The following is a 56,363-nucleotide window of genomic DNA, read 5'->3' as shown; positions in this document are numbered from 1 at the left end:
CTATAGAACAACTCGCGCACGTTCTCCGTGGGACCAGATCGCTCACTACAGGGAATTCATGTACCGATCGCGTACTTCCCCGCTACCTGTCAGGAAAGTCGTGCGAGATACAGAGGGTACACTCACCAAGATCTTGGCCACCACACCCATATATGCTACAAAGAGTGGTGCTTTCACTGGAGATGGTACACAATTCCAACATGCTTACACGTGTGCTGGACTCATCATAATCGATGGATGACGATGCGACCCACCGAGAAAATAATAAACGCAAGTCTGACTGGTATCGGACGCTCGTTGAGGAGGTAAATGATCTCGCGACAGTCGTCGATACCGACGGAACGATAACCTACGTCAGTCCGGCCATCACACGGATTCTCGGCTACGACCCCGGCGAATTGGTTGGCCACGAGGGATTCGAGTTCGTCCATCCCGAGGACCGGGAGCGAAACGCCGACGCGCTGGAGGCTGTTCTCTCGAATCCTTCCGAATCCGAGACTGTCGAAGTCCGATTCCGCCACGCCGACGGCTCGTGGCGCTGGATTGAGGCCACAATGCGGAATCGAGTTGACGACGACATCATCGATGGGGTTCTGCTTAGCAGTCGAGACATCACTGAGCGAAAAGAGTACGAACGCGAAGCGCGAGAGCTTGCCGAAGAGTATGAGGCCCTTTTGAACAGCGTGGAGGACGCCATCTTTCTGATGAATGTTGAGGAAGATGGAAATAGTGTCCGATTCGAGTTTGAGCGCCTCAGTCCCTCCTACGAGCGCCAGACTGGGATTACTACCGAGGAAGTACAGGGCCAGACACCACAAGCCGTGTTCGGTGAAGAACAGGGCTCTGAGTTAGCGGTGAACTATCACCGCTGTGTCAAGACCGGCGAACCGATCTCGTATCAGGAGGAACTCCGGGTCAGCGAAGTAGCACGCTTCTGGCAGACGAAACTTGCGCCGGTAGTCTCCGATGGTGAGATAACTCGTCTCGTTGGGGTCACTCGGAACGTGACTGAGCGTGTCGAACGTGAGCGACAACTGCGTCAGCAGAACGAGCGGCTCGGAGAGTTTGCGAGTGTTATCTCCCACGATTTGCGCAGTCCGCTCAACGTCGCACAGGGTCGCGCCGCACTCCTTGCTGAGCAGGGAGAAAGCGAGCATCTTGATCCACTACTACAAGCGCTTGACCGGATGGAGGCGATCGTCGAGGATACGTTGACGCTTGCTCGCCAAGGCGATACGATAAGCGAAACGGAGTCGGTCAGTTTGACTAACCTCGTCGGGAAATGCTGGGCGACAGTAGACACGGATGACGCAACTATCGAGATCGTCGATGAGATGACCTTTCAAGCTGACCCTGGCCGGTTACGCCACGTGTTCGAGAACCTGTTCCGAAACGCTGTTGAACACGGTGGATCCGACGTGATCGTTCGTGTCGGCTGTCACAACGAACTTGGGATCTACGTCGAAGACAATGGACCAGGAATTCCAGTCGAAAAGCGTGACGAGGTATTCGAACCGGGACATTCGTCGGCACAGGGTGGCACTGGTTTCGGGTTGACTATCGTAAAACGAATCGTGGAAGCCCACGGCTGGGAGCTGTCTGTAGCCGATGGAACCGATGGTGGAGCACGGTTTGAGTTCGAGATGTCTGAACAGGGAGAGTTCGTGTGAGTGTTTAGACAATGCTCAACCCATGACTGGGAAGTGCGACCTCACCTACTGAGCGCAGGGTGTACGAGATAAGCGCCCTGTATCTCGCACAGGTAGCTGAACCTCTCTTTGAGCTGGCAGAATTTTCGGCAGTCAATACGCACTCGAGGTATACCGGCCGTTTCAGTTCGTGTTACATCCGAAGGATAGGATTTCAACAAAGCCATTACTGCTACGATCGAAACCGCCGGCTATGCGCCGTCGCGCATTCCTCGCGTCCGCCCTGACCGCCGCCTCCACCACCGCTGCGGGGTGTAGTGCCGTCGAACCCCGGATCGAACACGCGGATCCGACGGTACAGACCGACGACGATCCCCGGGATGACGGGAAGTATCTCGAGTTTCGCGGAGACGGCGACGATCTCGCCACGGTGGGCGTTGACCCGAGGTTCACCCCACTGCCGAAACACTTCCACACGTCGATCTCGCATCCTGAAGGGACCGAACTCCAGTCGCTCACACAGCGGTTCGTGGCACTCGGCGGCGACGGCACCCCGCCACGGGTCTCGCTTCAAGGCCCGTTCATGGGTGATCACGAACCACATCCGTCCGTGTCGCTGTTCCGAGAGGGGACGGCCGCGGTCGTCGAAGTCCACCGGTTCGGCGAGATCGCCGACGAGACCGTATTCATCGATCTTCCGGTCACCCGATGGCCGGAGTCAGCCCATCGCTGTGTCGTCGAAAACACCGTCGAACTCGTCGAACCGGGACTAACCGACCGAACACACGTCCTCGACGGCCGACTCGAATTCGAGATCCCTACCGACGCCGAAACCGGCGGTTGACGTCCTCCCCGCCCTGAAGAGGGTTAAGCCTTGGAACGCCGACTCTCGACGTCCTAGTCGTGTGGATGGAACCGGTTCATCGCCCGCTTGACGCCGTCGGCGTTGCCGATGAACGTGACGCGGTCGCCGTACTCGAGCACGCTGTCCGCCGACGGCACGTGGTTCTCGCCGTCCCGGCTGACGACGGCGACGAACACCCCGTCGGGGATGTCCGAGTTGAGGTCCCGAATGCTCTTGCCGGCGAACGCCTCTGAGGTCACCTCGACCTCCTGGACGTCGTGGCTGTCGCCGAGTTCGTTCATCCAGTGGGTGAGCGCCGGGCGCTCGATCTCGTCGTCGATGGCCACTGCCGTCGCCGTCGAGGCGTCGATGGCCTCGACGCCGATGCTCTCGAACGCGCCGACGTTGTCGGGGTCGTTCACTCGCGAGTACACCGACTCGACGTCGAACTTGGTGATCGCGAGCTGACACGCGAGGAGGTTGATGTCGTCGTCGCCGGTCGTCGTGATCACCCGCTTGGCGTCCTCGATCCCGGCTTTGCGCAACGTCTCCGTCTCGTTTCCGTCACCCTCGTGGACCGTGTACCCCTCCGCGCGCGCCTGCTCGACCACGTCCTCGTCGGACTCGACGATGACGACGAACTCGCCCCTGTTCTCCAGTCGTGTGGCGAGCGCTCGGCCGATCCGACCCCCGCCGATGATTATCGTTCGCATTGGTGACACTCCGAGGTACTCGCCGATCTGCCGCGCCAGCCCCGCCTCGACCGCGACCGTCGCGAAGATGACGGCGAACACCGTCCCGACGAGCAGCTGCCCGGCCGCGATGTTCCCCGCCAGCTCCAGCTCGATGGCGAAGAGCGTCGCCACGCTCGCCGGGATGATCCCGCGCGGGCCGACGGCCGCGACGAACAGCCGCTCCGCCCGCGTGAACCGCTCGACGCCGAAGGTGGCGATGAACGCCCCCAGCGGACGCAACACGAGCATGATCACGAGGACTAGCCCGATCGCGCCGACGCCGAGCCCGAGTATCGCCTCCACGTCGATCAGGGCGGCAAGCGAGATGAACACGAACGAGAGCACGATGAGCGTCGTGTTCTGTGCGAACCGCTCGATCTCCTCCCTGTTGTCGATGTCGGCGTTCCCGAGCAGCATCCCGCTCGTCGCCGCCGCGGCGATCCCCGCCTCGGCCGCGACGGCCTCGGCGGCCGCGAACGACCCGACCGCCGCGGCCAACACGAGGAACTGCGACGCCTGAACGTCGCGTTCGGGAACCAACTCGCTGTCCAGGAGGAGGTAGATGACGACCGTCGCGAGGACCCCCGCGGCGACGCCGGTGCCGAACCGCTGGACGAACGACACGAGCGTCGCGGGCACGCCGAGGTCGTCGAGCAGCAGCGTCTCGAAGACGACCACCGCGACGATCGCCGCAGTCACGTCGTTGACGATCCCCTCGGTCTCCAAGGCGGTCGCGACGTGGTCTCTAACCCGGACGACCTCGAGTATCGGCGTGATCACCGTCGGGCCGGTCGCGACGAGCAGCGCCCCGATGAGCAGCGCGATCTCCCAAGTGGCCCCCTCGAGGGTGCGGACCGCGACCGCGGTTCCGAGGAACATCACGGCCGCGCTGACCGTGACCAGCCGGAGCGACACCGTCGAGGCACGTCGGATCCGGTCGATCCGCAGCGCGAACGCCCCCTCGAAGACGATGATCGCGACGCTGAGGCCGACGATGATCTCGAGGCCGTCCCCGAACGTGTCCAGCGTCACGAGTCCGAGCACTTCCGGACCCAGAACGACACCGATCAGGAGATAGAACACCACGCTCGGGACCTTCAGCCGGTGTGCGAGCAGCTGTACGCCGAGCCCCGAAACGAGGATGATCGCGACGATCGGCAGGAGGCTACTTGACACGTCTATCCGATTATTGTACCCACCGCACATTACCGTGTTGGTTCGGCGGCGGCCGAACTCGGGATTTATTCGTCTCCCGGCCCGAGAGACGGGCGTGACGCGCGACGACCGTGGCGACCGTGGCAACCGTGGCGACCGTGGCGATGACGTCCGCGACGATCACGAGGCCAGTGACGACGACCGTGAGGGGCCGGTCGTCGCCGCGATCGAGGCGGGAGCCGCCCTGTACAACGCCGGGCACGTCCTCGCGGCCCGCGGTCTGTGGGAGTCGACGCGGGGCGCGCTCACCGATCGGGACGGGCCGGGTCTCGACCGGCGCGAACCCAACACCGACGCCGACGGTGACGACACCAAGCACGGGGACGACCGGCTCCTTCGGGGGCTGGCCGTGGTCGCGACCGCGACCGATCACGCGCGAGACGGGGACCGATCCGAGGCCGCGGACCACGGCGGCCGCGCCGTGAGCCTCCTCGAGGGGATCGATGAGGGGTATCGCGGCATCGCGGTCGAGCCGATGCGAGAGCGATGTCGCCGGCTCGTCGCCGATCCCGGGGCGGCCGATATAACGTCCGAGACGGCCGCCACCGAGCCGCCGCCGATCCGGGTCCACGGCGTCGCGGTCGGGTTCGAGGACCTCGATCTGGCGGCGACGCTCTCCGCCGCACCCGCGCTGGCGACCGCGGTCGACGCCGGGGACGAGGGGACGCTGTCGGCGGCGGCGAGGCTCGCGCGCGAGGAACGCGGGACGGGCCGGACGCAGGTCACGGAGCTCGTGTTCGCGTTCCTCCGACGACCTGAAGCGCGCCCGCAGATCGCGGCGCGGATCGCCGACCACGTCGACCTCGACCGCCGCGAGCAACGGGACGTGTCGGGACTCTTCGAGTGAACGGGAGGGAGGAATTCGTCGAGCGAGCGGCCGCATCGGGAGCGATCGAACGGGCAGAGCAGTCGAACGGGCAGAGCGATCGAACGGACGGGACGTCAGGGCTCGTCGGTCGGCGGGTCCTCGGCGATCGGTTCGCCCTCGAAGGTGTAGTTCGCGGAGTTGTCCTGCGGGTCGTATCCGAGGACCTCGCGGGCGCGGTCGATCGAGTAGTACTTCCGGTCGTTATCGGAGATGCCGTAGACGATCTCGAAGCCGTAGTCGGCCCGGAGACAGCGGTCGAAGAGGTGCGCGCAGTCGCCGTGTGAGAGCCACATCGCCTGTCCGCGCTCGTACTCGCGCGGCGGGTGGTCCTTGGTGAGGTTGCCGATGCGGACGCAGACGACGGACATCCCGGTCTCGTCGTGGTAGTACCGGCCCAGGAACTCGCCGGTCGCCTTGGAGACGCCGTAGAGGTTGCCCGGCCGGGGGAGTTCCTCGCCGTCGAGCCGGTAGTCGTCGTCCGGGCGGTAGAGGTCGGGGGTCCGGTCGTCGGTCTCGTAGCCGCCGACGGCGTGGTTCGAGGAGGCGAACGCGAAGCGGTCGACGCCGGCCCGGGCGGCGGCGCGCATCACCACCTGCGTCCCGTCGATGTTGTTCCGGAGGACGGACTCCCACGGCGCGGTCTTCCGCGGGTCGCCCGCGAGGTGGACGACCGCGTTCACGCCGGTCATGGCCTCGCGGACGGCGCGCTCGTCGGTGATGTCCGCGACGTACTGGTCGGCGTCGGTCACCCGGTCGGGAACCTTCGCGGCCGGGATCGGCTCGCGGTCGAGGAGCCGCCAGTCGTACTCCTCGCCGATGCCATCGAGGATGGCCTGGCCGACCCGCCCGCCCGCGCCTGTGAGTAGGACCGGATCGTCCATTCAGCCTACTATGGACGCGAGGACGGCATATATGACACGGTTCGGCCGCCGAGACGTCGACGACCGGCTCGCGCCCCTACGAGAGCTTCTGGCGCGAGACGGTCACGCCGGTCGGCGCCACCACGAGCTGGTCATCGCCCTTCTGGACGATGTCGCCGTCGACCTCATCGGCCACCTGACGGAGCTCGTCGATGATGTGTTCGACGGTCCGGTCCGACGTGGAGTGCCGGGTGATGTCGGCGATGACGAAGTCGCCGTCGTAGACCGCGTCCTTGATCGGGATGACGTCGCTCTGGTCGCCGATCTCGGCGATGTGTACCTTCATTCCCGTCTCCGCGCTCGCCTCGGCGAAGTCGTCTATGTCGAGTTCGACGTAGTCGTCGACGGAGCGCTGACCGCCCCCGCCGAGGATCTTGCTCATAATACCCATACCGCAGTTACGACGAGGTCGGACATTAGTTCTTACGTCAGACGCGGTCGCCGAGGACCTCGCCGGGCGGGACGGTCGGAAAGGCCGTCAGTCGCCCCCGTCGAGTCGCTCCTGCCACTCCTGGACCCGCGACAGCAACTCCACCGGCGCGGTCGCCGCGACGTCGACGTCGGCCAGTTCCTCGATCACCGCGCGGGTCTCCGTGTCGAGTTCCGACCGACCTTCCCTCGACCGGTCCTCCTTCGACCGATCCTCCTCGACAGCGGCGGTTCCGCCGGCGGATCGGTCGACGCGATCGCTCCCGGTTTCCGCACGGTCGCTTCCAGTCTCGGCGTCCGCGCCGTTCGAGGCGGGTCCGCCCCCCGCGAACGACCCGGTCGAGAGGTCGAAGACGGCCTGTTTCGTCGCCGATCCGCCGTCTCCTCCATTCGAGCCGCCCTTCGCCTCGATCGCCTTCTCCTCGCGCAGCCGGTCGAGCACCCGGTCCGCGCGGTCGACCACCGGCTCGGGGACGCCCGCGAGGTCGGCGACGTGGACGCCGTACGACCGGTTCGTCGGTCCGTCCCGCACCGTCCGAAGGAACGTCACGTCGCCGTCGCGCTCGTCGACCGCGACGTGGACGTTCGCGACGCGGGGGAGGTGGTCCGCGAGCGTCGTCAGCTCGTGGTAGTGGGTCGCAAAGAGGGTGCGGGCGCGCACCTCGTTGTGGAGGTACTCGGTCGCCGCCCACGCGATGGAGATCCCGTCGTAGGTCGCGGTGCCGCGGCCGACCTCGTCTAAGATCACGAGCGAGTCCTCGGTCGCCGAGTGGAGGATGTTCGACAGCTCCTGCATCTCCACCATGAACGTCGACCGGCCCTGTGCCAGCTCGTCGAGCGCGCCCACCCGGGTGTAGATCCCGTCGACGACGCCGACCTCGGCCGAGCGCGCCGGGACGAACGATCCCGCCTGCGCGAGCAGCTGGATCAGCGCCGCCTGCCGCATGTACGTCGACTTCCCGCTCATGTTCGGGCCCGTGACGATCAGGAAGCCGCGCTCGTCGTCGAGTTCGAGGTCGTTCGGCACGAAGTCGGTCGTCCGCTCGACCACCGGGTGGCGGCCCGCCTCGATCGAGAGCGTTCGCGACTCGGTCAGCGTCGGCCGGGTCCAATCGTTCCCGGCCGCGTGCGTCGCGAGCGACGCGAGCGCGTCCAGTTCCGCGAACGCCCGGCCGACGTCCTGGAGCAGCGTCGCCGCCTCCGCGACCCGCTCGCGCAACTCCTCGAACAGCTCGTACTCCAGGTCGCCGCGCGCCTCCTCCAGACGGAGCACCTCGCGTTCCCGTTCCTCCAGCTCCTCCGTGACGAACCGCTTCGAGTTCTTCAGCGTCTTGATCTCCCGGTAGCCCTCGGGCACCTCGTCCGCCACCGACTTGCCCACCTGGATGTAGTAGCCGTCCGTCTTGTTTCGGTCGACCGTGACGTGGGTGAGCCCGTGTCGCCGCTTCTCCCGCTCGGCGAGCGTGTCGAGCCACTCGGCCGCCTCCTCGTGGCGCTCGATGAGCTCGTCGAGCTCCGCGTCGTACCCCTTCCGGAACAGCCCGCCCTCCGTCTTGGTCTTCGGCGGGTCCTCGGCTATCGCCTCGGCGAGCTCCCCGTGGAGGTCGCGGGCGCGGTCGCGGTCCGGCCGGCGGATGACCTCGGCGACGGGCGAGTCCGCGAGCGGCGTTCCCTCGACCGCCTCCGCGAGCGCGGGCAGCAGCGCGAGGGTGTCCCGGACCGACGAGAGCTCCCGCGCGCCCGCGCTCCCGCTCGTCGTCCGGGCGGCCAGCCGCTCGAGGTCGTAGGCGTCGTCGAGCGTCTCGCGGAGCCGGTCGCGCGCGAGCGCCGCGGCCGCGAGCGACTCCACCGCGTCGAGCCGGCGGTCGAGCTCCTCGCGGTCGCGCTTCGGGCGCGTGAGCCACTCGCGGAGCAGCCGCCCGCCCGCGGCGGTGACCGTGTGGTCGACCGCGTCGAACAGCGTCCCGTCGGCGTCGCCGCGCATCGTCTCGGTCAACTCGAGGTTGCGCTGGGTGGTCGCGTCGAGCTCGACGTGGTCCGCCGCGCCGTACGTCGTCAGCCGGGTCATCGACGCGAGCACGCCCGCGCCCGTCTCCGAGACGTACGCCAGCGCCGCGCCGGCCGCCCGCGTCGCGGGCGTGGAGTCGAGCCCGACGCTGTCCGCGGTCTCCGCGCCGAACTGCTCGCGGACCGCGTGGGCCGCCCGTCCCGGCGCGAACGCCTCGGCGTCGAAGACGGAGACGGAGCCGGTGAGGTCCTCGCGGACCGACCCGAGGAAGGCGTCGTCGTTCCGGAGGTCGGGCCCGGGCAGCACCTCCGCGGGATCGAACCGGTACAGCTCCGCGCGGAGGTCGCTCCGGTCGTCGACGACGGTGGCGAGGAACCGGCCGGTGGTGACGTCCGCGAACGCGACGCCGTAGGGTCCGTCGTCGCCGCTCCCGCCCCGGCGGCTGCCGTCGCTTCCGCCGTCGCCGGACACCACGGTCGCGAGGTATCGCGCGTCGTCGTCGCTCGCCTCGAGGAGGGTGCCGGGCGTGACCACCCGCGTGACCTCCCTCGCGTGGCCGCCGTCGTCGGTCTCGTACTGGTCCGCGACCGCGACCCGGTAGCCGCGCTCGACGAGCGCCTTCAGGTACGGCGTCAGCTCCGAGAGCGGGACGCCCGCCATCGGGTACGACGACCCGTGTGAGGACTTCTGGGAGACCTGTAAGTCGAGCTCGTCGGCGACCAGCTCGGCGTCGTCGGCGAAGAACTCGTAGAAGTCGCCGCACTGCATCGCGAGGACGTCCGCGTCCGTCCCCTCCTTGAGTTCGAGGAACTCCCCGACGATCCCCGTTGGCATACCCGTACTCCCGCCGTCGGCGGCTAAAACCCTACGGGTCCATCGCGGTCGGGTTCACCGCCCCCGGCCCCTCGCCCACGTCGTAGCCGCGCCGGATCGCCTCGCCCATCCCGTCGACGGCGTCGGCGACGGCCGCCTCGAGCGGCTCGCCGCGGGCCAGCCGCGCGGCGATCGCGCTCGACAGGGTACAGCCGGAGCCGTGGGTCGCGTCCGTGTCGATCCGGGGGTTCTCGATCCGGCGTACGCGCGGGTCCTCGTCGTCGCTCCCGTCCGCGATCACGAGCGTGTCGACGACGTCGCGGTCGGCGTCACCGTCGGCGTCGTCACCGTCGGCGCGGTCGGGGTCGCCCTCGACCGCGAGGTGTCCGCCCTTCACGAGCGCCGCGTCGGCACCGCGGTCGACGAGTTCGCGACCCGCACGCTCGGCGTCGGTCGGCGTCTCGACCGCGCCGTCGACGAGGATCGCCGCCTCGTCGGCGTTCGGCGTGACGAGCGTCGCCGACGCGATCAGGTCGTCGTAGGCGGCCTCGGCCCCGGCCGACAGCAGTCGGTCGCCGGTCGCGGCCACCATCACGGGGTCGACGACGACGGGGCCGTCGAACGTCTCGAGGGCCCGCGTGGTCGCCTCGACGACCTCGCGCGTCGCCAACATCCCGGTCTTGACCGCGGCGGGCGCGAAGTCCTCGACGACCGCGTCGTACTGGGCGGTCACGTGCTCGGCCGACAGCGGGACCACGTCGTGGACCCCGCGGGTGTTCTGGGCGGTCGTCGCCGTCACGACCGACGTGCCGAAGACGTCGTGGGCCGTCATCGCCTTCAAGTCGGCCTGTATCCCCGCCCCGCCGCCGCTGTCGCTGCCGGCGATCGTCAGGGCGACGGGAGGTGAGACGGGATCGAAGGGAGGCGTCATGCTCCGGTGGTATTCATTAGTTGTACTAGTGGCTGGCGATCGTCGCCGTCGAACGGGCTTTCCGCCTCGAGGCCGGAGAACGGGTATGACCGACACCGACCCCGTCACCGTCACGGTCTTCTCGGACTACGTCTGCCCGTTCTGTTATCTGGGCCGTCACTCGCTCGAGGGGTACCGGGAGACGCGCGACGAGGACGCGGGCGACCTCGAGATCGACTGGCACCCGTTCGACCTCCGGAGCGGGAAGCGGCGACCCGACGGGACCATCGACACCGACGTCGACGACGGCAAGGACGAGGACTACTACGCGCAGGCCAAGGAGAACGTCCGGCGGCTCCAGGAGGAGTACGACGTCGAGATGGACCTCGAGATCGCGACCGACGTGGACTCGCTCGACGCGCAGGTCGTCTCCTACTACGTGAAGGAGCACTACCCCTACGACGCGTGGCTGGAGTTCGACGAGTCCGTCTTCGCCGCGCTGTGGCAGGAGGGCGAGGACATCGGCGACCGCGACCTCCTCGTCTCGCTCGCCGACGACGCCGGCGTCGACCCCGACGAGGTCCGCTCCGCGCTCGCGGACGACACGCTGCGCGAGGAGGTCACGGAACTGTTCGAGGAGGCGAAACGCCGGGGCGTCACCGGGGTTCCGACGTTCGCGTACGACGGCCACGCCGCCCGCGGCGCGGTCCCGCCCGAGCACCTCCGCCGGCTCGTCGAGGGCGCGTAGCTCCGTCCGTCGCGGTCAGGCGTTCGTCTCCCAGCTTTCGGGTTCCGTTTCGTCGGGTTCCGCGTCGTCGGATTCCCCGTCATCGGATTCCCCGTCGTCCGGTTCCGTGCCGTCGGATCCGTCCTCCTCGTCCGGGTCCACGTACCGGTAGGCGGCGTACACGCAGCCGAGCGCGAGCGCGGTCCCGAAGACCACGTCCGTGAGCCAGTGGATCCCGAGGTACATCGTCGAGACGACCACTGAGCCGGCGATCCACCAGGCGATCGGCGTCCACGCGGGATACTCCTCGCGGGTGAGCGCGGCGAAGGTCGCGACCGTCACGGACAGTGAGGTGTGAAGCGAAGGGAACACGTTCGTCTCGACGTTCACCTCCCCGGTGAGCGTCTGGAAGTTCGGGTTGAACGTGTACAGAAGCGAGGTCACGGCGTCGGGCATCACGTTTCGCGGACCGTACGCCAACACGACGGTGTACAACACGAGCCCGAGCGCGTAGTTGAGCGTGTACGCCACGATCAGCCGCTTCAGGGTCGTCGACCTCGGGAGCGCCGCGTACGCGATGAACGGGAACACGAGCAGGAACGCGTACCCGAACACGTAGATCGACGAGAAGTACAGCGTCAGCCGTGGGCTCTGGAAGTTCCCCTGAAGCCACGCGACGAAGTCGCCCTCGAGCGCGAGGATGGCACCGGTCAGCCGCAGGCCGAACACCTCCGAGACCGACTGGAGCGCGGGCCGACCGACCCCGCTCACGACGAGCACGACGAGCAGGACGGCGACCTCCCGACGCGACTCGCGCAGATACGGGACGAGGTTCCCGCCCACCCCGTACAGCCGCCGCGGGCCGACGATGGCGACCCCCGCAACGAGACACATCGCGGCCACCCAGAACAGGACGCTCGTGACGACCGGCAGGAGCGGATTCATTGATCCCGTGCGAGCAGCCTGTCGGACTCGTCGAACCGGTAACCGATCTCCCGCAACGCCTCGCGCGCTTCCGCCACGTCGACCGATCCGTCCTCCCCGCGGAACGGGTGTACGGGGTCCGCGTCGCGGTCGGCGTCCCATTCGAGGTCATCGGGAACCCACTCGGTCGAGGCGGCGAGCGGGGAACTCGCGGGCCGAGCGTACCCGGCGAACGCGTCGTCGACGACCGTCGCCTTGTCCAGAAGCGACGCGACGATCCCGCGGAACCGCGGGTTCGAGAGCGGCGCGCGTCGCGCGTTGTACCCCACGTAGTAGAACGCGGCCGACCGCGTGCTCACGAGACGGGTGTCGCTCTCGCGACCGATCCGTGGAACGGAGTCGGGCCCGAGGTTCGAGGCCGTCCCGTCGGCGTACCCGTCCGCGACCCACTGTACCGCCTCGACGTCCGATCCGACGACCGCGACCTCGAGCCGGTCGAACGCCGGCTTCCCCAGGAACCGTTCCGGGAGCGATCTCCCGCCCCCGGTCTCGGCCGTCGAGTCGGTCCGGTCCCCGTCGCTCCCTGCGTCCTCGGCACTCACACCGTCATCGACGCTCTCGGCGTCGGCCGATCCGTCGCGAGCGAGGAAGTGGTCGGGGTTTCGCTCGAAGACGACCCGCTCGCCGGGGGTCGATTCGACGAACCGTACCGGGCCGCTCCCGACGGGCTTCTCGTTGGCCGTGACGAGCGCCTCCGTGGTCTCGATGTCGAACTCGAAGCCGCCGACGGTCGCCGGTTCGGCCCGCTCGCTCCAGACGTGTTTCGGCAGTATCGGGACCTGAAGCGCCCGCTCGGCCACGGCCTCGTCGGTCTCGTCGACGACCAGTCGGACGGTCGAGTCGTCGACGGGGAGCGCCGACTCCACGATCGACCCGCGTCCGCGGAACTGCGGGGCCGGAACCGGCGTCTCCGCGTTCCCCATCGAGGTGTCCCGGAGGAAGGCGTACGTGAACGCGACGTCCGCCGCGGTCAACGGCTCGCCGTCGTGCCACGTCGACTCCCGCAGTTCGAGTTCGAGCGTTTCCGGCCCGAGCCACTCCCACCCGCGGGCGAGCCACGGGACCGAGGTCCCGTCGTCGGCGATCGCGAGCCGGTCGTACAGCATCGACATGAACGTCCCGTACCGGCGATACTCCGCCGCGATCGGGTTCCGGTTCACGGAGATGCGTCCGTCGGTGGTCGCGAGACGGAGGGTGACCGGCTCGCCGTCGTCCTCCGTCCCCTCGTCGACGTAGTCCATGCCGAGTAGCCCGCTCGCCGAGATCGGCGGTCCCGTCTCCCAGCCGACGAACCGGTCCGTTCGCGCCGCCGCGAGCGCGTCCGGGAACGCGACGACGGTGAACGGCTGTTTTTCACACACCGACCGCTGGAGCTCCGAGACGACCTCGGACCGATCGGGGCCGCCCGCGGCCCGTTGCTTCTCGAGGAGCTCGTCGACGTCGAGGTCGGTGAATCCGAACGGGTTCTGCCACCCCGCCTCGGCGGTGAACCGCGAGTGAGTGAGCCCGTAGAGCACGTCGGGATCGAACGGGAGCACCTCGGTGTACTGGCCGACGTACACGTCGAAGTCGTGGTTGAGGAGTACCGTCCGGTGGAGGTCGGTCCCGTTCATCGTCTCGACCCGCGCGTCGATCCCGACCGCGTCCAGGTTCTCCGCGAGCGCCCGCGCGATCCGGATACCGTTCGGGTCCTCGTCGGCCGGCGTGGTCCGGATCTCCAACACGAGCTGTGAGGAGCCCTCGCGGCCGGCGATGTTCCGGGCCCGCCCGGCACAGCCGGCGCTCCCGACCGCGAGACCGATCCCCGCGAGCGCGCCGCGCCGACTGATCCGTCGCGTCATTCTCCAGCCGGATTCGTCTCCGGAACTATATCAGTTCTATGGTGCCGTCCCGCGCGATCCGTCGGCCGGCGTCCCGTTCCGGTGGCGGTTCGAGCCACCTCAGATCACGTCCGCGAGCGGGAGCGCCAGTCCGAGGACCCACGCGAGCGCGCCGGCGACGAGAACCGAACGGTCGGTCGTGGCCCGACCCACGGCGACCAGTCCGAGCGCGGCGAGGACCGCCACGCGGTGAACGATCAGTCCGGGCGGTACCGCCACGCCGAGCGCGGCGAAATCGAGGACGAATCCGGCACCGAGCCCCAGCACGACGGCGAGGAACGCGGCGGTCGGGTCCGACCGTTCGGTCCCGGAGACGACGAGCGCGGGCAGCCCGACGGCGATGACGAGGTACAGCGGCGCGGCGATCGCCTTCGGCGGGAGGGTGGGATACGCGACCTCCAGGGCGACTCCCGCGTGCCGGATCGAAACGAACACCCCCGCGAGTGCGACGGCGAGGACCACGTCGCTCGCGTGGCGGTCGGCCTCCCGGCGTAGCCGCCTCGCCGTCTCCGCGACCGCCTCGCGGGTTCGCCGGCTGAGGAGCGCTCCGACCGTCGGGAGCAGGAGCGTGAGTTCGATCACCGACAGCCACCCGTCGCTCCAGCCGCCGTCGATCCCGCGGTACTCCCGGCTCACCACCGCGGCGGTGGGGTTGTCGATGAACTCGTCCTCCAGCCGGGTGGCCGGCTCGTCGATGCTCGGGACGGTGTGACGCAGGCGGAACCAGTCGTAGTACTCCTCGTGGACCTGTACCGCGGTGTACTCGCCGTCGGGGGACTCGTACGCCCGAACGTGGTCGCGCGTCCCGAGGTACGTCCCGTCGTGGACCTCGAAGGTGACGCCCTTCCACACGCCGCCGTCGGGTCCCCTGAAGTAGGAGTACCGGTCGGACCCGGTGGCGGTCTCCCAGTTGCCCTCGACGATGTCCCGTACGGGGTCCGACCCGTTGCCGTCGCGGGTCTCCGAGACTCGATCCGCCCCGTCGTCGCCGCCGTATCCCTGCCCGAACTCGTCCGTCTCCTCCGAGGCGTTCGTCTCCTGCCAGTCCGTCTCCGGATCCGCGGTGAGCGCCCGCTCGACCGTCTCGGCGTCGTTCAGGAACACGACGTTGATCGCGAGCGTCTGTCCGTACACCGACCGGCGTCGGCTCGTGTACGGCCACAGCTCGTGGTCGCCCTCGACCGCGATCAGGGACTCCTCGGGGACTTCACCGGGCCCCGGCTGCTGGGCGGTCCCGCCGAGGACCCCCGAGAGGACCAGCCCCGCCCCGACGACGAGGAGCAGGGCGACCGCGGCCGTCTTCCGTTGCATGTCACTCCCGCACGCGACGGAGGAATAAAAGCTCCCCCGCCGGTCACCACGTCTCGACGTAGCCGTCCCGGACGTCCTCGGCACAGCCCTCGCAGTCGGCGTGACCCGACTCGAAACAGTCCGGGCGGCCCTCGGCGTCGACGGTGACCGCCCGCCGCTCGGCGTGCCGTCGACAGACGATCCGCGCTCGGCCGTCGTCGTCGGTCGGCAGGTCGTACAGCTCCGCGCCCGCGTTCTCGCCGTCGGGGTCCCCCCGACCCTCCGCGTACGCCTTCTTGGCCTCCTCGAACTGCCGGCCGGCCTTCCGGAGCTGCTGGCGGATCACCCGTTCGAGCCGGTCGTCCATACCCCGGCTTCGGCCGCCCGGAGTATAGGTCCGTTGCCGCCCGCAGCCCACCACTATCCACGGCTCGACCGTCGTCCGTGAACGCGACCCGTGTGAGCGTTCCACTCGAAACGGAGCCCGCGCGTGGCTGACGTGCGTCTGACGGTTGTCTGACTCCCGGTCGAAAACCGACCGATAACCGCCGGATGACGGCCGATCGACGCCGGTCGCGCGGTCACTTTCACCGCGGTCACACGCGTTTTAATAGCATGAGGAACCAACCGTCGTACGCCTCCCATTGAAACACGACCGGAGGCGAGACACCCATGAGCGAACTGCGACAGGAAGCGGAAGCGATAGCGGAACAGTTCTCGGACCACCTCGAGGTGGGTCCCGACGAGATCGAAGAGCGGCTGGAGAACCTCGTCAACGAGTACCGCGTGCCGCTCGAGGAGGCGCGCCGGAGCGTCACTAACAGCTACCTCGACGACGCCGGGATGGAGCGCGACGAGCTCGGCCGCGGCGGGACGGAACGAGTTCAAGTGAACGACATCGACGAGGACGAGCAGTGGGTCGACCTGCGCGTGAAGCTGGTCGACCTCTGGGAGCCCCGAAGCGACTCGATCTCGCAGGTCGGGCTCGTCGGCGACGAGTCGGGCACGATCAAGTTCGTCGCCTTCGAGACCTCCGACCTCCCCGAACTGGAGGAGGGGGCGTCCTACGAGCTCTCGAACGTCGTCACCGACGAGTACGAGGGGAGCTACTCGGTGAAGCTCAACCGCACGACAGGGATCACGGAGATCGACGAGGAGATCGAGGTCGGCGACAACGCCGAGACCGTCGAGGGCGCGCTCGTCGACATCCAGTCCGGCTCCGGGCTGATCAAGCGCTGTCCCGAGGAGGACTGTACCCGCGTCCTCCAGAACGGGCGGTGTTCCGAGCACGGCCAGGTCGAGGGCGAGTTCGACCTCCGGATCAAGGGCGTCCTCGACGACGGCGAGACCGTCACCGAGGTCATCTTCGACCGCGAGGCCACCGAGGAGCTCACCGGGATGGGCCTCGAGGAGGCCAAGGACATGGCGATGGACGCGCTCGACACGACCGTCGTCGCCGAGGAGATGGCCGAGGACGTCCTCGGCCGCTACTACCGCGTCACCGGGCCGACGTTCGGCCGGTACGTCCTGGTCGACGAGATGGAGGAACCCGGTGCCGTCGACGTCGAGAGCGCGCTGATCGAAGCGAGGTCGATCTGAAATGAGCCAGTCAACCCCCACCCGAGAGGTCGCCCGGCGCGTCTTCGCGAGCGAGTTCAACGACGCCGGCTACACGTTCAAGGAGTCCGACGACGAGCGCGCGCCCGTCTACCTGCTGTTGCCGACGGGCGAGTCCGCCAACCGCGTCTTCTTCGTCGGTACCCTCACCGAGAAGGAGGACGTCGGCGAGGACAGCGAGTACTGGCGGGGCCGGGTCGTCGACCCCACCGGGACGTTCTTCGTCTACGCCGGGCAGTACCAGCCAGAGGCCGCCTCGAAGCTCCGGGACCTCGAGCCGCCCGCGTACGTCGCGGTCGTCGGAAAGCCCCGGACGTACGAGACCGACGACGGGACGGTCCGCGTCTCGGTCCGCCCCGAGTCGATCACGGAGGTCGACGCGACCGTCCGCGACCGCTGGGTCGCCGAGACCGCGAACCGGACGATCGCGCGCGTGGCCGCCTTCGACGACGAGGGGAACGAGTACGCGCGGATGGCCCGCGACGAGTACGAGCTCGACCCCGAGACGTACAAGGCCGCGGCGCTGGCGGCCCTCGAGGACCTCGACGAGACCGACGAGCTCGATCCCGAGGCCGGCGCCGACGACGCCGAGGCCGACGACGCGGAAGCGCCCGACGCGGCCGGGATCTGACGGTCCACGGCGACCGAGATCCGACGCCGCGTCGACGTTTCGGCTCCCGGAAACGACGCCAACGGACGCCTGAGACCGTCTGACAAACGCTTAAGTGGTCCGCGTGACGATCGGACGGTGATGGGCAACAAGAACAAAACGATCTCGTTCCGCGTCAACGAGGACGCCTTCGAGACCCTCCGGGACATCGCCGAGGAGCGGGACATCTCGCTTTCGGCCGTCTTCCGGGATTACGTGGATACGCTCGTTGCCCACGACGGACAGGTCCGCGTCATCCCCGAGGCGGAGCTCGAGAGCATGGGCGACAGCGACGAGTCGTTCCCCCCGAAGATCGAGGTTCCCAAGAGCTTCGTCCGGGAGCACGAACGCCTGGAGCTCGAGGCCGACCACCTCCGCGAGCAGCTCGAGGAGCACAAACGCTACGTCAACTACCTCCGCGAGCAGCTCGAGGACGAGGACGAGGACGTGATCCAACTGGAGGACCTCGACGGCGAGCCGGACGAGCCCTCCTTCCGGCTCGGGTAGCGATCCCTCCGACCGAACCTTCTCCCCCGTCTCCAGTCGCTACGCGGACGGATCCCCCCAACCATCACGTTTGTTCAGTATGTTCGCCGAACTCGGGGATTCGACGAAAGGATTGCCGCTCTCGCGGCGTATGGTTTACGAATCATTGGTTATAGAGCAGTATGCTAGATGTATATTCGCACTACCTGCCGATTTCTGTCCATTATAAACCGACCGACGAAAAGGATATTACCCGGGCGTCGGACTGTACTGACATGAAGGGGTGGCTCCGACCGTGAGCGTGTTCGACAGGGCGTACGACGACCCGGTCCGCGTCCTCGACGAGGACGGCACGGTCGTCGGCGACGTGCCCGACCTCGACGAGGCCGAACTGGTCGGGATCTATCGCGACATGCGGCTGGCCCGGCACTTCGACGAGCGGGCGGTGAGTCTCCAGAGACAGGGACGGATGGGGACGTACCCGCCGCTGTCCGGACAGGAGGGCGCACAGGTCGGGTCGGCGACCGCGCTCGGCGAGACCGACTGGATCGTCCCCTCCTACCGCGAGCACGGTGCCGCGTTCGTTCGGGGACTTCCCCCCGAAAAGACGCTGCTCTACTGGATGGGCCACGGTGACGGTGCGAAACCGCCTGAGGACGTCAGAGCGTTCCCGATCGCGGTGCCGATCGCCTCGCAGGTGCCGCACGCCGTCGGGGGCGCGTGGGCGTCGAAGCTCCGGGGCGAGAACGACGTCTTCGTCTGTTACTTCGGCGACGGCGCGACGAGCGAGGGCGACTTCCATGAGGGGTGTAACTTCGCGGGCGTCTTCGATACCCCCACGGTGTTCTTCTGTAACAACAACGGGTGGGCGATCTCCGTGCCGCGCGAGCGACAGACGAGGAGCGCGACGCTGGCACAGAAGGCGGAGGCGTACGGCTTCGACGGCCTCCAGGTCGACGGAATGGACCCGCTCGCGGTGTACAAAGTCACGGAGGCGGCCGTCGAGAAGGCGCGAGACCCGCCGGAGGGCCGGCTCCGACCGACGCTGATCGAGGCGATACAGTACCGCTTCGGCGCGCACACCACTGCCGACGACCCGACCGTCTACCGCGACGACGACGAGGTCCGGAAGTGGCGGCGCAAGGACCCGATCCCGCGGCTGGAGCGGTACCTCCGCTCGGAGGGGATCCTCGACGACGACCGCGTCGCCGCGATCGAAGCCGAGGTCGAGAAGCGCGTCGCCGACGCCATCGAGACGGCGGAGTCGGTTCCCCGCCCGGAGCCGCGGGCGCTGTTCGAGCACGCCTACGCCGAGCTCCCGTCCGAGTTGGAAGCGCAGTACGCGGAGGTCGAGACCCTCCGCGAGGAACACGGCGACGCGGCGTTTCTGGGTGAATAAATGAGCGACACGCAGAACCTCACGCTGGTACAGGCGGTCCGGGACGGGCTTTCCACCGAGCTCCGCGAGGACGAGGACGTCGTCGTGATGGGACAGGACGTCGGGAGGAACGGCGGCGTCTTCCGCGCGACCGAGGGGCTGTACGACGAGTTCGGCGGCGACCGCGTCGTCGACACCCCGCTCGCGGAGTCCGCCATCGTCGGCTGCGCGGTCGGGATGGCCGCCATGGGGATGCGGCCGGTCCCGGAGATCCAGTTCTCCGGGTTCATGTATCCCGGCTACGACCAGATCGTCTCGCACATGGCCCGGTTTCGAGCCCGCTCGCGGGGGCGGTTCACGCTGCCGATGACCCTCCGGGCCCCCTACGGGGGCGGGATCCGCGCGCCCGAACACCACTCGGAGTCAAAGGAGGCCTTCTACGCCCACGAGGCCGGGTTGAAGGTCGTGACCCCCTCCACCCCCTACGACACGAAGGGACTGCTCGCGGCGTCGATCCGCGACCCCGACCCCGTGATCTTCCTCGAGCCGAAGCTGATCTACCGCGCGTTCCGCGAGGAAGTCCCCGAGGAGCCCTACACCGTCCCGATCGGCGAGGCGGCGACCAGACGCGAGGGCGACGACGTCGCCGTCTTCACCTACGGCGCGATGACCCGCCCGACCCTCGAGGCGGCCGAGACGCTCGCCGAGGACGGGATCGAGTGCGAGGTGCTCGACCTGCGGACGATCTCGCCGCTCGACCGGGAGGCGATCGTCGACGCCTTCGAACGCACCGGCCGCGCGGCCGTGGTCCACGAGGCCCCGCGGACGGCCGGGATCGCCGCGGAGATCACGGCGATCCTCCAGGAGGAGGCGCTGTTGTACCAAGAGGCCCCGATCGAGCGGATAACCGGGTTCGACGTGCCGTACCCGCTGTACGCGCTCGAGGACTACTACCTCCCGAGCGCGAAGCGTATCGAGGAGGGCATCAGGGAGGTCGCGGGGTTCAGCCCATGACGATAGAGGAGTTCCGACTTCCGGACGTCGGCGAGGGAGTCGCCGAGGGCGAACTGGTCTCGTGGCTGGTCGCGCCCGGCGACCGCGTCGAGGAGGATCAGCCCGTCGCCGAGGTCGAGACCGACAAGGCGCTCGTCGAGGTGCCCTCGAGCTACGACGGCATCGTCGAGGAACTGTTCGTCGAGGAGGGCGACGTCGTTCCCGTCGGCGACGTGCTCATCTCGTTCCGCGTCGACGAGGCGGGCGAGGAGTCGGCCGACACGGGCTCGGCTGACGGAGAGCCGACCGACGCAGGTTCGGTCGGCGCGGGGTCGGCCGACGCCGAACCGACTTCCGTCGAGGCCGAGCCGGACACCTCGTCGGGTCGTACGTTCGCCCCGCCGTCGGTCCGTCGCCTCGCTCGCGAACTCGGGGTCGACCTCGGGGCCGTCGAAGGGAGTGGCTCCGGCGGTCGGGTCTCCGAACGCGACGTACGCGAGCACGCGGACTCCGGGGACTCCGGAGACTCGGGCGCCGACGAGGCCGACGCACCGGCCCCGAAGCCGGTCGACGTCGGCTCCGGCGACCGGAAGTCCGCGGTGAGCAAGCGTGGCTCCGTGGAGGAGACGGACGCGACGACCATGGCGGAATCGGGAGCCGGGCCAGACCCCGCCGACCGAGAGCGGACCCTCGCGACGCCCGCGACCCGGAAACTCGCGCGCGAACTCGGCGTCGACGTCGACGAGGTACCCACCGACGAGACACGCGAGGGCGAGGCCTTCGTCGACGAGGAACGCGTCCGCGCGTACGTCGAGACGGTCGAGGCCGGCACGTCACCGGAACTCGACGCGTCGCCGGAACCCGACGCGACGGTCACGGGGGGCGTCGAGTCCGAGCCGGCTCCCGCGGACCCCTCGGTCGACGCGCCCACGTCGACGGCGGCCACGGTGTCGACCGATGCCGACGACGCGGCTGCGGACGTCGCTCCGGATACCGTCGCTGCCGGGGACGAGGCCGACGCGCCCGGGGAGACGATCCCGTACCGGGGCGTCCGCCGGACGATCGGCCAACGCATGGAGGAGTCGAAGTTCACGGCCCCACACGTCACGCACCACGACACCGCCGAGGTCGACGCGCTCGTCGCGGCCCGCGATCGGCTGAAACCCAAGGCGGCCGAGGAGGGAGTGTCCCTCACCTACCTGCCGTTCGTGATGAAGGCGGTCCTCGCCGGGTTACGGGAGTACCCGATCCTCAACAGCGAACTGCGCGAGGAGAACGAGGAGATCGTCTTGAAGGACGAGTACCACTTCGGCGTCGCGGTGGCGACCGACGCGGGACTGATGGTCCCGGTAGTCGAGGACGTCGACGAGAAGGGGCTCTTCGAGCTGGCCGCCGAGGTGACCGACCTCGCCGCTCGGGCGCGCGACCGCTCGCTCACGCCCGCGGAGCTCCGCGGCGGCACGTTCACGCTCACCAACTTCGGGGCGATCGGCGGCGAGTACGCGACGCCGATCATCAACTACCCCGAGACCGCCATCCTGGGACTCGGTGCGATCGAGAGACGCCCCGTCGTGCGGGAGCGGTCCGCGATCGACGACGAGTTCTTCGGCGACGACGAGGAGGGCTACGAGGTCGTTCCGGCCCCGACGCTGCCGCTGTCGCTGTCGATAGACCACCGGGTCGTCGACGGCGCGGTCGCCGCCCGGTTCGCGAATACCGTGATGGATCACCTTGAAGACCCGCTGCTGTTGTTGAACGAGTGATGGTGGTCGGAGACATCTCGACGGGAACGGAGGTACTGGTGATCGGCGCGGGGCCGGGCGGCTACGTCGCCGCCATCCGCGCCGCACAGAAGGGACTGGACACGACGCTGGTCGAGAAGGACGCCTACGGCGGGGCGTGTCTCAACCGCGGCTGTATCCCCTCGAAGGCGCTCATCACGGCGAGCGGGCTCGCCCACGAGGCGGGCACCGCCGAGGAGATGGGGATCCACGCCGACCCGGCCGTCGACCTCACGCGCATGATCGAGTGGAAGCAGGGGGTCGTCGACCGGCTCACCGGCGGGGTCGAGAAGCTGTGTAAGGCCAACGGCGTGAACCTCGTCGAGGGGACCGCGAGCTTCGTCGACGACCACACCGTCCGCGTCGCCCACGGCGGCGACGGACGGGGCTCGGAGTCGATCGAGTTCGAGCACGCGATCGTCGCCACCGGCTCCCGGCCGGTGGAGATCCCCGGCTTCTCCTTCGCCGAGGACCACGTCTGGAGCTCCGAGGCGGCCCTCGCGGCCGAGAGCGTCCCCGACCGCCTCGTCGTCGTCGGCGGCGGCTACATCGGGATGGAACTGGCAACCGTCTACGCGAAGCTCGGAGCCGAGGTCACGGTCGTGGAGATGCTCGAGGACGTCCTCGACCCCTACGAGGACGACGTGAAGCGCGTCGTCCGCAAGCGCGCCGAGGACCTCGGGATCGAGTTCCACTTCGGCGAGGGCGCCTCCGGCTGGTCGGAGGCCGGAGACGGCGGCCACCTCGTCCATACGGAGACCGAGGACGGCGAGAAATCGAGTTACCCCGCCGACAGGGTCCTCGTCGCGGTCGGTCGCGAACCCGTCACCGGCGGGGTCGACCTCGAGAAGGCGGGGATCGAGACCGACGATCGAGGATTCATCGAGACGGACGACCGGACCCGGAGCGCCGTCGAGCACGTCCACGCCGTGGGCGACGTCGCCGGCGAACCGATGCTCGCGCACGCCGCCTCGAAGGAGGGGATCGTCGCCGCCGAGACGATCGCCGGCGAGCCGGCGGCGCTCGACCAGCAGGCGATCCCCGCCGCCGTCTTCACGGATCCCGAGATCGGGACCGTCGGGATGACCGGGGCGGACGCCGAGGAGGCCGGCTTCGACGTCGCGGTCGGCGAGATGCCCTTCCGCGCCTCCGGCCGCGCGCTGACGACCGGCCACACCGACGGCTTCGTTCGGATCGTCGCCGACGCGGACGAGGGGTTCGTCCTCGGCGCGCAGATCGTCGGCCCCGAGGCCTCCGAACTGATCGCGGAGGTCGGACTCGCCATCGAGCTCGGCGCCACCCTCGAGGACGTCGCCGCGACGGTCCACACCCACCCGACGCTCTCGGAGGCCGTGATGGAGGCCGCCGAGAACGCGCAGGGCCAAGCGATCCACACGCTGAATCGGTAGTTCCGTCCTCTTTCTTCCTGACGCCGTGAGCGTCGCCTCCGCGTGCCGGCGGTCGATGTTGGTCGTCCGACGCGAATCACATTTCATATCGCGTTATGTGATTTATTCACCTTCGGGCAACCGGGCCGGCCGAACCGACGCATGCCGGCACGTTCGTCGACGAGAGTGCCGTACGACGGTCGGCTCCCGCGGATCGACCGGCTTTTTCCCCGGCGAACCCTCGTCATCGATATGGCCGACGAGTTCGACCCCGAGAAGTTCGAGGACAAGTACGCTCACTACTTCCCCGAGCTCCAGCGGGCGTACAAGAACGCGTTCAACCAGATGAACGAGCGCTACGACTCCGAGCTGGTCCACGGGATCGACCAGATGGTGCTCAACGAGTCCGAGCCGATGTACGAGGACGGCAAGTTCCGCGTTCAACTGCCCGAGAACCCCCGCGAGCGACTCCAGGGCGTCCTCGTCGACGACGAGAAGTTCGAGGCCACCCTCGAGGAGTACGTCGACCGGATCGAGACGGAGCTCTACCGGACGCTCGGCGTCGAACCGCCCGAATGACCGGCGATCCACCCGAACCAAAGGCATAAGCCGACCGACCACCAACTCGGAGGCATGAGCACGGAAACGAGCGACGCGGACAACGACCTTCGCGAGCGGGTCACCAACTTCCTGCGGCGCAACTTCCCGCAGATCCAGATGCACGGCGGCAGCGCCGCGATCAGCCACCTCGACCGGGAGACCGGCGAGGTCCAGATCCAGCTCGGCGGCGCGTGTTCCGGCTGCGGCATCTCCCCGATGACGATCCAGGCGATCAAGTCCCGGATGGTCAAGGAGATCCCCGAGATCGAGACCGTTCACGCCGACACCGGGATGGGCGCGGGCGCGGACGGCGACCTCGGCGGCACCGGCGGCGGGATGTCCCCGTCGTTCCCCGGCGAGACGACCGACGGCGACGACGACGAGGGGCCGCAGGCCCCCTTCTGAGTTCGATACCCCTCTAGACCGGTTCTTCTCGCGTTTTCCCGCACGATAGCCGACGGCGTCGACGTTTCTCGTGCCACTTCGTTCGACGGTCAATCCCTCTTTCGCAAGCCGATAAATCGTATATCGCGATATCAAAACGCTCTCCGCGCCGATTCCGCTCGACTGAAGGCTTTTTGTCCCGTGGCCCGTCACCGGTTCCTATGCAGTACCGCGAAGTCGAACCGACGGCGGAGTACGTCGCGCGGTTCGAGACGGGGGCCGACTGGCGCGAGGAGATCGAGGACCTCGCCCGCGAGGAGGGCGTGGACGCCGGGTGGTTCTCGGCGCTCGGCGCGGTCCAGGACGCGGAGGTCTGGTTCTACGACCAGGAGGAGACGGAGTATCGCTCGGTGACCTTCGACGAGCCGCTCGAGGTCGCCGCCTGCGTCGGCAACGTCTCGCTTCTGGAGGACGATGTCTTCGCGCACACCCACGCGGTGGTGTCGCGACCGAGCGGACAGGCGCTCGCCGGCCACCTCGACTCGGCGACCGTCTGGGCCGGCGAGTGTCACCTCCGGGCGTTCGCGGAGCCGCTCGAGCGCGAACACGACCCGGTCACCGACCTGGACCTATGGCTCTGATCTCGGGACCGAGGGCTCCGACCCGGCGGCGGCGATGAGACCGGACGACGAGCGCTACTTCGCCCGGCTCGAGGAGCGGCTCGACGAGGCGTTCGAGGTCGCGGAGACCGCGAAGGCGCAGGGAAAGGACCCCGAGCCGGAGATCGAGATCCCGGTCGCCCGCGACATGGCCGACCGCGTCGAGAACATCCTCGGGATCGACGGCGTCGCCGAGCGCGTCCGCGAGCTCGAAGGCGAGATGTCCCGCGAGGAGGCCGCCCTCGAGCTCGTCACCGACTTCGTCGAGGGGACCGTCGGCGACTACGACTCCCGGGCCGGCAAGATCGAGGGCGCGGTCAGGACCGCCGTCGCGCTGCTCACCGAGGGCGTCGTCGCCGCGCCGATCGAGGGGATCGACCGCGTCGAGCTGTTACAGAACGACGACGGCACGGAGTTCATCAACGTCTACTACGCCGGACCGATCCGGTCGGCGGGCGGGACCGCACAGGCGCTCTCGGTCCTCGTCGCCGACTACGCGCGGGCGCTCTTGGGTATCGACGAGTACCACGCACGGACCGAGGAGGTCGAGCGGTACGCCGAGGAGATCGCGCTCTACGACCGCGAGACCGGGCTCCAGTACACGCCGAAGGATAAGGAATCGAAGTTCATCGCGGAGAACCTCCCCATCATGCTCGACGGGGAGGCGACCGGCGACGAGGAGGTCTCGGGGTTCCGCGACCTCGAGCGGGTCGACACCAACTCCCCGCGCGGCGGGATGTGTCTCGTCGCCGCGGAGGGGATCGCGTTGAAGGCCCCGAAGATCCAGCGGTACACCCGCGACCTCGACGAGGTCGACTGGCCGTGGCTTCAGGACCTCATCGACGGGACGATCGGGAAGGACGGAGCCGACGGCGAGGAAGGGGGGAGCAACGACGGAGACGACGGGGACGGGGAGACCGACGACGCGAACGGTGAGGACGAGCAGGCCGGGGACGCGAACGGCGACGAGGGCGACGACGATTCCGCCCCCGCCGGGCCGCTCCGTCCGAAGCCCTCACAGAAGTTCCTGCGGGACCTGATCGCCGGGCGACCGGTGTTCACGCACCCCTCGGAGGACGGCGGGTTCAGGCTCAGATACGGCCGTGCGAGAAACCACGGGTTCGCGACCGCGGGCGTCCACCCGGCGACGATGCACCTCGTGGACGACTTCCTGGCGACCGGAACGCAGATCAAGACCGAGCGTCCGGGGAAGGCCGCGGGCGTCGTCCCCGTCGACTCCATCGAGGGGCCGACGGTGAAGCTCGCGAACGGCGAGGTCCGGCGGATCGACGACCCCGAGGAGGCGCTCGCGGTGCGCAACGGCGTGGAGGAGATCCTCGATCTGGGCGAGTACCTCGTCAACTACGGCGAGTTCGTCGAGAACAACCACCCGCTCGCGCCCGCGTCGTACGTCTACGAGTGGTGGGTCCAGGAGTTCGAGGCGGCTGGTGCCGACGTCCAGGCGCTCGACGACGACCCCAACGTCGACCTCGAACACCCGGACCCCGCCGAGGCGCTGGAGTGGGCGGAGTCCTACGACTGCCCGCTCCACCCCGAGTACACCTACCTCTGGCACGACGTGTCGGTCGACGCCTTCGAGACGCTCGCGGCCGCCGTCGCCGACGGCGAGGTCGTCGAGGGCGTGCTGGCGATCGAGCATACGGACGAAGTCGCGCGCGCGCTCGAGACCCTGCTCGTCGAGCACGCCGCCACGCCCGACGCGCTCCGGGTCCCGACGTGGCGGCCGCTCGCGCGGTCGCTCGGGGTCGACGACGGGCTCCGGAGGGAGTGGGAGGGGGCGGACCTCCCGCGGGAGGCCCGCGAGTGGGACGGCGGCGACAACGCCGTGAAGGCCGTGGACGCGGTCGCGCCATTCGAGGTCCGCGAGCGAGCGCCGGTCCGGATCGGCAACCGGATGGGCCGGCCGGAGAAGTCGGAGAGCCGCGACCTCTCGCCGGCGGTCCACACGCTGTTCCCGATCAACGAGGCCGGCGGCCCCCAACGCGACGTGGCGAAGGCCGCGTCGACGATGGACGACCGCGGTCGACGCGGCCACCATGAACTCGAGGTCGCCGACCGGGCGTGTCCCGACTGCGGCACCCACACCTACCGATCGGCGTGTCCCGACTGCGGCACCCACACCGAGCCCCACTACGAGTGCGGCGACTGCGGGACCGTCTGTGAGCCCGACGAGGCCGGCCGCGTCGAGTGTCCGCGCTGTGAATGGGAGGTGACCGCGGCCACCTATCAGGAGGTCGACCTCAACGACGCCTACCGCTCGGCGATGGAGGTCGTCGGCGAGCGCGAGTCCGCCTTCGAGATCCTGAAGGGGGTTCAGGGGCTCACCTCGACGAACAAGACGCCTGAAGCCATCGAGAAGGGGATCCTCCGCGCGAAGAACGGCGTCACCTCGTTCAAGGACGGGACGGTCCGGTACGACATGACCGACCTCCCGGTCACGTCGGTCCGCCCGGAGGAGCTCGACGTCACCGCCGACCACTTCCGGGAGCTGGGTTACGAGACGGACATCGACGGCGACCCGCTCCGGCACGACGACCAGCTGGTCGAGCTGAAGGTACAGGACGTGGTGCTCTCGGACGGGGCGGCCGAACACATGCTGAAGACCGCGGACTTCGTCGACGACCTCCTCGCGCAGTTCTACGACCTCCCCCGCTTCTACGAGGTGAACGAGCGCGACGACCTCGTCGGCGAGCTCGTCTTCGGGATGGCCCCGCACACGAGCGCCGCAACTGTCGGGAGGGTGATTGGATTCACTTCGGCCGCGGTAGGATACGCTCATCCGTACTTTCACGCCGCCAAGCGTCGAAACTGCGATGGTGACGAAGATTGTGTGATGCTTCTCATGGACGGTCTTCTCAACTTTTCGAAAACTTTTCTCCCGAACCAGCGGGGCGGGAAGATGGACGCGCCTCTCGTGATGTCTTCGCGGATCGACCCCTCGGAGATCGACGACGAGGCGCACAACATGGACGTCGTGCGACGCTATCCGCTGGAGTTCTACGAGGCGACCCGCGAGATGGCCGACCCGGAGGCGGTCGAGGACCGGATCAGACTCGGCGAGGACACGCTCGGGACCGACGACGAGTACCGCGGGTTCGACCACACCCACGACACGACCGACATCGCGATGGGGCCGGACCTGTCGGCGTACAAGACGCTCGGCGACATGATGGAGAAGATGGACGCCCAGTTGGAACTCGCCCGGAAGGTCCGGGCGGTCGACGAGACGGACGTCGCGGAGCGCGTCATCGAGTACCACTTCCTGCCCGACATCATCGGGAACCTGCGGGCCTTCTCCCGCCAGGAGACGCGGTGTCTCGACTGCGGCGAGAAGTACCGCCGGATGCCGCTTTCCGGCGACTGCCGGGAGTGCGGCGGCCGGGTGAACCTCACCGTCCACGAGGGCTCCGTGAGCAAGTACGTCGACACCGCGATCGAGGTCGCGGAGCGGTTCGGCTGCCGGCCCTACACCAAACAGCGGCTGAAGGTGTTGGACGACTCGCTGGAGTCGATCTTCGAGGACGACACCAACAAGCAGTCCGGCATCGCGGACTTCATGTGATCCTGTGAACGTGACCCTGTGAGCGTGACTCCGTGAGACGGTCGGCGCGCGCGGAACGAGCGGCGGAGCCGCGAGTCGCGCGCGAGGGAGTTGCGAGCGCTTGAAAAGCGCGAGCAACGAGGCTGGGGAGGCGCGAGGTGTGGTCGCGGTTCGGCCGGGGCTTTGGCACCGTGCGCCGCACCGTCAGCGAGTAAGAAACGGTCCGCCCGGTGAACCGGTCACCTCGCGCTCCGGCTCACAGGTCGAGTTCCGTCGCCGAGTCGACCTCGAACCGCGTCACCCGCGGTTCCCCGGCGAGCAGGTCCGGAAGCGCGGCCTCGAACGCTTTGAAGTGGTCGGTCTCCGTGTGCGCCTCGAACGCCGCCGCGTCCTCGTACTGCTCGAAGAACCGGAGAGTCGTCCCGTCCTCGACGTCCGTGGCCGCGCGGTACTCGATGGTGCCGTCCTCCTCGTTCGACTCCTCGACGAGCGTCTCCGCGTGGTCGAGCGCCTCGTCGAGCCTCTCCGATGCGATCGGAAACACGGCGTGTAACACGATCATCGACGGGCGAAGCTACGAAGGCCGCTCGGAAAACGTTCCGGTCGCGGATGACGTTCCGGGCGACTCCTCCGACCCGACTACTCGTCCGGCCCGGGTACCCGTTCGGTCCGACTACTCGTCCGCGCGCGCCTCCTCGACGATCCGCGTGAACTCGCGGGCGGTCTCCGTGATCGCCTCGTAGTCCGCGCGCGCGGCCGCGTCGTAGTCGACGAGCGCGCCGCCGGCGCCGACGGCGAACGCGCCGGCGTCGATGAAGTCAGCGGCGTTGTCCGGGCCGACGCCGCCAGTCGGCATCATCGGGATCTGGCCGAGCGGCCCCTTCATCGCGCCGACGTGGGCGGGGCCGACCGTCTTCGCGGGGAACACCTTCACGAAGTCCGCGCCGGCCTCGTAGCCGCGGACCGCCTCCGTCGGCGTCATGACCCCGGGCGCGCTCACGGCCCCGTACCGGTTACACGTCTCGATGACGTCCTCGTGGAGGCTCGGCGAGACGACGAACTCCGCGCCGGCCATGAGGGTGGTTCTCGCGGTCTCGCTATCGAGGACGGTACCGGTGCCGACCACGACCTCGTCGTCGTCGAACGATCCGGCCACGTCGCCGATGAGGTCGGCGACCTCCGGCGTGTCGGCGGTGATCTCGACGGCGGTGACTCCGCCGGCGTGTAGCGCCTCGGCGATCCCGATGAGCTGATCGGCCGGCACGCCGCGCAACACCGCGACGACGCCGCTGTCGACGATCCGCGAGAGCGTCTCGTTCATGTCTCCCCCTTTCCGACCGGTCACTTAAATCCGTGCGGGGCGGCTCGGAACCGCGGGGTGACGGGCGTCGAACCGTGCGAGCGATCGACACGAAATCGGCGCGGATCGGCCCCGATCCTCCACGAAACGGCCGCGGAGAAACACTACCCTTTTGACCCTGCTGTCGGTAACACGCGGTATAATGGGCCGACGCAAGAAGATCGTTCAAGAGTGTGAGCGGCTGATGGACAACCCGGAGCACATCCGGAACATCGCCATCGCCGCCCACGTCGATCACGGGAAGACGACGCTCTCCGACAACCTGCTGGCCGGCGCCGGCATGATCTCCCAGGACACCGCGGGCGAGCAGCTCGCGATGGACACGAAGGAGGACGAACAGGAGCGTGGGATCACCATCGACGCGGCGAACGTCTCGATGACCCACGAATACGAGGACACCAACCACCTCATCAACCTCATCGACACGCCGGGACACGTCGACTTCGGCGGCGACGTCACCCGCGCTATGCGCGCGGTCGACGGCGCGCTCGTGGTCGTCGACGCCGTCGAGGGCGCGATGCCCCAGACGGAGACCGTGCTCCGGCAGGCGCTGCGCGAGGGCGTGAAGCCGACGCTGTTCATCAACAAGGTCGACCGCCTCATCAGCGAGCTTCAGGAGGGACCCCAGGAGATGCAGGAACGGCTGCTCTCCGTCATCGCCGACGTGAACGAGCTCATCCGCGGGATGGCCGAGAACATGGACGACATCCCCGAGGACTGGACCGTCTCCGTCGAGGACGGCACGGTCGGGTTCGGCTCCGCGCTGTACAAGTGGGGCGTCTCGATGCCGTCGATGCAGCGGACCGGCATGGACTTCGGCGACATCATGGAGCTCGAACAGAACGACAAGCGCGACGAGCTCCACGAGCGCACGCCGCTGTCGACCGTCGTGCTCGACATGGTCTGTGAGCACTTCCCGAACCCGGTCGACGCACAGCCCCGCCGCGTCCCGCGCATCTGGCGCGGCGACCCGGACTCCACGCTGGCCGAGGGGATGCAGCTGGTCGACGAGGACGGCGAGGTCGTCTTCATGGTCACCGACATCTCGATGGACCCGCACGCGGGCGAGATCGCGACGGGTCGCGTCTTCTCCGGTACCCTCGAGAAGGGGCAGGAGCTGTACGTCTCCGGCACCGCGGGCAAGAACCGCATCCAGAGCGTCGGCCTCTTCATGGGGTCGGAACGCGAGGAGGTGGAGCACGTCCCCGCCGGGAACATCGCCTCCGTCACCGGCCTGCGCGACGCCATCGCCGGCTCGACCGTCTCCTCCGTGGAGATGACGCCGTTCGAGTCGATCGAGCACATCTCCGAGCCGGTCATCACGAAGTCCGTCGAGGCCCAGAGCATGGACGACCTGCCGAAGCTCATCGAGACGCTCCAGCAGGTCGCCAAGGAGGACCCGACGATCCAGATCGAGATCAACGAGGACACCGGCGAGCACCTCATCAGCGGGCAGGGCGAGCTCCACCTCGAAGTGATCACCCAGCGGATCCGCGACAACCAGGGCATCCCGGTCATCACCGGCGAACCGATCGTCGTCTTCCGTGAACAGCCCCAGGAGGCGTCCCGCGAGGTCGAGGGGCAGTCGCCGAACCGCCACAACAAGTTCTACCTCACGGTCGAGCCGATGGCCCAGGACATCGTCGACGCCATCCAGCTCGGCGAGGTCTCCATGGACATGCCCGAACTGGAGCGCCGCGAGGCGCTTCAGGAGGCCGGCATGGACAAGGACACCTCCCAGAACGTCGAGGACATCCACCGGACCAACATCCTCATCGACGACACGAAAGGTATCCAGCACCTCAACGAGACGATGGAACTCGTCTTAGAGGGGCTTCAGGAGGCGCTCGACGACGGCCCGCTGGCCGCCGAGCCGGTTCAGGGGTCGCTGTTCCGCCTCCACGACGCGAAGCTCCACGAGGACACCATCCACCGCGGTCCCGCACAGGTCATCCCCGCCGTCCGCGACGCGGTCCACCGCGCGCTGATCGACGGCGAGGTCCGCCTGCTCGAGCCGATCCAGGACGTCCGGATCGACGTGCCCAGCGAACACATGGGCGCGGCCTCGGGCGAGATCCAGGGTCGTCGCGGTCGCGTCGACGACATGTACCAGGAGGGCGACCTGATGGTCGTCGAGGGCATCGCGCCCGTCGAGGAGATGATCGGGTTCTCCTCCGACATCCGCTCGGCCACCGAGGGCCGCGCCTCCTGGAACACGGAGAACGCCGGCTTCCGCGTGCTCGTCGACAACCTCCAGCGCGAGAAGATCATGGAGATCCGCGAGCGCAAGGGAATGAAGCTCGAACTGCCCAGCTCGATCGACTACATCTGAACTGACGCGACGATTCGGTCGCGGTCGCGTTTTTCCCGTCTCCTCGTTCTCTCCGCTTTCCGGTCGGTTTCGTTCTCCCCGCTTTCCGGTCGGTTTCGTTCTCCCGGCTCCGCAGTCACGTTGTTTTCAGATGTTTTCCGTCTGAAACAGCCGATCGCTGAAGAGTGCGAAGTGATCGCTGTTATCTCCCAAACGACTATTGAACACAGAAATAGACTCGACAGTAATGACCGATCTCGAAGATCACCGCGTCTTGCCGCACGTCATCGGAGAATCCCCGGGTAGGAGCCGCCTCCCATTACTAGTGATCGTCCTCTTGTTACTCGCCTCCGGTGGCTTCGTGATCGGAACGGATATCGGCCTTTCTCTCGGCTGGATCGTCTTGGCGCTCGGTATCGCTACTGTGGCGGGATTCATCGGTGCTGGTCTCATACCGACCATCGGTTCGCTGTGGCTTATCGGCTTCTGGTGGTTCGTTTTCCCACCGATCGTCGGGTACCTTTCAGGTAACTGGGCAGGGGCAACCAGATACAACCATCCGAGAATGATGGGCTACGGGTATACCTCTGCGCACGCCGAGGTAATCGGCGGAATCGAATATGGTGTCCAATTCGGTCTCTTGCTTGCCATTATTCTCGGACTCATCGGATATCCCACCGGGATAGCGGTTGATCGGCTCGTATCGCGGGTGAAGGCAGTTCGATGAGTTTTCCCAGTATATCAAGCACCGTCAAGCGTGTTCACACGACACGGAGGCAACGACTGCCATCGCCGAAGGCTTATACCGATCCCGCCGACTCCTTTCGGGTATGCAGACGGGCACGACTCCCGCTCGGCGCATCGATACGGAGCAAGCAAGCGGCCGCTCCGCGCCGACAGGGACGTGCCGGACGGTCTCCACGAACCCCGCGGGGGTGATCGCGTGAGCGACACTCGAGACGGCGCGCCCGAGGAGGCGGCCGACGCGGCGGACTCGACAGACCCGGCGGCCGACGGCGGCCACGATCCCGCCCCCTCGACGCACACGGTTCGACTCGAACTCGTCGACGAGCCGGGACAGCTGCTCGCGGCGCTCCAGCCGATCGCGAACAACGGCGGGAACCTGTTGTCGATCTACCACGAGCGGGGGAACAAGACCCCGCGCGGCCGGATCCCGGTCGAGGTGGACTTCGAGGCGACGGCCGAACGCTTCGAGGGGATAGTCGAGGCGCTGCGCGAGGAGGGGATCGCGGTGATGCAGGCGGGAACGGAGCGGTACGCCGAGGAGATCACTCTCGTCCTGTTCGGCCACCTCATCGACACCGACCTCTCGGACACGCTCTCGCGGATCGAGGCGTCCGCGTCGGCGTCGGTCGCCGACGTGTCGCTCGCGGCCCCCCAGGGCACCGAGGAGGTCTCGAGCGCCCGGCTTCGGTTGGAGGCACGGTCGGGCGAGACGAGCGAGGCGATCGCGGCGGTTCGCGGGATCGCCGAGGAGAAGGAGTTGCGCGTGGTCGCGCCGCTCGCGGGGGTGGACGCGTGAGGCTCGCCGTGATCGGCGCGGGCGCGGTCGGCCGCTCAGTCGTCGAGTTGGCCGGCGAGTACGGCCACGAGGTCGTCGCAGTCGCGGACTCCTCGAGCGCGGTCGTCGCTGACGCCTCGAGCGATTCGAGCGCCGGGAACGGACTCGGCGTCGACGCCGAGGCGATCGTGACCCGCAAGGCGGAGACCGGAATCGTCGGCGACGGCGACCCGGCGGACGCGCTCGCGGCCGACTACGACGTCCTCGTCGAGGCCACTCCCACGACGCTCGGCGACGCCGAGCCGGGCTTCTCACACGTTCGGACCGCCCTCGAGCGGGACCGCCACGTCGTGTTGGCGAACAAGGGGCCGGTCGCGGAGAGGTACGGCGACCTCCAGGCGCTCGCCGCCGACAGCGCCGGCGACGTGCGCTTCGAGGCGACGGTCGGCGGGGCGATCCCGGCGGTCTCGACGGTCGAGGACATCGAGCCGGGCCACGTCACCGCGGTACGGGGCGTGCTCAACGGGACCGCGAACTTCATCCTCACGCGCATGGCCGCGGAGGGGCTCGACTACGACCACGTGCTCTCGGAGGCGCAGGACCTCGGCGTCGCGGAGGCGGACCCGTCCTTCGACGTCGACGGGACCGACGCCGCGCTCAAGTGCGTCATCCTCGCGAACGTGCTCTCCTTCGGCGGGGCGGACGACCCGGCCGACGCCCGGGAGTTCTCGCTCGAGGACGCGTCGGTCGAGGGGATCCGCGACGTGCCGGGGTCCGTCCTCCGGCTCGCCGCCGAGGACGGCAGAACCGTCCGGCTGATCGGCGAGGCGACGGGCGAGACGGTCCGCGTCGCCCCGCGGCTCGTCCACGAGAACGGGACGCTCGCGGTCTCGGGCACGCAGAACATCGTCCAGATCGAGACCACGCACGCGGGTCGGCTCAACATCTCGGGGCGCGGCGCGGGCGGCCCCGAGACGGCGAGCGCGATCCTCGGCGACGTGGGTCGACTCGGCTGATCCCGGATCGGCCACCGTCCCGCCTCGATCCTCACCCCGTCCCCGCTCCGTCTCCGTCTTCAGCCGCCCTCTCTCCCCGGTCCCGGCGGCGGCGGCCGCCACGATGGAGGATCGTCACGAGCCGCCCGTGTGTCGCGATGCCGTGACCCGCGGTGACGGGAATCACCCGACGGCGGCGTTCTCGACTGTGGTGCGTATCGAAACCGTTTTAGTGGAATCAACCGAAAACGTACTCACAGAGCGCCTTAGCGCGTGATTACCCCATGAGTGACAAACCGCACCAGAATCTGGCCATTATCGGCCACGTCGACCACGGCAAGAGTACGCTCGTGGGTCGACTCCTCTTCGAGACGGGGAGCGTCCCCGAGCACGTAATCGAGCAGCATCGCGAGGAAGCAGAAGAGAAGGGCAAAGGCGGCTTCGAGTTCGCCTACGTGATGGACAACCTCGCCGAGGAGCGCGAGCGTGGCGTCACGATCGACATCGCCCACCAGGAGTTCGACACGGATTCCTACTACTTCACCATCGTCGACTGCCCGGGCCACCGTGACTTCGTGAAGAACATGATCACGGGTGCCTCGCAGGCCGACAACGCGGTCCTCGTCGTCGCGGCGGACGACGGCGTCGCGCCCCAGACCCGAGAGCACGTGTTCCTGGCCCGCACGCTGGGCATCAACGAGCTCATCATCGGCGTCAACAAGATGGACCTGGTCGACTACCAGGAGTCCACGTACGACGAGGTCGTCGAGGAGGTCAAGAACCTGCTCAACCAGGTCCGCTTCGCGACCGACGACACGACGTTCGTGCCGATCTCGGCGTTCGAGGGCGACAACATCTCCGAGGAGTCCGAGAACACCGGCTGGTACGACGGCCCCACCCTGCTGGAGTCGCTCAACGACCTGCCCGAGTCCGAGCCGCCGACGGACGCGCCGCTCCGGCTCCCCATCCAGGACGTCTACACCATCTCCGGCATCGGGACCGTCCCCGTCGGACGCGTCGAGACCGGCATCCTCAACACGGGGGACAACGTCTCCTTCCAGCCGTCCGACGTGGGCGGCGAGGTGAAGACGGTCGAGATGCACCACGAGGAGGTTCCCAAGGCCGAGCCCGGCGACAACGTCGGGTTCAACGTCCGCGGTCTCGGCAAGGACGACATCCGTCGCGGCGACGTGTGTGGTCCCGCCGACGACCCGCCGAGCGTCGCCGAGACGTTCAAGGCGCAGGTCGTCGTCATGCAGCACCCGTCGGTGATCACGGCCGGCTACACCCCGGTCTTCCACGCGCACACGGCGCAGGTCGCCTGTACGATCGAGTCGATCGACCAGAAGATCGACCCCTCCTCGGGCGAGGTCGCCGAGGAGAACCCGGACTTCATCAAGTCGGGCGACGCCGCGGTCGTCACCGTTCGCCCGCAGAAGCCGCTCAGCATCGAGCCGTCCGGCGAGATCCCGGAACTCGGCAGCTTCGCCATCCGCGACATGGGTCAGACCATCGCGGCCGGGAAAGTGCTCGAAGTCAACGAGCGATAATCGATGCAGCAGGCACGCGTCCGCCTCGCCGGTACCAGCCCCGAGGACCTCGACGCCATCTGCGACGACGTCCGCGAGATCGCGGACTCGACGGGGGTCGCCCTGTCGGGCCCGATCCCGCTTCCGACGAAGACGCTGGAGATCCCGTCGCGGAAGTCCCCGGACGGTGAGGGGACGGCGACGTGGGAGCACTGGGAGATGCGCGTCCACAAGCGGCTGATCGACATCGACGCCGACGAACGCGCGCTCCGCCAGCTCATGCGCGTCCAGGTGCCCAACGACGTCAGCATCGAGATCGTTCTCGAGGACTAAGCGCTAAGGCGCGTTCGCGCCACGCTCTCCGTTTTCGTTTCTCACGTCGGACGGCGTCGTTCGTCCTCGACCGTCTCGGACCGACCGGTATCTCAGCCCAACTCGATCGTTTCGACGTACCGGAGGAAGGACTCCAAGCCCCGATTCTCGGTGTAGTGGACCGATTCGGCGTCGGCGTCGTACCGGACGATCCCGGCCTCCTGAAGCATCGGGAGGTGGGTATCAAGGAGTTCCTCGCGGACCACCTCCGGCGGGGACGAGTCGCGCATCGGCAGCGACCGGTCGATGTCGTGGATCTCCTCGACCAGCCGGTCGAGCGGGACGGTCTGATTCGGCTGGTTCTTCAAGTGATACAGGAGCGTGCGCCGGCGTGGGCACGACAGCAGTTCCAGTATCCTATCGAAGGAGTGGCGCATCGGCACCGTTTCGGGGCGGTCCGGGTCCGTTCTCGCGGTCCCGCCCGGCGGCGGCGTCGTCGAACGGAACGACGGAGTCCGCGTCGTCTCCTCGCGTTCCGTCGGGATCCAGCCGTCGGCCGGCGTGTGCTCGATGACCGTATCGTACAGCGGTCGAAGGGTCGCCACCGTCTCCTCGTCGTGTGCGTCCGGGTCGACGTGGCTGTGGGCGATCACGCCGAGACGCTCACAGAGGCGGTTGAGGGCGGTGATCAGGGCGATCACGCGGTCGGTCTCGTAGGCGGCGAGCAGCCGCGTCACGGAGTGAAGACACAGGACCGTCGTCTCGTCGGTGTCCTTCCACGCGCCGAGCTGGCTGGCGATCGCGAACCCGACGTCGTGGAGGTCCGCGTCCTCGGGAAGTCCGCGTACGGAGATCGATCCCGATTCGGAGACCGGGAGCCGATCGGTCGTCATCTCCCGCCTTCCGTCGACGATCGTCACCCTCGTCGGGAGCTCGCTGCCGGCTTCACGCTGCCAGACCGACAGGCGCTCGGCGGGGGATGCCGAAAGCGTAACGCTCAGCACGTTGGTGTGTTCGGGCGGATCGTGAGTCAGCAGATCGATACAGGCGCCGTCGTCGGGGGACTCCTGCGAGGGAGCCAGCAAGAGAACGGACGACGATCGGCCGACGTAGTCGCGTAGCGTGCGATCCGAACCTACCACTAGCGCCGTTCGGCGTCCGATCGAGATAAACTCGTCGTTCAGATATCACGTTGCTATCCACAGTCACTCATGCCGGACCCGCGCCACGGCTCCGAGTGGGTCTACCGCTCCAGCAGCCGCGCGCGCCCGGCGAGGAGTCCGACGAAGGCCCCCGTGGCGTGTGCCAGGAGCGCGACGACGAGGGGAACGCCGACCGCGGAGGTCGACGCATCGGTCGCTCCGCGGTCGCCGTCACCGTCGTCTCGGTCGGCGGAGCGACGCGCTTCGCGCCGTTTCTCGGCTTCGGGGAGGGACACGGGCGTCGTCACGGACGACGCGAGTGTTTTCTCCCCGCGTGTCGTCCCGCCTCCGAACGAACCGCCAGCGTTATATGATTTAGGCCAACCTAAACGAACTGTATGTCGGCCGACCGCGTGCGTGACCGCTCTCGATCCGCGACGACCGCCCCCGAGGAGTCCGCGACCGGAGGGGACGCCGGACGATGAGCGGGTCCCGGCTCCGTCGAGTCCGTGACCGGATCGCGGCGAGCGGCCCCTCCCGCGGTCGGCTCACCCTCCTCGGCACCGTCGGCGTCCTCGGAGTCGGCGTCGCGGTGCTCTCACGGACCGTCGAGACGGACGCGCTCCTCGCGGCGGTCGCCGCGGCCGACCCGCGGTTCCTCGCGCTCGCCGTCCTCGCGTACCTGGCCTCGTGGCCGCTCCGGGGGCGGCGGTACGGGGACGTGCTCGCGCCGATGGACCGGCGGCACGGCGTCGGCTTCCTCACCGCCGCCGTGTTCGCGAGCCAGACGGCGAACCTCGTCGTGCCGGCGCGCGCCGGGGACGGCGTCCGGGCGTACCTCCTCAAGCGGCGGCGGGACGTGCCCTATCCCACCGGCGTCGCCTCGCTGGCGGTCGAGCGCGGCTTCGACCTCGTGGCGGTGGCCACGCTCGGGGGCTCCGCCCTCGCGGTCCTCCTGCTCGGAAGCCGCTCGGTCGGGACGGAGGGTGCCTCGACGCCGCTCGCGGCCGCGGCCGGGATCGCCGCCGCGGCGCTTCTCCTCGCCGTCTCGACGGTCTGGGTCGCACGAAGCGACCGGGCGTTCGGTCCCGCGCTCCGCGCTCGCGTCGAGGGTTCCCGCCTCTCGGGGGTCGTCGACGCGGCCGTGCGGTTCGGCGCGGCCGTCCGCGTCGTCGCCGTGGCCCCGCGCGGGCTCGCCCGGGTCTACGCCGGGAGCCTCCTCGTGTGGGGGCTCGACGTCGTCACCGCGGTGCTCGTCCTCGCCGCGCTCGTGGGAGGGTTCGGCGGGACGGTTCCGGCGTGGACGCTCGTGACCGTCGGGACGCTCGCGGTCAGCGCCGGGAACCTCGCGAAGGTGCTGCCGCTCTCGCAGGGCGGCATCGGCCTCTACGAGGCCGCGTTCGTCGGGCTCGTCGTCGGCACCACCGCGATCCCCGTCGAGACGGCGGTCGTCGCGGCGGTCCTCGACCACGCGCTGAAGAACGCGGTCACGCTCGGCGGCGGCGGGGCGGCCGCGCTCGCGTTCGACCGCCTGCCGACGGGCGATCCCGAAGACGCCGAGCCCGCGACCGGCGAGAGCGACCCGTCCGCCGCCGGACCGCCAAGCTTTTAGGCCAGCCTAAAAATTTGGGGACATGGACGAACGCCGTAACGCGAGGGACGGATCCGACGTCTGTGTGATCGTCCCCACGATCCGGGAGTACGAGTGCGTCCGCGCGTACGTCGAGAACGCGCGCGAACACGGGTTCGACACGTCGCGACTACACTTCGTGTTGGTCACCGAGGACTTCTGTGACGTCGCGGAGATGCGCTCGATGCTCGACGCGCTCGACGTGTCGGGAGAGGTCTTCGACGGGAGCCGTCGCGAGGAGTGGTACGCGGAGAACGGGGTCGGGGAGTACGCCCACGTCGTCCCGGCCGCCAGCCACGCCGAGACGAGCTTCGGCCTGCTGTACATGTGGGCGAACCCCGCGTTCGAGTACGGAGTCTTCATCGACGACGACACGCTCCCGCACGACGACGAGGACTACTTCGGCCGACACATGGCGAACCTCGCGTTCGAGGGGGAGGTGACGCGCGTCCGGTCGGACGAGAACTGGGTGAACGTCCTCTACGAGAACGCCGACGAGCACGGCCTCTATCCGCGTGGCTACCCGTACTCGGCGATGAACGAGACGGTCGAGACCGACGCGGTGGAGATCGAGGGCGGCGAGGTCGTCGCCTCACAGGGGCTCTGGACGAACGTGCCCGACCTCGACGCGGTGCGGATCCTGATGGACGGCGACCTCGAGGGACAGGCACAGACGCGGACGAGCGCCGACGACTTCGGCGAGGACTTCGTCGCCGCGCGCGGTAACTACCTCACGGTGTGCTCGATGAACCTCGCGTTCCGCCGCGAGGTGATCCCGGCGTTCTACCAGCTCCCGATGGACGACAACGAGTGGGAGGTGGGCCGGTTCGACGACATCTGGTCGGGGGTCTTCCTGAAACGCGCCTGCGACGTGCTCGACAAGCGGATCTACAACGGCTGGCCGCTCTGTGAGCACAACAAGGCCGCGCGCTCGACGTTCGACGACCTCCACAACGAGGTCGCGGGCTTGGAGCTCAACGAGCACCTCTGGGAGCTCGTCCACGACGCCGGCGCGGACGCCGCCGGCTACGCCGAGGCGTACGACGCGATGGCCGACCGGCTCGCCGACGGCGAGTTCGACGAGTACCGGAACGGGGAGTTCCTCGTCCACGTCGGCGAGCACATGCGCGACTGGCTCGACTGTCTCGAGGCGCTCGACCGGACGCCGGCGGTAGCGGACGACTGAACCGACACGACTAAGTTCATTTAGGCTGCCCTAAAACACATGCCAGAAACCGATCCTTCTTCCGACGGAACCGACAGACGACGCTTCCTCGCCGCGACCGGCGCGCTCGGCGCGCTCGGCGCGGCCGGCTGCCTCGACCGGCTTCCCGGCGGGGGCGACGACGCGACCGAGTCGACGGTCGGCCAGATCGGGTCCGGCCGCGCGGGACGCGGACTCCCCGGCGGCACCCCGATCGCCGAGATGCCGGACCTCGAGGGCGAACTCACCGTCTACTCCGGCCGTGGCGAGTTCCTCGTCGGCGAGCTCGTCTCCTACATCGACGAGCAGTACGACGACTTCTCGCTCACCGTCCGGTACGCCGGCTCGACGGACCTCGTGAACCAGATCGCGAACGAGGGCGAGGGATCGCCCGCGGACGTCTTCTACTCGGTCAACGCGGGGTCGCTCGGCGCGCTCGCGGACGCGGGGCGCACCCAAGCGCTCTCCGAGGAGGTCACGGGGATGGTCCGCGAGGAGTTCCGCACCGACCAGTGGATCGGCACCTCGGGACGCGCCCGCACCGTCCCGTACAACACCGACGAGTTCTCCGAGGAGGACCTGCCGAGCAGCGTCATGGCGTACCCGGAGGAGTTCTCCGGCGACCTCGGGTGGGCCCCCTCCTACGGCTCCTGTCAGGCGTTCGTGACCGCGATGCGGCTCATCGAGGGCCCGGAGGCGACCCGTAGCTGGCTCGAGGCGGTCGTCGAGTCGGGTATCGCGAGCTACCCCGACGAGTTCGCCGCCTGTCAGGCGATCGCCGACGGGGAGATCGACGCCGCGTTCACGAACCACTACTACATCCAGCGCGTCCTCGACGGCAACCCGGAGGCGTCGATCGCGACCGCCTTCACCGAGGGCGACGCCGGCGCGGTGTTCAACGTCGCGGGGGCCGCGGTCGTCGACACCGCGTCGGACGCCACCCTCGCCGAGAACTTCGTCCGGCACCTGCTCTCGGCGGAGGCACAGGACTACTTCGCCCGGACGACCTTCGAGTATCCGCTCATCCCCGACGTCGAGCCGATCGGCGACCTGCCGACCATCGACGAGCTCGACGTCCCGGACATCGACCTGACCCAGCTGTCGGACCTCGAACCGACGATCGACCTCATGCGCGACGCCGGCGTCGAGGTCTGAGCTCCCCCGGATCCCGTGTCGTCCCGCCTCCTCCGTCCGATCCGGCTCGCGAGCGCCGCCCGCGAGCGACTGGCCCGAGCCGATCGCGTCACGCTCGCGGCGCTTCTCGTCGCCGGCGTCGCCGGCCTCCTTACTTTCGCGATCGCCGCGACCGTCTTCGCGTACCACTCCAGCAACCACGACGAGGCGGTGTACCTCACGCAGGCCGCGATGTTGCTGTCGGGGCAACTGGAGTTACACGCCGGATCGCTCGCCGACGCGTTCCACCCGTGGTTCTTCGTCGAGGACGGCGGCCGGCTCTACCCGAAGTACACGCCGGTCCCCGCGGCGATGTACGCCGTCTCCATGGGGATCCTCGGCGAGCCGCGGGTCACGCTCGCGGTCGTCGCCGCCGGCAACGCCGCGCTCGTGTACCTGCTCGGGTCGATGGTCGCGGACCGGCGGGTCGGCGTCGCCGCCGCGGTGCTGTTCGCGGCGTCGCCGCTCGCGCTCGTGACCGGCTCGACGTTCCTCCCGTACGCGCCGACGACGTTCCTCAACCTGTGTTTCGCGGTCGCGTACCTCCGGAGCGTCCGGGACGGGTCGCTGCCGGCCGCCGGCGTCGCGGGCGTCGCGGTCGGGCTCGCGTTCTTCGCGCGCCCCTACACCGCGGTGCTGTTCGCGGCCCCGTTCATCTGTCACGCGCTCGTTCGAGTGGCGTCGTCCCTCCGGGCGAGCGGGCTCCGCTCCGTCCGCTCCTCCGGCGTCCCCCTCTCCGTTCCCGGTCCCGTCCGTCGACACGGGCTCACGGCGCTTCTCGGGACGGCCTTCGTCGGCTTGACGCTCGCGTACAACCTCCGGCTGACGGGGTCGCCGCTGACGTTCCCGTATCAGGCGTTCGCCCCGATGGACGGCCCCGGCTTCGGCGAGCGGCGGATCCTCGGCCACTCGGCCGACTACACGCTCGGGCTCGCGCTCGAATCGAACGCCTACGCCCTGTGGTTCCTCGCGACCCGATGGGTGACGGCCGGGCCGATCGGCTCGGCGCTCGCGCTCGCCGGCGGCGCGCTCGCCGTCCGTCGCTGGCGGCGCGGCGAGCGCGTGTCGACCGGGGGTCGAGAAGGGGCGGTCGACGCCGACGCCGGCTTCGAGCGCACCGCGGGGCTCCTGCTCGCGGGCGTGGCGGGCTCGGTCGTCGTCGGCAACCTGTTCTTCTGGGGGACCCACAACCTGCTCGCGACGCTCTCCGACCCGACCGACGGGCTCGTCGCGGGCTTCGGCCCGTTCTACCACTTCGACCTCCTCGTTCCGTTCTCCGTGTTCGGCGGCGTCGCGCTCCTCGCCGGGTGGCGGGCGCTCCCGCGGCTCCGGGCGCGGCTCTCGGCGGTCGTCTCCCCGGACCGGGCCAGGGTGGTCGTCGTCGTCGCGGTCGCGGTCGTCCTTCTCGCGGGCGGGGTCGCCGCCGCGGCCGTCCTCGCGACGCCGCTCGACCGGAACGCGGCGAACGCCGAGAAGTACGAGGCGGCCTACGAGCCGGTCGAGTCGACGTCGCTCGAGGACGCGCTCGTCCTCGTCCCGACCCCGTACGGGGAGTGGCAGAACCACCCGTTCCAGACGCTGCGGAACGATCCCGGATTCGACGGCGAGGTCGTGTATGCGCTCGACCGCGATCCGGGCGAGGACTTCGCCGTGCTCGACGCGTACCCGAACCGGACCGCGTACCGCTACGCGTACCGCGGCGAGTGGACGCCGAACCCGGACCGACACGTCGCCCCGAAGCTCGAACCGATCGACGTGCGTCGGGGGGCGACGCTCTCGGCCGAAACGACCGTCGGGACGCCGGAACGCGTCGAGCGCGCCCGGGTCCGGCTGACGGTCGACGGCGAGCCCACGGGTCGCGCGAGCTACGTCGTCGAGGACCCCGGCGATCCGATCGCGGTCGACTGGTCGATCGACGCCGACGGAGCGCGGCTGGCCGGCGATCCGGGGACGGCGGTGCCGATCGAGGTCGAGGAAGGCGGGAACGGCGGCACGGACGGGGCCGGCGACGGGAACGGAACGGAAGTCGAGGCCGACACGGTCGTCCTCACGGTGACGCTCGTCGACCCCGCTGGGTCGACGTTCACCTACCGGCAGGAGGCGACGGTCCGGACCGACGGAGACCGCGTCGAGGTCGTGTGGCCCCCGGAGCGCTCCGTCTGTCCGCTCGTCATCGAGTGCGGGAACGAGGGGACCTACCTCCCGGACGACCCCGACGCACACCCCGACTGGGTCGTCTTCGGGACCGACGTCGAGGCGGACGAAGCGTAGAACTCTCGAACCGCTCAGAGCCGCCGCAGCCGCTCCTCGAGACACACTGTGACGATCGACTTCGCGATGGCCGCGCCGCCCTCGATCGGGTCGAGTTTGGTCTCGCCGAGGCGCTCGGCGTAGTCGATCGGGCGCTCGCGTACGTCGTAGCCGCGCATCAGCGGCCGGATCAGGAGCTCGGCGGAGAGGCCGGTGTTCTCGGTCCACGCGATGTCCTCGACCACCTCGCGGCGGTACGCGCGCATCCCCGTCGTGGTGTCATGGACGCGTTCCGCCATGAGCAGGCTCGCGATCGCCGCGAACGCGTGGTTGCCGAGGCGGTTGAACGCGGGCATCGCGCTCGCCCCGTGGTAGAGCCGGTCGCCGCTCACCACGTCCGCGCCCGCGTTGATCGCCTCGAGGAACTCCGGCAGCGCCTCCATCGGGTAGGTGTCGTCGCAGTCGGCCGTGACGACGATCGGCCGGTCGGGCGCGAGGATCGCCTCGCGGACGGCGACGCCGTACCCCTGCGGCTCCTGTTCGATGACGCGCGCGCCGTGCTCGCGGGCGATCTCCGGCGTCCGGTCCGAGGAGCCGTCGACACAGACCACCTCGGCCCTCCCGTCCGTGACCCGCTCGACGTCCGAGAGGACGGTCCCGATCGCCGCCTCCTCGTTGTACGTCCCCATCACGACGCTGACGTCCTCGAAGGTGTACGCGTCGCCCGTGCCGTCCTCGCCGTCCGTCGCGGTTTCGGCCGCCCCGTCGTCGGTAGCTGAATCGTCGGCTGCCGCGTCGTCGACGGTGGGACTCCCGGTCGCGTCGTCTCCCGACCCGACCGCCGACGGCGTGAGTGACTCGCTCATTACGCAAGCAGAACGACCGCACCCACTTGAATTTTTAGGTTTGCCTAAAACAGTGTCAGACCCGCGACTCGACGTGGTCCGCGACCCGCAGCGCCAACGCGGCGATGGTGAGCGTCGGGTTCATGGCCCCGCTCGTCGGGAAGACCGAACTCGAGGCGATCCAGCAGTTGTCGAGGTCGTGGGTCAGACAGCCGGCATCGACGACGCCGCGATCGGGGTCGTCGCTCATCCGGGTCGTCCCCATGTGGTGGTAGGCGGGTCCGGTCGCGTCCGGGCCGGTCACCCACTCGATCTCCGCGCCGAGTTCCTCGAGGATCGACCGCTGGATCCCGTTCGCGCGCTCGATGGTGCGGAGTGCGCGGTCGTCGACGGACCAGTGGACGTCGGGGACGGGGTTGCCGTGGTCGTCGGTGCGCTCCGGATCGAGACCGACGTAGCTGTCGGCGCTCGGGCGCTGCTCGACGAGCCCGCCGACCGCGACGTGGTTCCCGTACTCCTCGCGCAGTCGGTCGAGGAGCGCGTCCCCCCAGTCGTCGCCGGAGAGCGCCGACTCGACCGGAGAGGGGCCGGCGTAGTTGAAGAACTCGAGTTTGAACGGGGCGATATCCTCGTCGGCCCCGTCATAGAACTGATCGCAGGCGCTCGTGTAGAAGCCGACGTGGTTCTGTCGGGTCGGCTCGTCGAGGACGCCCCCGACGCCCGCGAACAGGTGGTCCATGAAGAACCTCCCCACCGTCCCGCTGGAGTTCGCGAGGCCGTCCGGGTAGTGCTCGGAGTCGGAGAGCAGGAGGAGCCGTGGCGTCTCCACGCCGCCGCAGGCGACGACGAACGCGTCGGCCGCCTGGCGGTGCTCCTCGCCGTCGGGCGTCGCGTAGACCGCTGCGGTCACCCGGTCGGCGTCGTGTTCCAGCCGCTGGACCGGGGCGCGGTCGATGACGGTCGCCCCGTTCGACTCCGCGCGGTCGACGTGGACCGTCGCGTCGTACTTCGCGCCGCTCGGACACACCGGCTGGCACGTCCCGTACCCGACGCAGGGCGAGCGGCCGTCGTACGGCTCCGAATTGCGCGCGTTCGGCACCGAGTGCATGTCGATCCCCAGCGACTCGCAGGCCTCCGCGAACAGCGAGTCGCTGTAGGAGGGCTCGAACGCCGGCATCGGGTGCGGCTCCTCGCGGGGCGGCGCGTACGGGTTGTCCGACGCGCCGGCGACGCCCAGCTCGCGCTCGGCCTCGGCGTAGTACGGCCGGAGGTCCGCGTAGTCGATCGGCCAGTCGGGACCGACGCCCCGAGCCGTCCCGGAGTTGAAGTCGTCCTCGTGCAGGCGCATCACCATCCCCTGCCAGTGGAGCGTCGACCCGCCGACCCCCTTGACGCGGGCGTGGTTCAGCGGGTAGAAGCGCTCGCCGGAGCTGGCATGGGCGTCGCGATCGCCGCCCACGTCCCACACGTCCGGCCGGTCGTAGGAGGGGCGGATCGCCCGCTCTTGTCTCGCGAGCCGGTCCGCCGGGTCGAACCGCGGCCCGGCGTCGAGCACCACCACGTCGCGGTCGGCGGCCAGCCGGTCGGCGACGAGCGCGCCGGCCGGCCCCGCGCCCACGACGCAGACGTCCGCGTTCGCGACCGGGCTGCGGTCGATATCCCGGGTCTCGGTGTCCCCCCCACTCATTTCGGCCCCCGTCGATAGCTCTCCGCCCCGCCGGGGTGTCCCTGCGGGTTCTCGATACCGACCAGCTCCCCGCCCGTCGGCGAGGCGTACAGCGCCAGGAGGAGGTCGTTGACGACGTAGTACCGGACTCGCTCGGCGGTCGTCCCGTCGGGGTCCTCCTCGGCGGTGTCGGCACCGGTCCCCCGGAGCAGCTCCTCGCGGTCGGCCGCCGACAGCTCAGCGACCGGCGCGTCGTACCAGGACCGGGACGCCGCCTCGAGGTCGGCGACGGCCTCGCGGAGCCCCGCCGCGTGTGCGGACCCGTCCAGCCGCCCGTCGAGGAAGCGGTCGACGAACGCCTCGACGTTCGAGACCGCGTCCGGGTAGACGACCGCCGCGACCGCGACCATCGTCGACCGAACCGTCTCCTCGTCCGCGCCGCCGTCGGCGTCGTCGTGCCGCCCGCCGTCGCCGTCCGCCTCGCCGCCCGCAGCGTCCTGACCGCCACCTCCCGCGTGACGGACGCCGACGGCGACCCCGCCCGCCGCACCCACGGCGGCCAGCGCGGCCACGGCATCGCGTCTCGTCAGCTCCATGCGTGGTTTAGGCTACCCTAAATCCTTATACCCGTCGGAGTCGATCGCGTACTCGATGCCGCTCGGATCGGAATTCCTAACCGAGACAGCACCTTCCTTCCGGATCGAACCCGGTCCCCCTTCCGACCCATGAGCAGAATACAGCGCATCATCGACGGAGCGACCGACGGCGACGGGCGACTCCCGCCGGGGCTGACGCTGCTTTCCGCCGCGATCGCCGCGACGCTCGTGTTCCCGCTGGCGTGGCTGGTGATCGAGGCCGTCACCGTGGACCCGGACCGCGCGCGTGAGCTCCTCGTCAGTTCCGGAACGGTCGAGGTGCTGCTCAACAGCCTGCTCCTGATGGCGGGCGTGACGGGACTCTCGATCCTGCTCGGCGTGCCGCTCGCGTACCTGACGGTCCGGACCGACCTCCCGTTCCGCCGGTTCTGGTCGGTCGTCGTCGCGCTCCCGCTCGTCGTCCCCAGCTACGTCGGGGCGTTCGCGTTCGTCTCCGCGTTCGGTCCCCGCGGCGAGTTCCACGACGTGCTCGCGCCGCTCGGCATCGAGCGGCTCCCGGACGTCTACGGCCTCCCCGGATCGATCCTCGTGATCACGCTGTACACGTATCCGTACGTCTACCTCTCGACGCGGGCCGCGCTGCTTTCCTTCGACACGACGCTGATCGAGGCGGCGCGGACCCTGAACCACGGCCGCGCCGAGGCGTTCCGGCGGGTGACGCTGCCCGTGATCCGTCCGGCGGTCGCCGCCGGATCCCTCCTGGCGGCGCTGTACGCGGTCTCCGACTTCGGGACGCCCTCGATCATGCGCCTGCCCGTGTTCACCCGGCAGATCTACGTCGAGTACAACGCGTTCGGCCGTGACTACGCCGCGCTGCTCTCCTTACAGCTGCTCGGCGTCGTGCTCGTCGTGCTCGCGCTGGAGTGGCTCGTCCGGTCGAACCGGACCACCCACGGCGACGACGCGGGCACCACCGGCGACCTCGTGCGCCTCGGCCGGTGGCGCTGGCCGGCGACGCTGGCTCCCGCGTCGGTTGCCGCGACCGCGCTCCTCGTCCCGCTCTGGATCCTCGGGCTGTGGCTGGTCCGGTCGGACGCCGGCCGCCGCCCCTCGATGGCCTTCGAGCCGATACAGGTGCTCAACTCGGTGTCCGTCGCCGCCGCGGCCGCCGTCGTCGCCGCGCTCGCGGCCCTGCCCGTCGCGTACTTCGCGGCCACCCACGACTCGCCGCTCGCGACGCTGTTCGAGCGGGCGACCTACGTCGGCTTCGCCGTCCCCGGGATCGTGTTGGCGCTCGCGTTGGTCTACTTCGGATCGGGATACCTGCCGTGGCTCTACCAGACGCTTCCCCTCCTCGTGTTCGCGTACGTGGTTCGGTTCCTGCCGCAGGCCGTGGGGTCGACCCGGACGTCGATCCTCGGGGTCGATCCCCGGTTGGTCGAGGCGGGCCGCACGCTCGGGGAGTCCTCGATGGGCGCGTTCCGGCGGGTGACGTTCCCGCTCACCCGCTCGGGGATCGTCGCCGGCGCGGCCCTCGTCTTCCTCACGACGATGAAGGAGCTACCCGTCACGCTCATCCTCCGACCGTCCGGTTTCGAGACCATCGTCACCCAGATCTGGCGCGCACAGGAGACCGCGCTCTACCAGTACGCCGTCGTGCCCACGCTCATCCTGCTCGTCATCTCCGGACTCTCGATGGTCGTCATCCTCGCACAGGAGGGTGGCGAGGAGGGGCTGTGAGCCTCTCGATCTCCAGTTCAGTCGGTCTAAGGAGTGAGCGATCGATTGCGGTGGCGCGCCTCCGAGTGCCCCGGAGGGGCACGAGGAGCCCGCGAGGGACGCGGCGAGTGGAACGAGCCGCGAGGCTGGGGAGGCGTGAGGTGCGGTTACGGGGCCGTGCGGGGTGGGACTCAAAGGGGCAGTCGCCGGCGGCGGAGTCGCCGGCGACGAAGCCGTGAGTCCTCGTGGCTGGCGCTTTGAAAACAGTCACCGCGCCAGCAACGATCCTCTTTCACTCATCCCGATCCCCATCGAAACACCCGTCCTACAAGCACGCTCCAACGACTGGGCGTTTCACACGAAAACACGTCTAGAAAGACCGGATCGCAACGGAGCCACTCTCGTGTATTTGTGACTATCACATCACTTAATAACCAGATGACGCACGGTCGATCCGTCACTGAGAGCGATCCGACATGTCACTGGTAGACGCACACCGACCGACGAACCGGCGCGAACGCTACCGACTGATGGCCGACGCGGCGAGCCGACCCTTCGCGGTCGGTGCCGTCGCGGTTCCCCTCCTCTTGCCCCTCCTCGGGTATCTCTCCGGCGATATCCGGGTCATGTTCACCGTCCACCTCTTTCTCGGCGCGTTCTGGTTCGGCACCGCGGTGCTCGGCGCGGTCGTCTTGGGGCCCGTCATGGGCTCGCTCTCCGAGGAGGCGAACGTCGAGTTCGCCTCGGGGTTCGTCCCGAAGATGAACATCCTCATGGAGCCGGTCTCGGTCGGCGTCGTCGGCTCCGGGCTCGGGCTCGCCGCCATGATGGGACTGTTGGCCTCTCCCACCCCGTCGCTGTGGGCGGCGCTCGTCCTCGCGGTCGCGCTGCTCGTTCTCGGGTTCGGCCCGCTTCACGCGTTCACCTCCGGGATGTTCGACGAGATCGCCGCCGAGGAGACCGACCACGAACGGCTCGCCGAGTTGAACAAGAAGTACGGCATGTTGAGCATGGTCGAGCTCGTCTTGATGATCGCCATCGTCGCCACCATGTCCGGGATCCGCTGGGGTTTCTGACTCGTTCGTCCGAGAGCATCCGAGTTCGTCCGAGGTCGTCCGAATCCCACACGTACTTACCCGACACCCGCCACGAGCGCGTATGGACCTCGCCGATTCACACGCGCTGATCACGGGTGGAGCCGGCCTCGTCGGGAGCCACCTCGCGGCCCGGCTCCTCGAGGCCGGCGCGACCGTCCGCGTCGCCGACGACCTCTCGAAGGGCGACCGCGACCGCGTTCCCGACGGCGCGGAGTTCGTTCGAGCCGACGTGACCGACCCCGACGACGTCGCCGAGGTCGTCACCGCGGACCTCGACGTCGTCTTCCACTTCGCGGCGTACACGGACACGAACTACGACGACGACCGCGAGCTGTTCGAGGCGAACACCGCGATGACGCACGCCGTCCTCGAACGCATGCGCGAGGTCGGCGTCGACCGCTTCGCGTTCACCTCCTCCTCGACCGTCTACGGCGAGGCCCCCCGGCCGACGCCCGAGGACCACGCGCCGCTCGAGCCCATCTCCATTTACGGCTCCTCGAAGCTGGCCGACGAGGCGCTGATCTCGACGTACGCGCACTCCTACGGCGTACGGTCGTGGGTGTTCCGGTTCGCGAACATCGTCGGCCCCCACCAGCGCGGCAACGTGATCCCCGACTTCATCGAGAAGCTCGACGACGACCCGACCGAGCTGACGATCCTCGGCGACGGCCGCCAGGAGAAGTCCTACATGCACGTCACCGAGTGCGTCGACGCGATCCGCCACGTCGTCGAGCACGCCGACGACGACCTGAACGTCTACAACCTCGGGACGCGGACGACGACCTCGGTGACGGAGATCGCCGACATCGTGAGCGAGGAGCTCGGCGTCGACCCCGAGTACGAGTACACCGGCGGCGACCGCGGCTGGACGGGCGACGTACCGCGGATGCGCCTGTCGATCGAGCGGCTGGCCGCGCTCGGGTGGGAGCCGTCGATCGAGAGCGACGAGGCGGTCCGCCGCGCGGCGCGGCAGTTGATCGACGAGATAGTCGAGTGAGCCGACCGCCTCGGGTCACCGCCGGTGGAACGAGCCCGGTCGCCGGACGGCTTGGGGCGACCCTTGTCGAAGTGGACACAGTTATCCGGTCCCCTCCGTTACGAGGTCGCATGTTTAGTGACAGTCACGCCGTCTCGAGCCCCCGACCGGGGGACGTCGTGGGCTCCTCGGCCGCTCCGCGAGTGCGACGACGACCGTCGGGGAACGACGAAGCCGACGAGATCGGAGGGCGAGCATGCGCGTAGTCGCGAAGTTCGGCGGGACGAGCCTCGGGAGCGGCGACCGGATCGACCGCGCGGCCGACTCGGTCGCCAACGCGGTCGAGGCCGGCCACGAGATCGCCGTGGTCGCGAGCGCGATGGGGTCGACCACCGACGACCTCCTCGACGACATCACCTTCGAGACGGACGACGCGGACCGCGCGGAGATCGTGTCGATGGGCGAACGGACCAGCGTGCGGATGCTGAAGGCCGCCCTCTCGGTCCGCGGCATCGAGGCGGTCTTCCTCGAGCCCGGCCACCCCGACTGGCCGGTCATCACGAACGAGCTCGGCGAGGTCGACGTCGAGGAGACGCGTCGACGCGCCGAGGCGCTCGCCGCCCGACTCGACGGCGTCGTCCCGATCATCACCGGGTTCCTCGCGGAGGACCACGACGGGAACGTCACCACCCTCGGCCGCGGCGGCTCGGACACGACGGCGGTCATGCTCGGCAACTACATGGACGCCGACGAGGTCGTCATCGTCACCGACGTCGAGGGCGTGATGACCGGCGACCCGCGGGTCGTCGAGGGCGCTCGAAACGTCGGCCGGATCACCGTCGACGAGCTCCGGAACCTCTCGTTCCGCGGCGCGGAGGTCGTCGCCCCGTCGGCGCTCTCGTACAAGAGCGAGAAGCTCGCGGTCCGCGTCGTCCACTACCAACACGGCGACCTGCTCAGGGGCGGGACCCGGATCGAGGGGCAGTTCGAGAACCTCATCGACATGCGGGAGACGCCGCTCGCGTGTCTCACGGTCGCCGGCAGGGCGATCCGAAACCGGCCCGGGATCCTCTCGAACCTCTCGGACGGCCTCCAACGCGAGGAGATCAACATCGACGCGGTCGCCTCGGGGATGGACTCCGTCACCTTCTACGTCGACGTCGACGTCGCCGAGCGCGCGGAGGCGGTGTTACACGAGACGGTCGTCGAGGACGAGACGCTCTCGTCGGTGACCGTCGACGATCCGATCGCGGTCATCCGCGTGACCGGCGGCGAGCTCCCCAACCAGTCCGGCGTCATCCAGGACATCATCGGGCCGCTCGCCGAGGAGGGTATCAACATCATCGACCTGATCACGAGCGCGACCTCCGTCGCGGTGTTCGTCGACTGGGACGACCGCGAGGCGGCCCTGGAGATCGTCCAGTCCTGTTTCGACTGAGCCCCTCGATTCCGTTCCGAGCGAACTACCCGTCCAAGTGCTCGATGACCGCGTCGACGTCGTTGGGGACGGGTTCCGGGTCGCCGCCGGCCTCGTAGGCGGCGTCGGGGTCCTTCAGCAGGTGGCCGGTCGTGAGACAGACCACGGTCTCGTCGTCGTCGACGACGCCCTCGTGCCGGAGCTTCTTCAGCCCGGCCAGGCTCGCCGCGGAGGCGGGCTCGACGCCGACCCCCTCGCCCGCGAGCTGGCGCTGAGCGTCGGTGATCTCCGTGTCGCTCACGGCGACGGCGGTGCCGCCCGTGTTCCGGATCCCGGGGATCGCCTTCGGCGCGTTGACCGGGTTGCCGATGCGGATCGCGGTCGCGCGCGTCTCGACCTCCTCCCACCGCCGGATCTCGTCGTTGCCCGCCTCGATCGCCTCGACCATCGGGGCGGCCCCCTCGGCCTGAACGCCGGTCAGCTTGGGTACGTCGTCGACGGCGAGCGCGCCCGATTGGACGAGCTCGCGGAACCCCTTGTACAGCGCCGCGGTGTTGCCCGCGTTGCCGACGGGGAGGACGATCCGGTCGGGGTACGTCCCGTGGTCGGCGTGGAACTCCTCGAGGATCTCGAAGCCGATCGTCTTCTGGCCCTCCAGACGGAACGGGTTCAGCGAGTTGAGCAGGTACGCCTCGCCGCGGGCGGCGAGCGCCTGGACGATGTCGAGGCAGGCGTCGAAGTTGCCGTCGACCTCGAGGATGCGCGCGCCGTGGAGGCTCGCCTGCGCGACCTTCCCGGCGGCGACCTTCCCCTGCGGAAGGAGCACGAGCGTCGGCATGTCGGCGCGGCCGCCGTAGGCCGCGAGCGCGGCCGAGGTGTTGCCGGTGGACGCGCAGGCGAGCGCGCCGACGCCGAGCTCCTGGGCGACGCGGACGCCGACGGTCATTCCGCGGTCCTTGAAGGAACCGGTGGGATTCATCCCCTCGTGTTTGATCCGGAGCGCGTCGACCCCGACCGACTCCTCGATCCGGGGGACGCGGTGGAGCGGGGTGTCGCCCTCCGGCAGCGTCACGCCGAGGTCGAAGGGAAGCCCCTCGCGGTAGCGCCACACGCCGCGATCGGGGCCGTCGGTCGACGCGCCCGCGCCGAACTCCTCGAACGTCGGCGGGTCGGCGTAGCGGACCTCGAGCAGGCCGTCACAGTCGTCGCAGGTGTAGCGGACCTCCTCGAACGGGGCGAACGTCTCGCCGCAGGCGATACAGGCGAGCCAGGTCCCGTCGTCCGCACAGTCGGGCGCGTCGGGGGTCGCGGCGTCGATGGCGAGGCTCATTGATCCATCGTCGGTTCCCCCGTACCTTAAGCCGGCCGATGGGGACCGACGGTGACCCCGGATCAGTCGACGATGATCTCGGAGTCGGAGCCGTCGTCCCGACCGGTCCCGCCGCCCATCTCCGCCTGATAGCGCTGGATCCACTCGGCGAAACACTCGGGGCAGAGCCGTTGGGTGTCGATGTTCGCCCGGTCGACGCTGAGTCGAACCGTTCGGGCGAGCGCGTCCGTCGTCGGCTCCCCGCAGGCGTCACAGGGTTCGGTCGTCGGCGCGTCGCTCATACGGGTCGCTCTCGGCGAGTGCCCTTAAAAACTCGTCACGGTCGACGCACGCGCGTGGTGTGCGGGCGGCGGGCGAGCGGCGGTCGGATGGTGCGAGTGACGTGCGAGCGGCGCGTGTGCTCGCTCGATTCACGTCGTCCGGAAGGCGCGGTCGCCGGCGTCGCCGAGCCCGGGGACGATGAAGCCGTCGTCGTCGAGCCGGTCGTCGATGGCGACCGTCAGCAGGTCGGCCTCGGGGAAGGCCTCCCCGACGCGGATCAGGCCGTCCGGCGCGGAGACCGCGGAGAGCACGAACAGGTCCTCGAAGTCGTCGGCCTCCGCGAGGATGTGCTCGAGGACGGCACACATCGTCGAGCCGGTCGCGAGCATCGGATCGGCGACGATCACGGTGTCGTCGGGACCGATCTCGGGCAGCTTCACGTAGTCGATCGTGATCGGGAACTCCCCGTTCTCGTTCATGCCCGCGGCCTCGTCGCGGCCGGCGGAGATCACGCCCTGTTTCGCCCGCGGGAACGCCTTCAGGAGTCCCTCGACGAACGGGGTCGCCGCCCGGAGCACGTTGACGATCACCACGTCGTCCATCCCCTTCACGCGCTCGCCGGTCGTCTCCGCGAGCGGCGTCTCGACGGGCACGTACTCGGTCCCCATCGCACCGTCGATGACCTCGTAGCCGCAGATCCGGCCGAGCTTCACCAACCCCTTTCGGAAGGCGACCTGCTCGGTCTCGACGTCGCGGAGCCGCGAGAGGGTGTCCTTCGCCAGCGCGTGGGTGATGAGGTACGCGGTGTCCCGGTCTTCGATGGTCATTATCGGGGAGGTAGTCGCGTTCGGATTAAAAGGTGACCGCTGTCGCGCGCGTCATCACTGTAGCACGACCACGTACGTCAGCGCGAAGATCGCGAGCGCGACGCCCGCGACCGTGGTGAGCCCGTACTCCATCACTTCGAGGAGGTCGAGCCCCCAGACGACCGTCCACCCCAGCCACAGCGACAGGACGGCGTTCAGCGCGAGCACCACCCGCGGGTCGCCGCTCGACTCCTCGAGCCCGTCCGAGAGTCCCTTGCGCTCCTCGCTCATGCGTGAAGGCGGAGGGAGCGACACTTAGGTCTTTGTTCCACCTTTTTCTCGTCGGGTTCCCGGCGCTCACTACGTTCGCTTCGGGAACCGCTCCTCGAAAAACCTGGAGGGAAAAAGCCGCCGGCTCGGCGTTCGCCTCGCCGGCGGTGAATCGCTCGTGGTTCGAAACGACGGAGCCGTTTCGTCATCGCCAGAGGTCTCTGATTTCTGGCTAGCAGCCAGAACGCGACGCGTTCTGGCCACATCACGAAAGACAGGGCCTCGGCAGAGCAACTTATTTGTACACTTCGCGTTTAAAGAAAATTAAGAGATGTGTTGAATAGAGAACCAACTTGGAACGAGAATCTTGGTTTCTTGTTAGTATCGTTCGCAATTGCGAGCGCTGCTGCGACACTCGTCCCCACGGTAGGACTCGGAGGCCTTCCCGGAGTGGTCGGTGTCATTGTCGTATTTGTAATCACCTTTTTGATTTGTATGGTGGCCGTTGACCGGTTGTTCCTTCGAGAAGAGGGTACCACCGACACGCAGTCTTAAAGTGAGTGTAAGAAGCTGATGGATAAAGGAGCTATCTTCGGTGTTGTCGCGGCAGTGCTCACCACCACCGGGTTCATCCTCGGCGCACTGTTTGGACCACTACATGCCCCTACCGACTTTAAGATAGGACTCGCTTCAATAGCGATTGGCTTGGTATTGGCGTATTTACTTGTGTATCAGTTCGACCTATTTCAAAAATACGTGAAGTAAATCATAATCATAGCGTTTCAAAACGATAAGAGTGCTAAATCTCCAGTACTCGGAGAGGACTCACGAATCGTTCAGTACAGTCTAAGGAGTGGCGATCGATTGCGGTGGCGCGCCTCCGAGCGTCCAACGGGCGCGAGGAGCCCGCGAGGGACGCGGCGAGTGGAACGAGCCGCGAGGCTGGGGAGGCGTGAGGTGCGGTTACGGTGCTGTGCGGGGTGGGACTCAAAGGGGCAGTCGCCGGCGGCGGAGCCGCCGGCTGCCAGAGGCGCGGAGCGCCTCGCTGCCACGAGGACGAAGCCCGGCGAAGTAAGCACCGCAGGAGCGAACAAAGTGAGCGACGAGGAGCACAACGAGCCGCGCGAGTCCTCGTGGCTGGGGCTTTGGCGGTGTTCACTCCGCCAGCAACGATTCTCTTTTAC

49 protein-coding genes are annotated in these 56,363 nt (G+C 68.6%); 29 read left to right on the top strand and 20 right to left on the bottom strand.

The features are described 5' to 3' along the window. The first annotated feature begins 233 nt into the window (after window positions 1–233). Both F3H10_RS14465 and F3H10_RS14460 read left to right on the top strand, forming a co-directional pair. Window positions 234–1,670 (top strand): PAS domain S-box protein, encoded by a 1,437-nt coding sequence (locus F3H10_RS14465; RefSeq protein WP_149785487.1) that lies wholly within the window; start codon window positions 234–236, stop codon window positions 1,668–1,670. A gap of 232 nt (window positions 1,671–1,902) precedes the next feature. Continuing rightward, the gene (locus tag F3H10_RS14460; RefSeq protein WP_149785486.1) at window positions 1,903–2,493 is read left to right on the top strand and encodes a hypothetical protein; all 591 of its coding nucleotides are present in this window, start codon (window positions 1,903–1,905) and stop codon (window positions 2,491–2,493) included. Between the two features lie 53 nt (window positions 2,494–2,546). On the opposite strand, the gene F3H10_RS14455 is transcribed toward F3H10_RS14460, so the two are convergent. Then, window positions 2,547–4,382: a cation:proton antiporter domain-containing protein gene (locus F3H10_RS14455; protein WP_188127949.1), complete on the bottom strand. Its 1,836-nt coding sequence runs from the start codon at window positions 4,380–4,382 to the stop codon at window positions 2,547–2,549. A gap of 115 nt (window positions 4,383–4,497) precedes the next feature. On the opposite strand from F3H10_RS14455, the gene F3H10_RS14450 reads away from it, so the two are divergent. Next, window positions 4,498–5,289, top strand: a complete 792-nt coding sequence (locus F3H10_RS14450) for a DUF309 domain-containing protein (RefSeq protein WP_223174329.1) — start codon at window positions 4,498–4,500, stop codon at window positions 5,287–5,289. 95 nt (window positions 5,290–5,384) lie between these two features. On the opposite strand, the gene azf is transcribed toward F3H10_RS14450, so the two are convergent. The 4 genes from azf to thiD all read right to left on the bottom strand — a co-directional run bounded on the left by azf (window position 5,385) and on the right by thiD (window position 10,411). Beyond that, a complete protein-coding gene (gene azf, locus F3H10_RS14445; protein ID WP_149785484.1) occupies window positions 5,385–6,191 on the bottom strand; it encodes an NAD-dependent glucose-6-phosphate dehydrogenase Azf in 807 nt (268 codons plus the stop codon). Between the two features lie 76 nt (window positions 6,192–6,267). After that, window positions 6,268–6,621: a cell division protein SepF gene (locus F3H10_RS14440; protein ID WP_149785483.1), complete on the bottom strand. Its 354-nt coding sequence runs from the start codon at window positions 6,619–6,621 to the stop codon at window positions 6,268–6,270. A gap of 87 nt (window positions 6,622–6,708) precedes the next feature. Next, window positions 6,709–9,501: a DNA mismatch repair protein MutS gene (gene mutS, locus F3H10_RS14435; protein ID WP_149785482.1), complete on the bottom strand. Its 2,793-nt coding sequence runs from the start codon at window positions 9,499–9,501 to the stop codon at window positions 6,709–6,711. 31 nt (window positions 9,502–9,532) lie between these two features. Beyond that, window positions 9,533–10,411: a bifunctional hydroxymethylpyrimidine kinase/phosphomethylpyrimidine kinase gene (gene thiD, locus F3H10_RS14430; protein ID WP_149785481.1), complete on the bottom strand. Its 879-nt coding sequence runs from the start codon at window positions 10,409–10,411 to the stop codon at window positions 9,533–9,535. Between the two features lie 85 nt (window positions 10,412–10,496). On the opposite strand from thiD, the gene F3H10_RS14425 reads away from it, so the two are divergent. Then, complete coding sequence (locus tag F3H10_RS14425; RefSeq protein WP_149785480.1) at window positions 10,497–11,138, top strand: DsbA family oxidoreductase; 642 nt, start codon at window positions 10,497–10,499, stop codon at window positions 11,136–11,138. Window positions 11,139–11,153: 15 nt separating this feature from the next. Here F3H10_RS14425 and F3H10_RS14420 read toward each other — a convergent pair whose 3' ends face one another. The 4 genes from F3H10_RS14420 to F3H10_RS14405 all read right to left on the bottom strand — a co-directional run bounded on the left by F3H10_RS14420 (window position 11,154) and on the right by F3H10_RS14405 (window position 15,638). After that, window positions 11,154–12,062, bottom strand: a complete 909-nt coding sequence (locus tag F3H10_RS14420) for a phosphatase PAP2 family protein (RefSeq protein ID WP_149785479.1) — start codon at window positions 12,060–12,062, stop codon at window positions 11,154–11,156. After that, a complete protein-coding gene (locus F3H10_RS14415) occupies window positions 12,059–13,942 on the bottom strand; it encodes an ABC transporter substrate-binding protein (RefSeq protein ID WP_149785478.1) in 1,884 nt (627 codons plus the stop codon). The genes F3H10_RS14420 and F3H10_RS14415 overlap by 4 nt, the downstream gene beginning before the upstream one ends. A 99-nt stretch (window positions 13,943–14,041) precedes the next feature. Beyond that, window positions 14,042–15,292, bottom strand: coding sequence for a hypothetical protein (locus F3H10_RS14410; protein ID WP_149785477.1), 1,251 nt, complete (start codon window positions 15,290–15,292; stop codon window positions 14,042–14,044). 43 nt (window positions 15,293–15,335) lie between these two features. After that, a complete protein-coding gene (locus F3H10_RS14405; RefSeq protein ID WP_149785476.1) occupies window positions 15,336–15,638 on the bottom strand; it encodes a DUF7091 family protein in 303 nt (100 codons plus the stop codon). A 305-nt stretch (window positions 15,639–15,943) separates the two neighbouring features. Here F3H10_RS14405 and F3H10_RS14400 point away from each other — a divergent pair, with 305 nt between their 5' ends. The 11 genes from F3H10_RS14400 to F3H10_RS14350 all read left to right on the top strand — a co-directional run bounded on the left by F3H10_RS14400 (window position 15,944) and on the right by F3H10_RS14350 (window position 28,789). Continuing rightward, window positions 15,944–16,870, top strand: a complete 927-nt coding sequence (locus F3H10_RS14400; RefSeq protein ID WP_149785475.1) for a replication factor A — start codon at window positions 15,944–15,946, stop codon at window positions 16,868–16,870. A gap of 1 nt (window position 16,871) precedes the next feature. Then, the gene (locus F3H10_RS14395) at window positions 16,872–17,519 is read left to right on the top strand and encodes an RPA family protein (RefSeq protein WP_149785474.1); all 648 of its coding nucleotides are present in this window, start codon (window positions 16,872–16,874) and stop codon (window positions 17,517–17,519) included. 120 nt (window positions 17,520–17,639) lie between these two features. Next, on the top strand, window positions 17,640–18,044 hold the full coding sequence (locus tag F3H10_RS14390; RefSeq protein ID WP_149785473.1) for a CopG family transcriptional regulator: 405 nt from the start codon (window positions 17,640–17,642) through the stop codon (window positions 18,042–18,044). 274 nt (window positions 18,045–18,318) lie between these two features. After that, window positions 18,319–19,422: a pyruvate dehydrogenase (acetyl-transferring) E1 component subunit alpha gene (gene pdhA / locus F3H10_RS14385; protein WP_149785472.1), complete on the top strand. Its 1,104-nt coding sequence runs from the start codon at window positions 18,319–18,321 to the stop codon at window positions 19,420–19,422. Then, on the top strand, window positions 19,423–20,415 hold the full coding sequence (locus F3H10_RS14380) for an alpha-ketoacid dehydrogenase subunit beta (protein WP_149785471.1): 993 nt from the start codon (window positions 19,423–19,425) through the stop codon (window positions 20,413–20,415). Further along, a complete protein-coding gene (locus F3H10_RS14375; protein WP_149785470.1) occupies window positions 20,412–22,157 on the top strand; it encodes a 2-oxo acid dehydrogenase subunit E2 in 1,746 nt (581 codons plus the stop codon). The genes F3H10_RS14380 and F3H10_RS14375 overlap by 4 nt, the downstream gene beginning before the upstream one ends. Then, window positions 22,157–23,584, top strand: a complete 1,428-nt coding sequence (gene lpdA / locus F3H10_RS14370; RefSeq protein ID WP_149785469.1) for a dihydrolipoyl dehydrogenase — start codon at window positions 22,157–22,159, stop codon at window positions 23,582–23,584. Before F3H10_RS14375 ends, lpdA begins: the two co-directional genes overlap by 1 nt. A 231-nt stretch (window positions 23,585–23,815) precedes the next feature. Further along, on the top strand, window positions 23,816–24,142 hold the full coding sequence (locus F3H10_RS14365) for a DUF5783 family protein (protein WP_149785468.1): 327 nt from the start codon (window positions 23,816–23,818) through the stop codon (window positions 24,140–24,142). A 54-nt stretch (window positions 24,143–24,196) separates the two neighbouring features. Beyond that, window positions 24,197–24,568 (top strand): NifU family protein, encoded by a 372-nt coding sequence (locus tag F3H10_RS14360; protein WP_149785467.1) that lies wholly within the window; start codon window positions 24,197–24,199, stop codon window positions 24,566–24,568. A 200-nt stretch (window positions 24,569–24,768) separates the two neighbouring features. Then, window positions 24,769–25,188: a PPC domain-containing DNA-binding protein gene (locus tag F3H10_RS14355; protein WP_149785466.1), complete on the top strand. Its 420-nt coding sequence runs from the start codon at window positions 24,769–24,771 to the stop codon at window positions 25,186–25,188. A 34-nt stretch (window positions 25,189–25,222) separates the two neighbouring features. Continuing rightward, the gene (locus tag F3H10_RS14350) at window positions 25,223–28,789 is read left to right on the top strand and encodes a DNA polymerase II large subunit (protein ID WP_149785465.1); all 3,567 of its coding nucleotides are present in this window, start codon (window positions 25,223–25,225) and stop codon (window positions 28,787–28,789) included. Between the two features lie 235 nt (window positions 28,790–29,024). Here the strand turns inward: F3H10_RS14350 and F3H10_RS14345 are convergent, their stop codons facing one another. After that, window positions 29,025–29,330, bottom strand: coding sequence for a putative quinol monooxygenase (locus tag F3H10_RS14345; protein WP_149785464.1), 306 nt, complete (start codon window positions 29,328–29,330; stop codon window positions 29,025–29,027). A gap of 111 nt (window positions 29,331–29,441) precedes the next feature. Further along, window positions 29,442–30,089, bottom strand: coding sequence for a bifunctional 4-hydroxy-2-oxoglutarate aldolase/2-dehydro-3-deoxy-phosphogluconate aldolase (locus tag F3H10_RS14340; RefSeq protein ID WP_149785463.1), 648 nt, complete (start codon window positions 30,087–30,089; stop codon window positions 29,442–29,444). Between the two features lie 181 nt (window positions 30,090–30,270). Between F3H10_RS14340 and F3H10_RS14335 the strand changes: the two genes are divergently transcribed. From F3H10_RS14335 to rpsJ, 6 genes are all read left to right on the top strand, one after another. Next, the gene (locus F3H10_RS14335; protein ID WP_149785462.1) at window positions 30,271–32,460 is read left to right on the top strand and encodes an elongation factor EF-2; all 2,190 of its coding nucleotides are present in this window, start codon (window positions 30,271–30,273) and stop codon (window positions 32,458–32,460) included. Between the two features lie 226 nt (window positions 32,461–32,686). After that, on the top strand, window positions 32,687–33,166 hold the full coding sequence (locus F3H10_RS14330; RefSeq protein ID WP_149785461.1) for a hypothetical protein: 480 nt from the start codon (window positions 32,687–32,689) through the stop codon (window positions 33,164–33,166). 216 nt (window positions 33,167–33,382) lie between these two features. Next, window positions 33,383–33,982, top strand: a complete 600-nt coding sequence (locus tag F3H10_RS14325; protein WP_149785460.1) for an amino acid-binding protein — start codon at window positions 33,383–33,385, stop codon at window positions 33,980–33,982. Further along, window positions 33,979–34,977 carry a homoserine dehydrogenase gene (locus F3H10_RS14320; RefSeq protein ID WP_149785459.1) on the top strand — a complete coding sequence of 333 codons (999 nt, stop codon included), beginning with the start codon at window positions 33,979–33,981 and terminating at the stop codon, window positions 34,975–34,977. The genes F3H10_RS14325 and F3H10_RS14320 overlap by 4 nt, the downstream gene beginning before the upstream one ends. A gap of 263 nt (window positions 34,978–35,240) precedes the next feature. Beyond that, entirely contained in the window at window positions 35,241–36,506 is a 1,266-nt protein-coding gene (gene tuf / locus F3H10_RS14315; protein ID WP_149785458.1) for a translation elongation factor EF-1 subunit alpha, read from the top strand. A gap of 3 nt (window positions 36,507–36,509) precedes the next feature. Continuing rightward, window positions 36,510–36,818: a 30S ribosomal protein S10 gene (rpsJ, locus tag F3H10_RS14310; RefSeq protein WP_023497061.1), complete on the top strand. Its 309-nt coding sequence runs from the start codon at window positions 36,510–36,512 to the stop codon at window positions 36,816–36,818. Between the two features lie 92 nt (window positions 36,819–36,910). Here rpsJ and F3H10_RS14305 read toward each other — a convergent pair whose 3' ends face one another. Beyond that, window positions 36,911–37,939, bottom strand: coding sequence for a DUF7504 family protein (locus tag F3H10_RS14305; protein ID WP_149785457.1), 1,029 nt, complete (start codon window positions 37,937–37,939; stop codon window positions 36,911–36,913). Window positions 37,940–38,040: 101 nt separating this feature from the next. Next, window positions 38,041–38,235, bottom strand: coding sequence for a hypothetical protein (locus tag F3H10_RS14300; protein ID WP_149785456.1), 195 nt, complete (start codon window positions 38,233–38,235; stop codon window positions 38,041–38,043). A 185-nt stretch (window positions 38,236–38,420) separates the two neighbouring features. On the opposite strand from F3H10_RS14300, the gene F3H10_RS14295 reads away from it, so the two are divergent. From F3H10_RS14295 to F3H10_RS14280, 4 genes are read left to right on the top strand one after another with little or no spacing between them, the layout of a single operon-like run. After that, entirely contained in the window at window positions 38,421–39,551 is a 1,131-nt protein-coding gene (locus tag F3H10_RS14295) for a lysylphosphatidylglycerol synthase transmembrane domain-containing protein (protein ID WP_149785455.1), read from the top strand. A 22-nt stretch (window positions 39,552–39,573) separates the two neighbouring features. Continuing rightward, window positions 39,574–40,755 carry an alpha-1 4-glucan-protein synthase gene (locus tag F3H10_RS14290; RefSeq protein WP_149785454.1) on the top strand — a complete coding sequence of 394 codons (1,182 nt, stop codon included), beginning with the start codon at window positions 39,574–39,576 and terminating at the stop codon, window positions 40,753–40,755. A 39-nt stretch (window positions 40,756–40,794) separates the two neighbouring features. Continuing rightward, complete coding sequence (locus F3H10_RS14285) at window positions 40,795–41,928, top strand: extracellular solute-binding protein (protein ID WP_149785453.1); 1,134 nt, start codon at window positions 40,795–40,797, stop codon at window positions 41,926–41,928. Window positions 41,929–41,943: 15 nt separating this feature from the next. Beyond that, entirely contained in the window at window positions 41,944–44,217 is a 2,274-nt protein-coding gene (locus F3H10_RS14280; RefSeq protein ID WP_149785452.1) for an ArnT family glycosyltransferase, read from the top strand. A 14-nt stretch (window positions 44,218–44,231) separates the two neighbouring features. On the opposite strand, the gene F3H10_RS14275 is transcribed toward F3H10_RS14280, so the two are convergent. From F3H10_RS14275 to F3H10_RS14265, 3 genes are read right to left on the bottom strand one after another with little or no spacing between them, the layout of a single operon-like run. Continuing rightward, window positions 44,232–45,062, bottom strand: coding sequence for a dolichyl-phosphate hexose transferase (locus F3H10_RS14275; protein WP_149785451.1), 831 nt, complete (start codon window positions 45,060–45,062; stop codon window positions 44,232–44,234). Window positions 45,063–45,117: 55 nt separating this feature from the next. Next, complete coding sequence (locus F3H10_RS14270) at window positions 45,118–46,728, bottom strand: GMC family oxidoreductase (protein ID WP_149785450.1); 1,611 nt, start codon at window positions 46,726–46,728, stop codon at window positions 45,118–45,120. Further along, window positions 46,725–47,303 carry a gluconate 2-dehydrogenase subunit 3 family protein gene (locus F3H10_RS14265; RefSeq protein WP_149785449.1) on the bottom strand — a complete coding sequence of 193 codons (579 nt, stop codon included), beginning with the start codon at window positions 47,301–47,303 and terminating at the stop codon, window positions 46,725–46,727. Before F3H10_RS14265 ends, F3H10_RS14270 begins: the two co-directional genes overlap by 4 nt. A gap of 129 nt (window positions 47,304–47,432) precedes the next feature. Between F3H10_RS14265 and F3H10_RS14260 the strand changes: the two genes are divergently transcribed. The 4 genes from F3H10_RS14260 to F3H10_RS14245 all read left to right on the top strand — a co-directional run bounded on the left by F3H10_RS14260 (window position 47,433) and on the right by F3H10_RS14245 (window position 52,533). Then, on the top strand, window positions 47,433–49,043 hold the full coding sequence (locus tag F3H10_RS14260; RefSeq protein WP_149785448.1) for an ABC transporter permease: 1,611 nt from the start codon (window positions 47,433–47,435) through the stop codon (window positions 49,041–49,043). A 455-nt stretch (window positions 49,044–49,498) separates the two neighbouring features. After that, complete coding sequence (locus F3H10_RS14255) at window positions 49,499–50,098, top strand: hypothetical protein (protein ID WP_149785447.1); 600 nt, start codon at window positions 49,499–49,501, stop codon at window positions 50,096–50,098. Between the two features lie 82 nt (window positions 50,099–50,180). Next, a complete protein-coding gene (locus F3H10_RS14250; protein WP_149785446.1) occupies window positions 50,181–51,116 on the top strand; it encodes an NAD-dependent epimerase/dehydratase family protein in 936 nt (311 codons plus the stop codon). 235 nt (window positions 51,117–51,351) lie between these two features. Further along, a complete protein-coding gene (locus F3H10_RS14245) occupies window positions 51,352–52,533 on the top strand; it encodes an aspartate kinase (protein ID WP_149785445.1) in 1,182 nt (393 codons plus the stop codon). 25 nt (window positions 52,534–52,558) lie between these two features. Here the strand turns inward: F3H10_RS14245 and thrC are convergent, their stop codons facing one another. From thrC to F3H10_RS14225, 4 genes are all read right to left on the bottom strand, one after another. Then, window positions 52,559–53,842 (bottom strand): threonine synthase, encoded by a 1,284-nt coding sequence (thrC, locus tag F3H10_RS14240; RefSeq protein ID WP_149785444.1) that lies wholly within the window; start codon window positions 53,840–53,842, stop codon window positions 52,559–52,561. A 62-nt stretch (window positions 53,843–53,904) separates the two neighbouring features. Continuing rightward, entirely contained in the window at window positions 53,905–54,123 is a 219-nt protein-coding gene (locus F3H10_RS14235; RefSeq protein WP_149785443.1) for a DUF7569 family protein, read from the bottom strand. Between the two features lie 129 nt (window positions 54,124–54,252). Continuing rightward, entirely contained in the window at window positions 54,253–54,930 is a 678-nt protein-coding gene (gene upp, locus F3H10_RS14230) for a uracil phosphoribosyltransferase (protein ID WP_149785442.1), read from the bottom strand. A gap of 54 nt (window positions 54,931–54,984) precedes the next feature. Then, complete coding sequence (locus F3H10_RS14225) at window positions 54,985–55,200, bottom strand: hypothetical protein (RefSeq protein WP_149785441.1); 216 nt, start codon at window positions 55,198–55,200, stop codon at window positions 54,985–54,987. Window positions 55,201–56,363 lie beyond the last annotated feature (1,163 nt).

Origin of the sequence: Halorubrum aquaticum (assembly GCF_900113615.1) — an archaeon.
Lineage (GTDB): Archaea > Halobacteriota > Halobacteria > Halobacteriales > Haloferacaceae > Halorubrum > Halorubrum aquaticum.
This window is presented reverse-complemented; position numbering and strand designations above follow the sequence as displayed.

What these genes read in the sequence shown, in the direction of transcription:
- F3H10_RS14295 (WP_149785455.1), top strand. Translation starts at nt 38,421, where the DNA reads ATGAGCGGGTCCCGGCTCCGTCGAGTCCGTGACCGGATCGCGGCGAGC.
- F3H10_RS14415 (WP_149785478.1), bottom strand. Translation starts at nt 13,942, where the DNA reads ATGACGCGACGGATCAGTCGGCGCGGCGCGCTCGCGGGGATCGGTCTC.
- F3H10_RS14355 (WP_149785466.1), top strand. Translation starts at nt 24,769, where the DNA reads ATGCAGTACCGCGAAGTCGAACCGACGGCGGAGTACGTCGCGCGGTTC.
- upp (WP_149785442.1), bottom strand. Translation starts at nt 54,930, where the DNA reads ATGACCATCGAAGACCGGGACACCGCGTACCTCATCACCCACGCGCTG.
- rpsJ (WP_023497061.1), top strand. Translation starts at nt 36,510, where the DNA reads ATGCAGCAGGCACGCGTCCGCCTCGCCGGTACCAGCCCCGAGGACCTC.
- F3H10_RS14400 (WP_149785475.1), top strand. Translation starts at nt 15,944, where the DNA reads ATGAGCGAACTGCGACAGGAAGCGGAAGCGATAGCGGAACAGTTCTCG.
- thrC (WP_149785444.1), bottom strand. Translation starts at nt 53,842, where the DNA reads ATGAGCCTCGCCATCGACGCCGCGACCCCCGACGCGCCCGACTGTGCG.
- F3H10_RS14225 (WP_149785441.1), bottom strand. Translation starts at nt 55,200, where the DNA reads ATGAGCGAGGAGCGCAAGGGACTCTCGGACGGGCTCGAGGAGTCGAGC.
- mutS (WP_149785482.1), bottom strand. Translation starts at nt 9,501, where the DNA reads ATGCCAACGGGGATCGTCGGGGAGTTCCTCGAACTCAAGGAGGGGACG.
- F3H10_RS14460 (WP_149785486.1), top strand. Translation starts at nt 1,903, where the DNA reads ATGCGCCGTCGCGCATTCCTCGCGTCCGCCCTGACCGCCGCCTCCACC.
- F3H10_RS14270 (WP_149785450.1), bottom strand. Translation starts at nt 46,728, where the DNA reads ATGAGTGGGGGGGACACCGAGACCCGGGATATCGACCGCAGCCCGGTC.
- F3H10_RS14275 (WP_149785451.1), bottom strand. Translation starts at nt 45,062, where the DNA reads ATGAGCGAGTCACTCACGCCGTCGGCGGTCGGGTCGGGAGACGACGCG.
- F3H10_RS14360 (WP_149785467.1), top strand. Translation starts at nt 24,197, where the DNA reads ATGAGCACGGAAACGAGCGACGCGGACAACGACCTTCGCGAGCGGGTC.
- F3H10_RS14285 (WP_149785453.1), top strand. Translation starts at nt 40,795, where the DNA reads ATGCCAGAAACCGATCCTTCTTCCGACGGAACCGACAGACGACGCTTC.
- F3H10_RS14250 (WP_149785446.1), top strand. Translation starts at nt 50,181, where the DNA reads ATGGACCTCGCCGATTCACACGCGCTGATCACGGGTGGAGCCGGCCTC.
- tuf (WP_149785458.1), top strand. Translation starts at nt 35,241, where the DNA reads ATGAGTGACAAACCGCACCAGAATCTGGCCATTATCGGCCACGTCGAC.
- F3H10_RS14425 (WP_149785480.1), top strand. Translation starts at nt 10,497, where the DNA reads ATGACCGACACCGACCCCGTCACCGTCACGGTCTTCTCGGACTACGTC.
- F3H10_RS14335 (WP_149785462.1), top strand. Translation starts at nt 30,271, where the DNA reads ATGGGCCGACGCAAGAAGATCGTTCAAGAGTGTGAGCGGCTGATGGAC.
- F3H10_RS14255 (WP_149785447.1), top strand. Translation starts at nt 49,499, where the DNA reads ATGTCACTGGTAGACGCACACCGACCGACGAACCGGCGCGAACGCTAC.
- F3H10_RS14350 (WP_149785465.1), top strand. Translation starts at nt 25,223, where the DNA reads ATGAGACCGGACGACGAGCGCTACTTCGCCCGGCTCGAGGAGCGGCTC.
- F3H10_RS14340 (WP_149785463.1), bottom strand. Translation starts at nt 30,089, where the DNA reads ATGAACGAGACGCTCTCGCGGATCGTCGACAGCGGCGTCGTCGCGGTG.
- F3H10_RS14420 (WP_149785479.1), bottom strand. Translation starts at nt 12,062, where the DNA reads ATGAATCCGCTCCTGCCGGTCGTCACGAGCGTCCTGTTCTGGGTGGCC.
- F3H10_RS14365 (WP_149785468.1), top strand. Translation starts at nt 23,816, where the DNA reads ATGGCCGACGAGTTCGACCCCGAGAAGTTCGAGGACAAGTACGCTCAC.
- F3H10_RS14290 (WP_149785454.1), top strand. Translation starts at nt 39,574, where the DNA reads ATGGACGAACGCCGTAACGCGAGGGACGGATCCGACGTCTGTGTGATC.
- F3H10_RS14245 (WP_149785445.1), top strand. Translation starts at nt 51,352, where the DNA reads ATGCGCGTAGTCGCGAAGTTCGGCGGGACGAGCCTCGGGAGCGGCGAC.
- F3H10_RS14235 (WP_149785443.1), bottom strand. Translation starts at nt 54,123, where the DNA reads ATGAGCGACGCGCCGACGACCGAACCCTGTGACGCCTGCGGGGAGCCG.
- F3H10_RS14410 (WP_149785477.1), bottom strand. Translation starts at nt 15,292, where the DNA reads ATGCAACGGAAGACGGCCGCGGTCGCCCTGCTCCTCGTCGTCGGGGCG.
- F3H10_RS14375 (WP_149785470.1), top strand. Translation starts at nt 20,412, where the DNA reads ATGACGATAGAGGAGTTCCGACTTCCGGACGTCGGCGAGGGAGTCGCC.
- lpdA (WP_149785469.1), top strand. Translation starts at nt 22,157, where the DNA reads ATGGTGGTCGGAGACATCTCGACGGGAACGGAGGTACTGGTGATCGGC.
- F3H10_RS14405 (WP_149785476.1), bottom strand. Translation starts at nt 15,638, where the DNA reads ATGGACGACCGGCTCGAACGGGTGATCCGCCAGCAGCTCCGGAAGGCC.
- F3H10_RS14440 (WP_149785483.1), bottom strand. Translation starts at nt 6,621, where the DNA reads ATGGGTATTATGAGCAAGATCCTCGGCGGGGGCGGTCAGCGCTCCGTC.
- F3H10_RS14395 (WP_149785474.1), top strand. Translation starts at nt 16,872, where the DNA reads ATGAGCCAGTCAACCCCCACCCGAGAGGTCGCCCGGCGCGTCTTCGCG.
- F3H10_RS14390 (WP_149785473.1), top strand. Translation starts at nt 17,640, where the DNA reads ATGGGCAACAAGAACAAAACGATCTCGTTCCGCGTCAACGAGGACGCC.
- F3H10_RS14345 (WP_149785464.1), bottom strand. Translation starts at nt 29,330, where the DNA reads ATGATCGTGTTACACGCCGTGTTTCCGATCGCATCGGAGAGGCTCGAC.
- F3H10_RS14265 (WP_149785449.1), bottom strand. Translation starts at nt 47,303, where the DNA reads ATGGAGCTGACGAGACGCGATGCCGTGGCCGCGCTGGCCGCCGTGGGT.
- F3H10_RS14260 (WP_149785448.1), top strand. Translation starts at nt 47,433, where the DNA reads ATGAGCAGAATACAGCGCATCATCGACGGAGCGACCGACGGCGACGGG.
- azf (WP_149785484.1), bottom strand. Translation starts at nt 6,191, where the DNA reads ATGGACGATCCGGTCCTACTCACAGGCGCGGGCGGGCGGGTCGGCCAG.
- F3H10_RS14465 (WP_149785487.1), top strand. Translation starts at nt 234, where the DNA reads ATGGATGACGATGCGACCCACCGAGAAAATAATAAACGCAAGTCTGAC.
- F3H10_RS14330 (WP_149785461.1), top strand. Translation starts at nt 32,687, where the DNA reads ATGACCGATCTCGAAGATCACCGCGTCTTGCCGCACGTCATCGGAGAA.
- F3H10_RS14380 (WP_149785471.1), top strand. Translation starts at nt 19,423, where the DNA reads ATGAGCGACACGCAGAACCTCACGCTGGTACAGGCGGTCCGGGACGGG.
- thiD (WP_149785481.1), bottom strand. Translation starts at nt 10,411, where the DNA reads ATGACGCCTCCCTTCGATCCCGTCTCACCTCCCGTCGCCCTGACGATC.